Source organism: Methylothermaceae bacteria B42 (assembly GCA_001566965.1).
Lineage (GTDB): Bacteria > Pseudomonadota > Gammaproteobacteria > Methylococcales > Methylothermaceae > Methylohalobius.
Genome location: LSNW01000008.1, coordinates 1 through 56,715 on the forward strand (window position 1 = coordinate 1; position 56,715 = coordinate 56,715).

56 protein-coding genes and 1 pseudogene are annotated in these 56,715 nt (G+C 48.9%); 15 read left to right on the plus strand and 42 right to left on the minus strand.

Annotation, left to right across the window (positions count from 1 at the left end; genetic code table 11):
• The first annotated feature begins 186 nt into the window (after positions 1-186).
• A complete protein-coding gene (locus AXA67_05110; protein KXJ41504.1) occupies positions 187-2,910 on the plus strand; it encodes a hypothetical protein in 2,724 nt (907 codons plus the stop codon).
• Positions 2,911-3,143: 233 nt separating this feature from the next.
• Complete coding sequence (locus AXA67_05115; GenBank protein KXJ41505.1) at positions 3,144-3,689, plus strand: hypothetical protein; 546 nt, start codon at positions 3,144-3,146, stop codon at positions 3,687-3,689.
• A 79-nt stretch (positions 3,690-3,768) separates the two neighbouring features.
• On the opposite strand, the gene AXA67_05120 is transcribed toward AXA67_05115, so the two are convergent.
• The gene (locus AXA67_05120) at positions 3,769-4,308 is read right to left on the minus strand and encodes a ribosomal-protein-alanine acetyltransferase (protein ID KXJ41554.1); all 540 of its coding nucleotides are present in this window, start codon (positions 4,306-4,308) and stop codon (positions 3,769-3,771) included.
• Between the two features lie 282 nt (positions 4,309-4,590).
• On the opposite strand from AXA67_05120, the pseudogene AXA67_05125 reads away from it, so the two are divergent.
• The 4 genes and pseudogenes from AXA67_05125 (at position 4,591) to AXA67_05140 (ending at position 7,321) form a co-directional block, all read left to right on the plus strand.
• A pseudogene (locus AXA67_05125) lies at positions 4,591-5,604 on the plus strand (hypothetical protein).
• 401 nt (positions 5,605-6,005) lie between these two features.
• Positions 6,006-6,227: a hypothetical protein gene (locus AXA67_05130; protein ID KXJ41506.1), complete on the plus strand. Its 222-nt coding sequence runs from the start codon at positions 6,006-6,008 to the stop codon at positions 6,225-6,227.
• Positions 6,228-6,461: 234 nt separating this feature from the next.
• The gene (locus AXA67_05135; GenBank protein KXJ41507.1) at positions 6,462-6,821 is read left to right on the plus strand and encodes a dihydroneopterin aldolase; all 360 of its coding nucleotides are present in this window, start codon (positions 6,462-6,464) and stop codon (positions 6,819-6,821) included.
• Entirely contained in the window at positions 6,818-7,321 is a 504-nt protein-coding gene (locus AXA67_05140) for a 2-amino-4-hydroxy-6-hydroxymethyldihydropteridine pyrophosphokinase (GenBank protein ID KXJ41508.1), read from the plus strand. The genes AXA67_05135 and AXA67_05140 overlap by 4 nt, the downstream gene beginning before the upstream one ends.
• Here the strand turns inward: AXA67_05140 and AXA67_05145 are convergent.
• From AXA67_05145 to AXA67_05255, 23 genes are all read right to left on the minus strand, one after another.
• Entirely contained in the window at positions 7,316-8,038 is a 723-nt protein-coding gene (locus AXA67_05145) for a pteridine reductase (GenBank protein ID KXJ41509.1), read from the minus strand. The genes AXA67_05140 and AXA67_05145 overlap by 6 nt on opposite strands.
• The gene (locus tag AXA67_05150; GenBank protein ID KXJ41555.1) at positions 8,034-8,777 is read right to left on the minus strand and encodes a hypothetical protein; all 744 of its coding nucleotides are present in this window, start codon (positions 8,775-8,777) and stop codon (positions 8,034-8,036) included. Before AXA67_05150 ends, AXA67_05145 begins: the two co-directional genes overlap by 5 nt.
• A 76-nt stretch (positions 8,778-8,853) precedes the next feature.
• The gene (locus AXA67_05155; GenBank protein KXJ41510.1) at positions 8,854-9,270 is read right to left on the minus strand and encodes a type II secretion system protein GspG; all 417 of its coding nucleotides are present in this window, start codon (positions 9,268-9,270) and stop codon (positions 8,854-8,856) included.
• 68 nt (positions 9,271-9,338) lie between these two features.
• The gene (locus tag AXA67_05160) at positions 9,339-9,761 is read right to left on the minus strand and encodes a hypothetical protein (protein KXJ41511.1); all 423 of its coding nucleotides are present in this window, start codon (positions 9,759-9,761) and stop codon (positions 9,339-9,341) included.
• A gap of 124 nt (positions 9,762-9,885) precedes the next feature.
• Positions 9,886-10,641, minus strand: a complete 756-nt coding sequence (locus tag AXA67_05165; protein ID KXJ41512.1) for a twin-arginine protein translocation system subunit TatC — start codon at positions 10,639-10,641, stop codon at positions 9,886-9,888.
• Complete coding sequence (locus AXA67_05170; GenBank protein KXJ41513.1) at positions 10,625-10,930, minus strand: hypothetical protein; 306 nt, start codon at positions 10,928-10,930, stop codon at positions 10,625-10,627. The genes AXA67_05165 and AXA67_05170 overlap by 17 nt, the downstream gene beginning before the upstream one ends.
• 6 nt (positions 10,931-10,936) lie before the next feature.
• Positions 10,937-11,185 carry a hypothetical protein gene (locus tag AXA67_05175; GenBank protein KXJ41514.1) on the minus strand — a complete coding sequence of 83 codons (249 nt, stop codon included), beginning with the start codon at positions 11,183-11,185 and terminating at the stop codon, positions 10,937-10,939.
• A gap of 15 nt (positions 11,186-11,200) precedes the next feature.
• Positions 11,201-11,527 carry a phosphoribosyl-ATP pyrophosphatase gene (locus AXA67_05180; GenBank protein KXJ41515.1) on the minus strand — a complete coding sequence of 109 codons (327 nt, stop codon included), beginning with the start codon at positions 11,525-11,527 and terminating at the stop codon, positions 11,201-11,203.
• Positions 11,517-11,903 carry a phosphoribosyl-AMP cyclohydrolase gene (gene hisI, locus AXA67_05185; GenBank protein KXJ41516.1) on the minus strand — a complete coding sequence of 129 codons (387 nt, stop codon included), beginning with the start codon at positions 11,901-11,903 and terminating at the stop codon, positions 11,517-11,519. The genes AXA67_05180 and hisI overlap by 11 nt, the downstream gene beginning before the upstream one ends.
• Positions 11,900-12,658 carry an imidazole glycerol phosphate synthase cyclase subunit gene (locus AXA67_05190; GenBank protein KXJ41517.1) on the minus strand — a complete coding sequence of 253 codons (759 nt, stop codon included), beginning with the start codon at positions 12,656-12,658 and terminating at the stop codon, positions 11,900-11,902. The genes hisI and AXA67_05190 overlap by 4 nt, the downstream gene beginning before the upstream one ends.
• A gap of 1 nt (position 12,659) precedes the next feature.
• Complete coding sequence (locus AXA67_05195) at positions 12,660-13,391, minus strand: 1-(5-phosphoribosyl)-5-((5-phosphoribosylamino)methylideneamino)imidazole-4-carboxamide isomerase (protein ID KXJ41518.1); 732 nt, start codon at positions 13,389-13,391, stop codon at positions 12,660-12,662.
• A gap of 11 nt (positions 13,392-13,402) precedes the next feature.
• Entirely contained in the window at positions 13,403-14,041 is a 639-nt protein-coding gene (hisH, locus tag AXA67_05200; GenBank protein KXJ41519.1) for an imidazole glycerol phosphate synthase subunit HisH, read from the minus strand.
• On the minus strand, positions 14,038-14,637 hold the full coding sequence (locus tag AXA67_05205; protein KXJ41520.1) for an imidazoleglycerol-phosphate dehydratase: 600 nt from the start codon (positions 14,635-14,637) through the stop codon (positions 14,038-14,040). Before AXA67_05205 ends, hisH begins: the two co-directional genes overlap by 4 nt.
• Positions 14,638-15,060: 423 nt before the next feature.
• On the minus strand, positions 15,061-16,878 hold the full coding sequence (locus tag AXA67_05210) for a GTP-binding protein TypA (GenBank protein ID KXJ41521.1): 1,818 nt from the start codon (positions 16,876-16,878) through the stop codon (positions 15,061-15,063).
• Complete coding sequence (locus tag AXA67_05215) at positions 16,875-17,102, minus strand: hypothetical protein (protein KXJ41522.1); 228 nt, start codon at positions 17,100-17,102, stop codon at positions 16,875-16,877. Before AXA67_05215 ends, AXA67_05210 begins: the two co-directional genes overlap by 4 nt.
• 99 nt (positions 17,103-17,201) lie before the next feature.
• Positions 17,202-17,606, minus strand: a complete 405-nt coding sequence (locus AXA67_05220; GenBank protein KXJ41523.1) for a sulfurtransferase — start codon at positions 17,604-17,606, stop codon at positions 17,202-17,204.
• Between the two features lie 12 nt (positions 17,607-17,618).
• Positions 17,619-18,200 (minus strand): hypothetical protein, encoded by a 582-nt coding sequence (locus AXA67_05225; GenBank protein KXJ41524.1) that lies wholly within the window; start codon positions 18,198-18,200, stop codon positions 17,619-17,621.
• A 19-nt stretch (positions 18,201-18,219) separates the two neighbouring features.
• A complete protein-coding gene (locus AXA67_05230; protein ID KXJ41556.1) occupies positions 18,220-19,626 on the minus strand; it encodes a potassium transporter in 1,407 nt (468 codons plus the stop codon).
• A 55-nt stretch (positions 19,627-19,681) separates the two neighbouring features.
• The gene (trkA, locus tag AXA67_05235; protein KXJ41525.1) at positions 19,682-21,058 is read right to left on the minus strand and encodes a potassium transporter peripheral membrane component; all 1,377 of its coding nucleotides are present in this window, start codon (positions 21,056-21,058) and stop codon (positions 19,682-19,684) included.
• 9 nt (positions 21,059-21,067) lie between these two features.
• Positions 21,068-22,423 carry a transcriptional regulator gene (locus tag AXA67_05240; GenBank protein KXJ41557.1) on the minus strand — a complete coding sequence of 452 codons (1,356 nt, stop codon included), beginning with the start codon at positions 22,421-22,423 and terminating at the stop codon, positions 21,068-21,070.
• Complete coding sequence (locus AXA67_05245; protein KXJ41526.1) at positions 22,420-24,636, minus strand: PAS domain-containing sensor histidine kinase; 2,217 nt, start codon at positions 24,634-24,636, stop codon at positions 22,420-22,422. Before AXA67_05245 ends, AXA67_05240 begins: the two co-directional genes overlap by 4 nt.
• Positions 24,618-25,175 carry a hypothetical protein gene (locus AXA67_05250; protein ID KXJ41527.1) on the minus strand — a complete coding sequence of 186 codons (558 nt, stop codon included), beginning with the start codon at positions 25,173-25,175 and terminating at the stop codon, positions 24,618-24,620. Before AXA67_05250 ends, AXA67_05245 begins: the two co-directional genes overlap by 19 nt.
• Complete coding sequence (locus AXA67_05255) at positions 25,157-26,461, minus strand: 16S rRNA methyltransferase (GenBank protein KXJ41528.1); 1,305 nt, start codon at positions 26,459-26,461, stop codon at positions 25,157-25,159. The genes AXA67_05250 and AXA67_05255 overlap by 19 nt, the downstream gene beginning before the upstream one ends.
• A 137-nt stretch (positions 26,462-26,598) precedes the next feature.
• On the opposite strand from AXA67_05255, the gene AXA67_05260 reads away from it, so the two are divergent.
• Positions 26,599-26,985: a hypothetical protein gene (locus AXA67_05260; GenBank protein KXJ41529.1), complete on the plus strand. Its 387-nt coding sequence runs from the start codon at positions 26,599-26,601 to the stop codon at positions 26,983-26,985.
• Positions 26,986-27,070: 85 nt separating this feature from the next.
• On the opposite strand, the gene AXA67_05265 is transcribed toward AXA67_05260, so the two are convergent.
• Together AXA67_05265 and AXA67_05270 are read right to left on the minus strand one after the other, a co-directional pair.
• Positions 27,071-27,994 (minus strand): methionyl-tRNA formyltransferase, encoded by a 924-nt coding sequence (locus tag AXA67_05265; GenBank protein KXJ41530.1) that lies wholly within the window; start codon positions 27,992-27,994, stop codon positions 27,071-27,073.
• 2 nt (positions 27,995-27,996) lie between these two features.
• Complete coding sequence (locus tag AXA67_05270) at positions 27,997-28,527, minus strand: peptide deformylase (GenBank protein ID KXJ41531.1); 531 nt, start codon at positions 28,525-28,527, stop codon at positions 27,997-27,999.
• A gap of 247 nt (positions 28,528-28,774) precedes the next feature.
• Here AXA67_05270 and AXA67_05275 point away from each other — a divergent pair, with 247 nt between their 5' ends.
• From AXA67_05275 to AXA67_05295, 5 genes are all read left to right on the plus strand, one after another.
• Positions 28,775-29,830 (plus strand): peptidoglycan-binding protein, encoded by a 1,056-nt coding sequence (locus AXA67_05275; GenBank protein ID KXJ41532.1) that lies wholly within the window; start codon positions 28,775-28,777, stop codon positions 29,828-29,830.
• Positions 29,831-29,913: 83 nt separating this feature from the next.
• On the plus strand, positions 29,914-31,029 hold the full coding sequence (locus tag AXA67_05280) for a DNA processing protein DprA (protein ID KXJ41533.1): 1,116 nt from the start codon (positions 29,914-29,916) through the stop codon (positions 31,027-31,029).
• 29 nt (positions 31,030-31,058) lie between these two features.
• Positions 31,059-31,523, plus strand: coding sequence for a hypothetical protein (locus AXA67_05285; protein ID KXJ41534.1), 465 nt, complete (start codon positions 31,059-31,061; stop codon positions 31,521-31,523).
• A gap of 18 nt (positions 31,524-31,541) precedes the next feature.
• Positions 31,542-33,866, plus strand: coding sequence for a DNA topoisomerase I (locus AXA67_05290; GenBank protein ID KXJ41535.1), 2,325 nt, complete (start codon positions 31,542-31,544; stop codon positions 33,864-33,866).
• 21 nt (positions 33,867-33,887) lie between these two features.
• Positions 33,888-34,451, plus strand: a complete 564-nt coding sequence (locus AXA67_05295; GenBank protein ID KXJ41536.1) for a tRNA threonylcarbamoyladenosine biosynthesis protein RimN — start codon at positions 33,888-33,890, stop codon at positions 34,449-34,451.
• Positions 34,452-34,683: 232 nt separating this feature from the next.
• Here AXA67_05295 and AXA67_05300 read toward each other — a convergent pair whose 3' ends face one another.
• Both AXA67_05300 and AXA67_05305 read right to left on the minus strand, forming a co-directional pair.
• Positions 34,684-35,412 (minus strand): hypothetical protein, encoded by a 729-nt coding sequence (locus tag AXA67_05300; protein KXJ41537.1) that lies wholly within the window; start codon positions 35,410-35,412, stop codon positions 34,684-34,686.
• Between the two features lie 15 nt (positions 35,413-35,427).
• Entirely contained in the window at positions 35,428-36,291 is an 864-nt protein-coding gene (locus AXA67_05305) for a hydroxyacid dehydrogenase (GenBank protein ID KXJ41538.1), read from the minus strand.
• A 203-nt stretch (positions 36,292-36,494) separates the two neighbouring features.
• Here AXA67_05305 and AXA67_05310 point away from each other — a divergent pair, with 203 nt between their 5' ends.
• Both AXA67_05310 and AXA67_05315 read left to right on the plus strand, forming a co-directional pair.
• Entirely contained in the window at positions 36,495-37,136 is a 642-nt protein-coding gene (locus tag AXA67_05310; GenBank protein ID KXJ41539.1) for a 3-hexulose-6-phosphate synthase, read from the plus strand.
• 33 nt (positions 37,137-37,169) lie between these two features.
• Positions 37,170-37,712, plus strand: a complete 543-nt coding sequence (locus AXA67_05315) for a 3-hexulose-6-phosphate isomerase (GenBank protein KXJ41540.1) — start codon at positions 37,170-37,172, stop codon at positions 37,710-37,712.
• Between the two features lie 92 nt (positions 37,713-37,804).
• On the opposite strand, the gene AXA67_05320 is transcribed toward AXA67_05315, so the two are convergent.
• Both AXA67_05320 and AXA67_05325 read right to left on the minus strand, forming a co-directional pair.
• On the minus strand, positions 37,805-39,088 hold the full coding sequence (locus AXA67_05320; protein ID KXJ41559.1) for a hypothetical protein: 1,284 nt from the start codon (positions 39,086-39,088) through the stop codon (positions 37,805-37,807).
• A complete protein-coding gene (locus AXA67_05325; protein KXJ41558.1) occupies positions 39,075-39,464 on the minus strand; it encodes a DNA polymerase V in 390 nt (129 codons plus the stop codon). The genes AXA67_05320 and AXA67_05325 overlap by 14 nt, the downstream gene beginning before the upstream one ends.
• Positions 39,465-40,349: 885 nt before the next feature.
• Here AXA67_05325 and AXA67_05330 point away from each other — a divergent pair.
• The gene (locus AXA67_05330; protein KXJ41541.1) at positions 40,350-41,822 is read left to right on the plus strand and encodes a hypothetical protein; all 1,473 of its coding nucleotides are present in this window, start codon (positions 40,350-40,352) and stop codon (positions 41,820-41,822) included.
• Here AXA67_05330 and AXA67_05335 read toward each other — a convergent pair.
• The 12 genes from AXA67_05335 to AXA67_05390 are packed head-to-tail and all read right to left on the minus strand — an operon-like array spanning position 41,806 to position 56,578.
• The gene (locus AXA67_05335; GenBank protein KXJ41542.1) at positions 41,806-43,119 is read right to left on the minus strand and encodes a hypothetical protein; all 1,314 of its coding nucleotides are present in this window, start codon (positions 43,117-43,119) and stop codon (positions 41,806-41,808) included. The genes AXA67_05330 and AXA67_05335 overlap by 17 nt on opposite strands.
• A 2-nt stretch (positions 43,120-43,121) precedes the next feature.
• Positions 43,122-44,255: a glycosyl transferase family 1 gene (locus AXA67_05340; GenBank protein KXJ41543.1), complete on the minus strand. Its 1,134-nt coding sequence runs from the start codon at positions 44,253-44,255 to the stop codon at positions 43,122-43,124.
• Entirely contained in the window at positions 44,252-45,457 is a 1,206-nt protein-coding gene (locus AXA67_05345; GenBank protein KXJ41544.1) for a glycosyltransferase WbuB, read from the minus strand. The genes AXA67_05340 and AXA67_05345 overlap by 4 nt, the downstream gene beginning before the upstream one ends.
• On the minus strand, positions 45,454-47,334 hold the full coding sequence (locus AXA67_05350) for an asparagine synthetase B (protein KXJ41545.1): 1,881 nt from the start codon (positions 47,332-47,334) through the stop codon (positions 45,454-45,456). The genes AXA67_05345 and AXA67_05350 overlap by 4 nt, the downstream gene beginning before the upstream one ends.
• Positions 47,334-48,479, minus strand: a complete 1,146-nt coding sequence (locus AXA67_05355; GenBank protein KXJ41546.1) for a sugar transferase — start codon at positions 48,477-48,479, stop codon at positions 47,334-47,336. Before AXA67_05355 ends, AXA67_05350 begins: the two co-directional genes overlap by 1 nt.
• A gap of 2 nt (positions 48,480-48,481) precedes the next feature.
• Complete coding sequence (locus AXA67_05360) at positions 48,482-50,065, minus strand: hypothetical protein (protein ID KXJ41547.1); 1,584 nt, start codon at positions 50,063-50,065, stop codon at positions 48,482-48,484.
• Positions 50,062-51,261 carry a sugar transferase gene (locus AXA67_05365; protein ID KXJ41548.1) on the minus strand — a complete coding sequence of 400 codons (1,200 nt, stop codon included), beginning with the start codon at positions 51,259-51,261 and terminating at the stop codon, positions 50,062-50,064. The genes AXA67_05360 and AXA67_05365 overlap by 4 nt, the downstream gene beginning before the upstream one ends.
• Positions 51,262-52,284, minus strand: a complete 1,023-nt coding sequence (locus AXA67_05370) for a peptidoglycan bridge formation protein FemAB (protein KXJ41549.1) — start codon at positions 52,282-52,284, stop codon at positions 51,262-51,264.
• A 3-nt stretch (positions 52,285-52,287) separates the two neighbouring features.
• Positions 52,288-53,124: a polysaccharide deacetylase gene (locus tag AXA67_05375; GenBank protein ID KXJ41550.1), complete on the minus strand. Its 837-nt coding sequence runs from the start codon at positions 53,122-53,124 to the stop codon at positions 52,288-52,290.
• Positions 53,124-54,242: a UDP-N-acetyl glucosamine 2-epimerase gene (locus AXA67_05380; protein ID KXJ41551.1), complete on the minus strand. Its 1,119-nt coding sequence runs from the start codon at positions 54,240-54,242 to the stop codon at positions 53,124-53,126. The genes AXA67_05375 and AXA67_05380 overlap by 1 nt, the downstream gene beginning before the upstream one ends.
• Positions 54,235-55,320 carry an ATPase gene (locus AXA67_05385; protein ID KXJ41552.1) on the minus strand — a complete coding sequence of 362 codons (1,086 nt, stop codon included), beginning with the start codon at positions 55,318-55,320 and terminating at the stop codon, positions 54,235-54,237. Before AXA67_05385 ends, AXA67_05380 begins: the two co-directional genes overlap by 8 nt.
• A 1-nt stretch (position 55,321) precedes the next feature.
• Positions 55,322-56,578 carry a hypothetical protein gene (locus AXA67_05390; protein ID KXJ41553.1) on the minus strand — a complete coding sequence of 419 codons (1,257 nt, stop codon included), beginning with the start codon at positions 56,576-56,578 and terminating at the stop codon, positions 55,322-55,324.
• Between the last annotated feature and the right edge of the window lie 137 nt (positions 56,579-56,715).

Genomic DNA, 56,715 nt, shown 5'->3' on the forward strand with positions numbered 1-56,715 from the left:
GATTGAATATCACCGCATTCCCAGCTTTTTCAGTCGTTATCAATCCGATAATGAAAAGCTGAGAATAATCGGGATTTTGCGTTGAGTGGCGTGGTTGGTTTGAAGAGGTTTCACCGCAGAGACGCAGAGGGCGCAGAGTTTTTAATAATAATTGCTGACCTTTCGTAACGCTGATGGCATACATCTATGCAACCCGCTAAAAAAACAATTTTTTTAAAAATAAATTCTCTGCGTCTCTGCGGTGAACCCATCCCGTGGTTATTATTTTGCCTGATTCTGCTGGCTTGTACGGCGGTTGAAGCCGAAAGCTTGCCAGTGGTAACGGCAAAAACTCCACTGCCGGTCACCGTTTCTCAGCCCACCGCCATTGCCACAGGCCCGGATCAATCCCTCTACCTCCTCGACACCCATCAGCAAGTACTGAAAATCCCCGCCAACAATAAACCCCGATTTTTGACCGGCCCGGGCCTGCTCGACCACCCCCTGGATCTGAAATGGGGCGAGAGCGGGTTGTGGGTGGCCGATACCGGCAATCACCGGCTGCTCCTCTTTGATGCTCAAGGCAGGATGCAGCGGGCGTTTTATCCCAAGCCGCCATCCTGCCCGGAAGAAAAGCCCGGCTGCAACCGGTTGCCGCCGGAACCCGTGGCAGTGGCGGAAGTGGATGATATTTTGTTGTGGTCGGACCGCCGTTACCATAGGGTCTGCCGGCTGCGATTGCCCAAGGGTAAGCCGCTGGATTGCTTTGGCGGACGGGGGGAGGAAGAAGGCAAGTTTCAATTTCCCTTCCAGATCGCCATCGACCGGGACAAATTTCCCCACGTGGTGGATATTCTCAATGCCCGCATTCAGATTTTCGACAAGGACGGGCGTTTCTTCCGCCAGCAGGGCCGGTTTGGTTTTGAGGCAGGCGAGTTATTCCGTCCCAACGGGTTGGCCATGGATAAAGACCGGGACCGGTTGTTCATCAGCGATGGTTATTTCGGGACGATCACCCTCTTCCAGGAAGGAGAAGCAGCAGGCGTGCTCAAGACTTCCGGCGGACAACCCCTTTACTTTGACAGTCCCACCGGCCTGGCTTTTGACAACGGCAGCCTGTATGTGGCGGAAACCGGCGCCGGCAAGGTCTGGAAATTGACCCTGAAGGAAATGGACATGCCGCTCCCTCCCAAAGCCGGCTCAACTACAGTCCAGGCCTCGCAGAAAAACTGCCTGCTTTGCCATCTCGAATGGGCGGAGGAAGGCCCGGCGGCGATCAAGCAGCCCGACCAACAGGGCATCATGCCGGTGGCATCCTTCCGCATGTGTTACAGCTGTCATAATGGGCCGGTGATGGATTCACGGACCATCATCAACGACGGCGAACAACACCCTGTGATTTACGAGCCGGAAAAAGACAAACAGCGCCATGCCAAACTCTGGCCCCGCAAGGACAAACTGCCCGATGAGCTGTTCCCCATCACAGAAGATCATCAACTGACCTGCGCCACTTGCCACACCCCTCACGAAGATACATCCTCGGCCACCCTTTATCAGGGTCATCAAAATGCCTGGCTGGGGGTGCCCAATCCGGAAGGGAAATTGTGCGAACGCTGCCACGAGTCCAAAGCCAAAAACGCCCGGGAATCCAACCCAAAGTGGCGCGGGCGCAATCACCCCATGGGGATTCATCTTGCCAAGCCGCCGCACCGGGGCGCGTCGGGCTATCCCAGTGACCCCGATCTACACCACGGCTTGCCAACAAAACTGGCGGAACTGGGGGGCAGCCTGGACAAGGAAAACAGGGTCATTTGCCAGAGCTGTCATCAAATTCACGGGGGCGTCAGCCAATTCCTGCTGTTGATGAATGCCAACCGGGGCCAGCTCTGCGGGCAATGCCACAAGCGCCAATTCAGCCGCGGCAAAAAGGAAGCGCGGCGCAAGGGGGCGCATCCGGTGAATATCGAACCAGATGAGGAAATGAAACGCGACGGCAAAAAAGTCAAGTTCGTCACCTGTCTGAGCTGCCATCCGGTTCATGAAGGCAAACCGGGCACCCCCATGCTGCTCAAGCCCACGCCTGGGCTCTGTCATGACTGCCATAAGCGGCAACACGCCAGGGACAAGGACGATGCTCTGAAAAAAGGGGTGCATCCGGTGAATTTTGATCTGGAGGAAAGCGTGACCCTGAAGGGACGGAATATCAAACGGGTGGATTGCCTGACTTGTCACGCCGTCCATAAAGGCAAGCCCAATACCCCGGCCTTGGTGGAAGACCACCACGACGGCCAACTATGCCGCGCTTGCCACGAGGACAACATCCCGGTGCTGGGCAGCGATCACGACCTTCGCATTACCGCCGGAGACAGTCAAAACCGGCTGGAACAAACCCCGGCGCAATCAGGACTGTGCGGCGCCTGCCACAGCCTGCATAGAGGCGAGGGGAAATGGCCTTATTTATATGCCTCGGCGATGGTAGATGATCCCTCCCGCCCTTCCAAGGAGGGAGAAAAAAGTAACTTCAAACGGGATCAGCTCTGTATCAACTGCCACCAGGATAACGCCAAGGCCGTGGGCAAGGAGAAATTCATCGAATACTTCAGCCATCCTTATCAACAAATTGTATTGCAATCGGATAAAGACAAAATGCCGCTGCTGGGAAAGGATGGGTCAGACCAGGCCATTGGCGCCATCGGTTGCACCACTTGTCACGATCCCCATGTCTGGCAACCGGATCACTGGAATAAAAAACAACCGCCACTGGCCGGGAACAGAAAAAACCTGGAAGGCGACCCCAATTCCAGTTTTCTGCGAATCACCAAGCCAACCAAGACCTTTTGTTTGAACTGTCATGGAAAAGAAACAAGAATTAAATTTTTATACTTCCATCATAAAAGTAATGCCCGTGGGAAACTGAATTATCTGAAATAAAAAGAGTTTTCGCATTAAAACCGTTTGGACAGATCCCATAAGTTCGATCCATTAGTATTTGTCAAATCCAAATCTGACAATATATCCCTCTGAACGAATCGCAAAATGTCGTTTGCAATAAGCTAGATTAATCTCATAATGCAATGTATGATTTTTCCTACCAACCGTACGAGTGGTAAAAGGAAGGCAAAATTGCCAATCTCTGTTCCTACATTTTATCAAGGAGACAAATTATGAAACGGATATTACTATTGACACTGTTATCTTCAGCTGTATTTTCCGCCACCAACGCGGAAGAAGGGGATGCCAACAGTTTTATTTCTCCAGATTTCTGGGGGAAACAAGGCATCAAAGATAAGATCATTCGGCCAAAATGTCTTGGTTGTCATTCTTCACAATTAAGTGGCGCGGAGCGGAATGGCGCTCCCGAAGGGTCTAATTTTGATACATACGATGATGCCAAATCGCAGGCATCTAAGATTATCCAGCGGGCGGTTGTGGATATGGACATGCCGCCAGATCCCGATCAGCAACTTACCGACGTGGAAAAAAAGGCCTTGCAAAATTGGGTGAAACTCGGCTTTCCCAGTACCGGTATTTCCGGACAATATTCATCAACAGGCATCTTGACATTGCCTAAAGTCTATGTGCTCGATGCGGAAGGAAACGCCATTGGAACAGCGGAAGCAGAAATGAACGTGATTAAAACGACGCGGCCATTTCAATTTGAAATTACCGGGTTGAAATATACCCCAATAAACAGCTCCGACTCAGAATAATGTTTACATGTTTCCCGCCAGCGCCTTGCTGGCGGGAATGAACCCTTTGCGACTTTCACCTATTCTAAAACCAATCTAATCAAAGCATCCTTGCCAGGACCAATGCATCCTCTCGCTTGTTTGCTCCAGCGGGATAATAACCTTTACGCGTACCAATCTCATTAAATCCCAGCTTGCGATATAAATGAACCGCCACTTTGTTGCTGGGGCGAACTTCAAGCAACATCATATCGGCGCGGTGATTGCGGGCGACTTCCATCAAATGAAGCATCATCTCCCGGCCGTAACCCTGACCTTGACAGCGGGGAGAGACACAAACATTCATCACATGCGCTTCACCTACCCCAATAGATAAAATTCCGTAGGCAACAACCTCTCCCTCGGCTTCCCCTACCCAACACGAGTAACCAACTTTGAGACAATTTTTAAAGATTCCCAATGACCAAGGGAAAGGGTACGACTGTTCTTCAATGGTTACGACTGCCTTCAGATCCGATTTTCTCATGGGCCGAAATTGCATGCCTTCTTCCTGCGACACATCCGGGAAGTGTTGGGAATAAAATTGTTTTTGGGAATCGAAAAAAAATATTTTTTTCAGTGCCGCAAACACCTGGTCCATATCAATCTTCTTTGCCGCAGGCAATAATGAAACTGTTATTATATCGGACCGCAGCGACTCATCAATCACGGAGCTATGTTTCCTACAGAGCCACGTCATTTAAAACGTAAAGGATTGATGCCGGTGCAGGTGGTCTGATTCGAAAAACGCCGTTAATACGTCCCTATAGGCTCCACGCCGGCCTCCTTGCCGGCGAGGCTTTCGAATCAGACCACCTGCACCGGCTTGAATAGATGACGGAGCCCTGATATTTTCTAATTGCTTGCCTTTCCGTAGAAAATCATGATTGTACTAGGCATCGAAACTTCCTGTGATGAAACCGGCGTAGCCATTTATGATGCCAAGCAGGGATTGTTGGCCCATCATTTATACAGCCAGGTAGCCATCCACGCCGACTTCGGGGGTATCGTGCCAGAACTGGCATCACGGGACCATATCCGCAAGCTTTTGCCCTTGATTCGTCAGACCCTCCAAGCCGCAAATTTAGCTGCTGGTCAAATTAACGTGGTTGCCTATACTGCAGGGCCAGGTTTGATTGGCGCATTGCTGGTTGGGGCCTCGGTTGCCCGCAGCTTGGCATGGTCATGGCAAATCCCCGCACTGGCCATTCATCACATGGAGGGGCATTTATTGGCGCCAATGATGGAAAATCCTGATCTTGCTCCCCCCTTCCTCGCTTTGCTGGTCTCAGGCGGTCATACACAACTGGTGGAAGTCCAAGCGCTGGGAGTCTATCGGTTGCTGGGGGAGTCCATCGACGATGCCGTGGGCGAAGCCTTTGACAAAGTAGCCAAAATGCTCGGGCTCGGTTATCCCGGCGGCCCGGCGTTGGAACAATTGGCAAAAAAAGGCAATCCTGAGCGTTTTCATTTTCCCCGCCCCATGACCAACCGGCCGGGATTGGATTTCAGTTTTAGCGGGCTTAAAACTTATGTCATGAACACTTTGGCAAAAACCGGTGGCAGTGAACAGGACAAAGCCGATATTGCCCGTGCTTTTCAAGACGCAGTCGCCGATACCCTGGCCATCAAATGCCGCAGAGCCCTGCAGCTCACCAGCTTAAACCGGCTGGTTGTTGCTGGGGGTGTCAGCGCCAATCAGACGATCCGCTTAAAATTAAAGCAAACAGCAAGGAAAGAAGAGGCTGAATTGTTTGTTCCAAGCCCTCAATTTTGTACCGACAATGGCGCCATGATTGCCTATACAGGCTGCCTTAGATCCCTTGCAAACCACAACCGTTCTTCACTGGAAATCAAGGTTCGCGCCCGCTGGCCTCTGGAAGCATTGCCCTCTATCAACCTACCATCCGGGGTTCTTCCCCCCTCAACAAGCGGCGAATATTCTCCCGGTGCCGCCAAAACAGACAGCCAGACATGACAGCAATCAAGCCGGCAGATAAAGGCTGCTGTAATATCAGCATGGCATAAACGGGCGCCAGCAAAGCCGCGGTCAATGCCGATAGGGATGAAATTTTAGAAATTGCGGCCACGGCGATCCACGTACCGATAACAGCCAGGCCAAGCAGCCAATTCATCCCCAACATGACGCCCAGAGCAGTTGCCACGCCCTTTCCCCCTTGAAAGCCAAAAAAAATTGGAAACAGGTGGCCAAGAAAGGCCGCCAAACCAGTAGCGGCAACTATTAGAGAATCTGCTCCCATCAAATTGGCAGCGGCTACCGGCAACAGCCCTTTCAGCATGTCTCCCAACAGCGTCACCATCGCCGCCTTTTTGCCGCCCACCCTAAGCACATTGGTTGCACCCGGGTTATGGGAACCTGTAGTGCGCGGGTCCGGTAAGCCTGAGAGTTTACAAACAATCACCGCGCTCGAAACCGAACCCAAGAAATACCCCAGCGGAATCCATAACCATTCAGCCACCTTGCCTTTCCCCTTTCTTTTGTGTCAACCTATGAACTGATGTTACGCATTGTCATTTCGAGCGTAGCGAGAAATCTTGCAATCTACCCAAAATGGATGCTGATGAGTCAAGATTTCACCCTCCGGTCGAAATGACAGCCAAGGATTGCGTAAGTCTGCGCCTATCTACCCGTGGCTGCGTAACATCAGCTATGAATTAATACAACCATCAAAGCCAGCCATTGCTGGGAAGTGATGGGAAGTTCCTATAAAACAATTAACAATCGAATCAAAGATGGACATTATATTTCTACGCGGCTTACAGATCGACACTATTATTGGCATCTACGAATGGGAACGGGAGATTAAACAAACAGTGATCCTGGATCTGGAGATGGCTACCGACATCCGCCAGGCTGCCGCTACCGACAGTATTGAAAATACATTGGACTATAAAGCCGTTTCCAAACGGATCATTAGTTTTGTAGAAAGCAGCAGTTTTTTTTTGGTGGAAACCTTGGCGGAAAAAACCGCTGAAATCATATTAACGGAATTTTCCGTGCCCTGGCTAAAGCTGACACTAAACAAAAAAGGCGCCATTAGAGGCGCCAGTGATGTGGGAATCATCATTGAGCGCGGTAGCCTGCCCCAATGACTCAGGTCTTCGTCAGCATTGGCAGCAATATCGAGCGGGAAATCCATATTCGCAAAGCGTTAACAGAACTGGAACAGGCTTTTGGTCCGTTAACTGTTTCCAGCATTTACGAAAGCGAAGCCGAAGGGTTTGAGGGCGAACCTTTTTACAACTTGGTAATTAAATTCGAAACCGACCTTGCCATTGAAGAAGTGTTGAAGAAGCTAAAGGAAATTGAAACCAGGCACGGGCGGAGTGTGGGTAGTCATAAATTCGCCCCCCGGACCCTGGATCTGGATTTGATACTTTACGGCGATAAGATCTTAAGGAATGCAAAAACCGGCCGTATGATTGTGCCCAGGGATGATATTCTCCGTTACGCCTTTGTCCTCCAACCATTGGCGGAAATTGCCCCGGATAGGCTCCATCCTATAGAAAAGAAAACCTTCCAGGCGCTGTGGAAATCTTTCGACCCGGCTAAAATCAGACAGAAAAAAATTACTTTGAGAGAGCAATCATAAACTTCTCCCTCCATCTACAACCAGGATTTGGCCTGTAACGTAGTCTCCGTCACAAATAAGATAACGTACCGCTTTGGCGATATCTTCTTCTTTCCCCAGACGTTTCAAGGGGATGGTATTGAGCATCGCGGTCTTTTCTTCTTCTGTGAGTGGACGATCCGGCCATAAAATAGCGCCAGGGGCCACGCCATTCACCCTGACTGCCGGCGCCATCTCCTTGGCCAAAGCATGGGTCATTGCCGCCAATCCGGCTTTGGCAATGCTGTAAACCGGGTAGTCCAATCTCGGGCTGCGGGCGTAAATATCCACCAGATTAACGATACAGCCTTGGGTCTGCTGTAAATGGGGATAAACCGCCTGGGAAAGAAAAAAAGGCGCCTTTAAATTACAATCGAGTAATTCATCCCAGTGGTCTTCACTCACTTCTCCCAATGGTGTGGGATAAAAGGCTGATGCATTATTAATCAGGCCATCCAGACGTCCCCAAAAGGACAACGCATTGTCAACGCAAGCATGGATTTCTGACAAACGACGGAGTTCGGCCTGCAGTAAATGAACAGAATCAGGGCGGATGCGATTAAGGTGTTGCTGAAGTAATTCAGCTTCTTGGCGGGAACTGCGATAATGGAGAATCAGGTTAAAACCTTCCCCATGCAGCATTTTGGCTATGGCTGCACCAATTCTCTTGGCAGCGCCTGTCACCAAAAAAACTTTAATTGGCTAAACTCCCATAGAGAATCTTCAATCCGATCAGCAACAATAACCCTGCAAACGCGCGTTTCAAAGTTTCCGCAGGCAATTGATGAGACAATTTAGCGCCGATGGGAGCTGTCATGATACTGGCAAGGGTGATACCCACAAAAGCAGGCAGGTAGACGTAGCCAAAACTTCCCGATGGAAGACCGGTTTGATCCCAGCCCAACCATCCGTAACCCACCGTTCCCGCCAAAGCAATGGGGAGGCCGCAGAAACTGGAAACTGCCACTGCGGTTCGCATGGGATATGAAAATTTGACCAGCAAAGGCACCGTCAACGTACCGCCACCGATACCCAGCATGGATGCCAATGTGCCTATGACCACACCAGAGCCAAATAAGAGTGGAGAGCTGGGCTGGCCTTTCCCTGGATCAGGCCGCCACCGCCATGCCATTTGCATAGCGACGACAATCAAATAGCCTGCAAATAGGATTTTAAGCCAGATACCGGGCATTTTGTCGGCCATCCATGCTCCTACAAACGCACCGATAATAATGGCTGGAACCAGCTGTTTTGCTGAAACCCAATCCAAAGATCCCAAACGATGATGGGCTTGCACTGAAGAAATTGCGGTGGGAATAATTGTCGCCAACGAGGTGGCGACCGCCATAATGGGAACAAACTCAGCAGGAAAATGCTGCCAGGAGAAAAACAGTAACAATATAGGAACCAGGATGATCCCGCCTCCCAGTCCAAACATCCCCGCCAGAAGGCCTGCCAAGCCTCCTAGCAGGATATATAAAGGAAATAGGATCACCTGGATGAATCCCTAAAAATTACCAATTGCCTATATCGGCATTTTCACCTTCGCCGCCTTCAGCATTATCTGCGCCCAAAGAGTAAAGGTCATAATCCATGCCACCGCGTCTTGGAGGGATCTCATAATGGAAGGGAAAGCCCCAGGCATCCACAGGGACTTTTTTCTTGCGAAGGTAAGGTCCCGTCCAATTGGGCAAACCTTCTGGCGCTTGTAGCAGTGCCTGCAATCCTTCCTCTTGGGTGGGATAGCGACCGTTGTCCAAACGGAAGTTATCCAGCGCGGTTGCCAGCATTTCTATTTGAGACTTGGTGGTTTTCACCTGGCCTTGGCCCAAAGCATTCATCAACCTGGGGCCAACCAGTGCGGCCAACATACCCAGGATTGCAAGCACGATGAGTAGCTCAATTAACGTGAATCCACGATTACGTATCATTCCAGAAAATCTCCAACGCAGTGTTAAGTAATGAACTATGACACTTTATTTTAGCGCATGGTTCGGTATTACTGCGTTGCTAATTTTCCTGAACTCACTAAGTATTTGATTCTACCTAGCATCCCTGAGATATTCACAGAAGATTTAAAATTCCGCTGTCCTTTCCCAGCCAAGTCATACTTTAATCGCCGCGCCAATAACTGGGCAGGGTCTAGATTCTCTCCTTCCTGATGGGCCCAACGTTTCACCACAGAGGGCTGGAGCAAATGAACAGGATAGCCTGCCTCCATTAACCCGTAAACCAAGGTGAAATCAGTTTTTTTACGGGCAACAGCAATGCCTTCAATCTGAAAACGGTAAGGTTCTAGTTTTTTCAATAAAGATAGTAAGTCTGCAGGTAGATCGATTTGCTCCTGCACCTGATTGTTTTGATCAAGAAGAGACACGACACAGCGATCTTCTTCTATCAACATACCAGCATAGATAGTCATTCTGATTTTTCTCCGGTTTCCCCGTCAAAGTAAACCAAGCAGAATCAATCTATCAGAATGCAAGTGAACGTAAAGTGAATTTTACCGGAAGTGATGAACGAAGTTGACGATGCCAATGTTCAGGTTACTCCCGTGCCTCCTTGGCGAAAGGAAACGAAAACAAAAGCCCCAATTCATAGAGCAACCACATAGGCAGCGCCAACAGCGTCTGTGAAATCACGTCCGGTGGAGTTAATACCATGCCAATAACAAAAGCCGCTACAATCACGTAGGGACGTTTGCGAGCCAAGGCTTGTCTGGTGGTAATGCCGCTCCAGATCAAAAGAATCGTGGCAATGGGCACTTCAAAAGCGACCCCGAAGGCGAAAAACAATGTCAATATGAAATCCAAATAGCGGCTAATGTCCGTCATGACCGCCACCCCTTGTGGCGCGGCAGCGGTCATGAATCGGAATACCAGCGGTAACACCACAAAATAGGCAAAAGCCGCGCCCAGATAAAATAAGCATGTGCTGGCTATCAGCAAGGGCAACATCAAGCGTTTTTCATGCCGGTAAAGACCAGGCGCGATAAAAGCCCAGATCTGGTATAGCGTAAATGGCATCGTGGCAAAAATGGCCACCACCAATGCCAATTTGAAAGGGGTTAAAAAAGGGGATGCCACATCAATGGCAATCATCGAGCTTTGCTCTGGCAAGTGCTTGAGCAAAGGACCTGCCAAATAGGTATAGATCTCGTTGGCAAACGGCGCCAATCCCAAAAACACCAACAGCACAACCGCTATGATTTTAAGCAGCCGGCTGCGCAACTCGATCAAATGAGCAATGAAGGGTTGTTCCCGGTTGTCGATCTCCGGTTCCTGTTCAGGATTTGCGTTCATCGACCGGCTTGGATGTCTCCCGCAACGAATTGGCAGGGGGAATGACTTGCTTCAATTCTTGCTCCAATTCTTTGAGCTGCTTGAGTGAAGTATCTTCATAGGCCGTTGACTTGATTTCATCTAACGCCAACTCTTGTTCAATCTCCGATTTGACCGTCGCCACCATGGCCCTGGCTTTCCGAACCCATAACATCGTACTACGGACAGCGCCGGGCAGCCTTTCCGGCCCCAATACCAACAAGGAGATCAATCCGACAAGCGTCAACTCCCAAAAACCAATATCAAACATGGCTTATCAAAGGGGCTTGCGTTCAGGTTTTTCTGACTTGAAATCAGCGTCCGTTTCTTTCATTACAGAGGGGGATTCTTCATCTAATTGCTGAGGGGGCTCCGGTTTGGATTGCTCTTCACCCTCACTTAAGGCGTTTTTAAAACTTTTGATGGCACCGCCTAAATCGGAACCCAAATTGCGAAGTTTACGCGTGCCGAACAGTAACAAAACGATAACGAGAACAATTAATAGCTGCCAAATACTTATACCCATGAGACTCTCCTAAAATTATTGACGCGAAGCCTTTTCAGCCAAACCTGACAGACCAAACCGCCTGTTCAATTCACTTAAGACATCTTCCGGCCCCAATCCCTGGTGAGCCAGCAAAACCAGCGTATGAAACCATAAGTCCGCAGTTTCGTATATCAATTGCTCCCTGTCTCCTGACTTACCGGCAATGACAACTTCGGTCGCTTCTTCACCGACTTTTTTTAATATAGTATCGAGCCCCTTGGAATACAGGGACGCCACATAAGAACTTTCAGGCGCAGCATCCTTACGCTGTTCTAGAATTTCCGCCAAGGCCGTCAACACCTTCCCTTTATCATTTGCCATAGATCGCCTCTGGTGTTTTTAGAACAGGTTCCACCTCCATCCATGCCATGCTTTCCAAACGCCGAAAAAAACAATGATGCCTTCCCGTATGACAGGCAATACCGCCTTCCTGTTCCACCAGCAATAAAACCGTGTCGCCATCGCAATCCAAGCGGATTTCTTCTATTTTTTGCCGGTGCCCGGAAGATTCGCCTTTACGCCAGAGGGAACCGCGGGACCTGGACCAATAGACAGCATAACCTTCCTCCGCCGTTTTTTGCAGGGCATCGCGATTCATCCATGCCATCATCAATACCTGACCAGAGCTTTTTTCTTGGGCGATGGCGGGCACCAAGCCATCCGGATTCCATTTCACCTGATCCAGCCAATCACTCACAATCGCACCTCTATGCCCCTGGCTGCCATGTGGCGCTTGGCCTCTTCGATAGAATATTCATCAAAATGAAAAATACTTGCCGCCAGCACTGCGTCTGCCTTGCCTTCCAAAATGCCTTCCACCAAATGATCCAGGCTGCCCACACCCCCAGAAGCAATCACGGGAATTCCTACCCGCTCACTGACTGCCAGTGTCAGTGGAAGATCAAACCCCGCTTTGGTGCCATCACGATCCATACTGGTCAATAGAATTTCCCCAGCGCCCAAATCCTCCATCTTTCCGGCCCATTCTACCGCATCTAGCCCTGTAGGCTTCCTTCCGCCATGGGTAAAAATTTCCCAGTGGTCTTCTACTTGCTTGGCGTCAATCGCCACCACAATACATTGTGAGCCAAAACGATTGGCCGCATCGCGGACAAATTCTGGGTTAAAAACCGCCGCCGTGTTAATGGCCACCTTGTCAGCGCCCGCATTGAGCATCCGGCGAATGTCTTCCAGGGTGCGAATACCCCCCCCGACAGTCAATGGGATAAAAACACAGCCTGCCACCTCTTCCACCACGTGAACCATCGTATCGCGATCCTCGTGGCTGGCGGTAATATCCAGAAAAGTCAGCTCATCCGCCCCTTCCTGGTCATAACGCCGAGCAATCTCAACCGGATCCCCGGCGTCGCGAATGTCCACGAACTTAACACCCTTGACCACTCTGCCCTGGTCCACATCCAGGCACGGAATAATACGTTTCGCCAGTCCCATCTTAATACTGCTGGGCCAATTTCAACGCTTCGGCAAAATCCAAGGTGCCTTCATAAATAGCCCGACCGGTAATGGCGCCCATCACGCCCAGGTCGGCAATTTCTCCCAGGGCCTTGATATCATCCAGATTGGTGATGCCTCCCGAGGCAATCACCGGGATATGGATGGCTTCCGCCAAACGGGCGGTCGCTTCTATATTGACGCCTTCCATCATCCCGTCGCGGCTGATATCGGTGTAGATGATGGCTTCGACCCCTTCTTCCTCGAAACGCTGGGCCATATCAATCACATCATGTCGGGAAAGTTTTGACCAACCATCGATGGCGACCTTGCCATCCTTGGCATCCAAACCAACAATAATATGCCCTGGAAATTCTGTCGCGACATCGCTGACGAAATGGGGCGTGCTCACAGCCTTGGTGCCAATGATGACATATTGCACACCCACATTGAGATATTCTTGAATCGTATCCTCATCGCGAATGCCACCGCCTACTTGAATCTCCACCTCGGGAAATGCTTCGGTAATGGCATTGATAACCGCAGCATTCCTAGGTGTGCCGGCAAAAGCGCCGTCGAGATCCACCAAGTGCAAACGCTTGGCGCCCAAATCTATCCAACGCCGCGCAACAGCCACGGGATCGTCGGAAAAAACCGTGTCATCTTCCATTCGCCCTTGGCGAAGGCGCACACACTTACCCTCTTTCAAATCAATGGCTGGAATTAATAACATACTTCTCTTTCTTAAGGTGACCAACGAAGAAAATTGAACAATAACTTAAGCCCGACTTGCTGGCTTTTTTCCGGATGAAATTGCACGGCAAATAAATTATCCCGTGCTAGGGCGCAGGCAAAAGGATCTGGATAATTGGTGGTAGCGGCAATGTCTTGACTACGGCCTGGCTGGGCATAATAGCTATGGACGAAGTAAAAACGGCTGTCCTGGGGAATATCTTGCCATAAGGGATGGGATCGAAGTTGATGGACTTGGTTCCATCCCATATGGGGGATTTTCAATTGCTCTCCCCTTGCATCTCTCAAGCCAGAGGAAAATCGCACGACGCGTCCAGGCAGAATGCCCAAACAAGCCACCTTGCCCCCTTCTTCGCTTTCCTCCAACAACGCCTGTAGCCCCAAACAGATGCCCAAAAAGGGTTTTTCCTTTGCCACGCGCTCTAAAACGCCAATCAAATCCAATTTCCGCAGCGCCGCCATGCAGTCGCCAATGGCCCCGACACCTGGAAAAACCACCCGATCCGCGGCGTAAATTTCCTGAGAGTTGGCGGACACCGTCACTCGCGCCTGGGCATCCATAGTTTGCAAAGCTTTGGTAATGGAATGAAGGTTGCCCATTCCATAATCGATGACGACAACATGGGTCATACCAAAGTACCTTTGGTGGAGGGAATGGTTTCCGCCATCCGCGAATCAACCGCCACGGCACAACGCAACGCCCGGCCAAAAGCCTTGAACATCGTTTCGGCAATATGATGGGCGTTCCTGCCTCTCAGATTGTCGATATGCAGCGTCACTTGGGCGTGATTGACGAAACCTTGGAAAAATTCCCGGAATAGATCCACGTCAAACGAACCAATCATAGCCCGGGTAAACGCCACCTCGTACACCAACCCAGGGCGCCCGGAAAAATCCACCACGACCCGTGACAGGGCTTCATCAAGGGGTACGTAAGCGTGCCCATAACGGAAGATGCCTTTTTTGCTCCCCACCGCCTCACAAAAAGCCTGGCCCAAGGTAATGCCGATATCCTCCACCGTGTGGTGGGCATCGATATGCAAATCCCCTTGGGCAATCACTTCCAAATCCATCAACCCATGCCGGGCAACTTGGTCCAGCATATGATCCAAAAACGGGAGGCCCGTATCAAAAGAAGACTCTCCCGTGCCGTCCAAATTGACGCGGACTTGAATCCTGGTTTCCAGCGTATTTCTCTCTACAGATGCTTGTCGCGGTTGAGGCATAAAACTTAGCTCATAAAAAACAATAGTCCTAATGATATCTCGAAGCTGCAGCGCTTAAAAATATTCCGCCCCCCTTGGGAACCTCTGATCAATTCATCTCTGAATTGCCAGAGGATAATAAACAAAAGGCACGATTTTTGTCTTTCTCACAAAATCAGTCAATTGTTTCAATCAATTATGCCGGCATATCCTTGTGCCGCGGAAAGCTCTGAATCAATCAGAGCTTTCCCAGGGTGGAATGTACGATATTACCGACTGTAATTTCAATATCCCCCGGCTTTTCTTTTATTTTTGCCCTGCCATACTAACCCCCGTCGCCTGGACCTGAGACAGGGGAACTCAAACTTTCAGGAAAATCAGACGACGTCAAAGCCAACCAAGCAGGCATTTTGCCCCCGAAGTTATCTTCGGGGGTTTTCTTTTTCAGCTGGCTGCCCGCATGGCCCGCTTACGTTCATGTTCCTTCAAGAGCTTTTTGCGGATTCGGATCGCCTGGGGCGTCACTTCGACCAATTCGTCTTCATCAATAAATTCCAGCGCCTGTTCCAGGCTGAACTTGACCGGCGGCGTCAACAGCAAATTTTCATCACTGCCCGCGGCGCGGATATTGGTTAGTTGTTTTGCCTTGGTGGGATTGACCACCAAATCGTTGCTGCGGGAATGGATACCCACCACCATGCCCTCATAAACCTCATCGCCGTGGCTAACGAACATGCGTCCCCGCTCTTGCAAATTGAACAGGGCAAATGCCAGCGCCTTGCCATTGATATTGGAAATCATGACGCCGTTGATGCGGCGGCCAATATCCCCCGGCTTGATGGGCCCGTAACGCTCGAAAACGTGGTAAAACAGTCCTGTCCCCGAGGTCGCCGACAAAAATTCGGTCTGAAAGCCGATCAACCCCCGGGCGGGAATCAAATATTCCAGACGCACCCGGCCCTGGCCGTCCACCTCCATGCCTTCCAGCTCCCCTTTACGGTTGCCCAGGTTTTCCATGATCGAACCTTGATGTTCCTCGTCCACTTCAATGGTAACTCGCTCGTAGGGTTCGTACAGCTTGCCATCGATTTCCTTGAGAATCACTTCGGGCCGGGAAACTGACATTTCATACCCTTCCCTGCGCATGGTTTCAATGAGGATGGATAAATGCAATGCGCCGCGCCCGGACACTCTGAACTTGTCCGGATCTTCGGTATCTTCCACCCGCAATGCGACGTTGTGCTGCAGTTCTTTTTGCAGCCGTTCCCGAAGGTGCCTTGAAGTGAGAAATTTGCCTTCCCGTCCAGCAAAGGGTGACGTATTCACCTGAAAGGTCATGCTCACGGTCGGTTCATCGACAATCAAAGGCGGCAAAACTTCAACCTGGCTGGGATCACAAACGGTATCGGAGATATTTAAAGGCTCCAGACCACAGAAGGCAACGATATCACCCGCCTGAGCTTTATCCACTTCTATTCGTTCCAGCCCCTTGAAACCAAAAACCTTGGCGATTTTCCCGGTGCGGGTTTGACCTTCCCGGTCAATTACTGTCACTGGCATGTTGCGCTGAATCTCCCCCCGTTGAATCCGGCCAATGCCGATAATTCCCACATAACTGTTGTAATCGAGGGTGCTCACCTGCAATTGCAAAGGGCCCTCCTGTTCAACTGGTGGCGGCGGCACATGTTCGATAATTGTCTCGAATAGCGGGGTCATATCGCCCTGGTTTACATCTGCTTCCAACCCGGCATATCCCTGTAAAGCGGATGCATACACCACGGCAAAATCCAGTTGTTCATCTGTAGCGCCCAAGCGGTCGAAAAGGTCGAAGGTTTGATCCAGCACCCAATCGGGCCGCGCTCCTGGGCGGTCAATTTTATTAATCACCACGATGGGCTTAAGACCGCGGGACAGGGCTTTTTGGGTGACAAAACGGGTTTGGGGCATGGGGCCTTCCACCGCGTCCACCAACAATAAAACCGAGTCAACCATAGACAACACTCGTTCCACTTCGCCGCCAAAATCGGCGTGCCCTGGCGTATCCACAATATTGATCCGCCACTCACGCCATTCAATCGCCGTGTTTTTGGACAAAATGGTAATGCCCCGCTCCCGCTCGAGATCGTTGGAGTCCATGACCCGCTCTGTGACTTTCTCGTGGGCGGCGAAAGTGCCTGATTGTTGCAACAATTTGTCCACCAAAGTGGTTTTACCGTGGTCGACATGAGCGATAATAGCGATATTGCGGATTTTCTGGGTCACGAATTTATATTCTCCGTTGTTGTTTTACTAGTAATTGCCCGGGACCCCCTGGGCGGTCTGTTCCGGAAGACGCCGTGAATACTTTCTTGCTGCGCAATCCTGCTGTGCAAGAAAGTCCTGCCCAAACCTCCCTGTTCGGGCGCTCGCCCGGCTACGAAAGTCCACCGGACTTTCGGTCCGGCTCGCCCCTGTAGGCTTGGCTTTGGCATCCCTGCCAAAAACATTTCCTCCCCAGACCACCCATGGAGCCTTCTTCCGGTGTGGGCAAGTAATTAATGGGTAGGTCAGTACATTTCTTCGTGTCGGCTAGTGCTTTAACGGGGTTAATTTTGCTCCCATGGCAACCCATGGAACCGCCAGCCACCCAAGGTGCCTCGGTGTTTATTTTCGTCCAGCGGGCCTTCAAAACCCTCTTCGATATTAACCACCGTCTGATACCCTATCTCGGCCAAAACCTTGCCCGCCTCCAGAGAGCGGTGACCGCTTCGGCACAAAAGAAACACCGGCGTACTCAGATCTGGCACATGCTCTTTGACTTGATCGACAAAATGCAGATTAGGCTGCATGGGCAGGCCATCCTTCCAGGGCACCAAAATGGCGCCGATGGGACGGCCGACAAACAAATGCTCGCAAGTAGTACGCACGTCAATAATGACGCCATCGGGATGGCTTTGCAGAAACTCCCAAACTTGTGGCGGCTTCATATTTTGTACAGTCGTTTCACTCATTCTTGTCACTCCTTACAATGGCTTTTGGCCTACCAGGTAGGCTTCGTTTCTGAATCCTTGAGAAAGGTCACCCAAGCGTCCTTCTTCCCGGTACACCCTGAGGATCACATCGGGAAAAAGGCGCAATAACTCATTTTTTCCTAGCAAATATTCGGGATTGCTCGGCCCAATCTCGGATACCTTTTCCTGGGTAAATGTCTGATAAAACAATAATCCGCCGGGTTTTATCGCTTCGAAAATCAACGGGCACAGAAAGCGCTGCAAAAATCGGCTCACAATAATGACATCAAACTTTGCCTTCGGCCAATCAAAATTTTCAACATCTACGACTTGCGCATCTAAATTTAGGAACCCTTGTTCCTGGCTTTTCTTCCGCAATTTTTTAACTGCCACTGGGGAAATATCCCACGCCTTGACCTCTAACCCCTTTTTAGCCAAGTAAAGCGCGTTGCCACCCAATCCACACGCAAGATCCAGCACCAAACCTACGGACGGCAACAAATGCGCATTATCTATTAGGACTTGGGATGGCAGTGGGAATTCAGTGCGGGCGGAATAAATACGGTCCCATTTTTCTGATATGGAGGCTGTCACTAAAAAAACAATGTTTGATTCAGCTCCGCCAATAGGCGGGCGCCAGTAATACCAATAAAGTAAAAATCTCCAACCGGCCCAGTAGCATGGCGAAACAGGCCAGCCATTTCACCGAATCCGGCATGGTCATAAAACCAGCAGTCACGTTTCCAAGACCCGGACCCAGATTATTCAAACAAGCAGCCACGGCTGAAAACGCGGTAATCTGATCCAGTCCGACTGCCATCATCAATAGCATGATAATAGCAAAGGAAACCACATAAAGCGCAAAAAACCCCCAAACCGCCTCCACCACCCGGGTTGGAACCGGCACCCGACTGACTTTAACCGGAATCTCCGCCTGGGGATGAATCAGGCGCAAAATTTCCCGCACTCCTTGCTTGTACAGCAATATCACCCGGATCACCTTGAGTCCACCAGCCGTTGATCCCGCACAACCCCCAATGAAAGCGCTGAAAAGCAATAGCACTTGCACAAATACCGGCCACCGGCTGTAATCGGTGCTGGTAAATCCCGAAGTCGTCATGAAAGACACACTTTGAAAAGCCCCCGCGCGAATATTCTCAGCCAGGGACTCGTTGGTTTGCCAAATCAGATAACCGCATACCAGCACTGTTGTCACCAGTAGCAATGAGAAATAAACCTTGACCTCGCTGTCTTCCAAATAGATCTTCGTCCCCAAATTGCGAAGCACATCGAAATGCAAGGCAAAATTAATCCCGGCAAACATCATAAAAAGGATGGCCAATGCCTCAATCAAAGGGCTTTGAAAGTAGCCAATACTGGCATCATGAGTGGAAAAACCGCCAATCGCAATGGTGGAATAAGCGTGGCCAATGGCATCGAAAGGCGTCATCCCCGCCCCCCAATAACCGAGAGCACAAAGAATCGTCAATCCCAAATACACAGCCCACAGCGCCTTGGCGGTTTCGGCAATGCGCGGCGTCAGTTTGTTATCCTTCATGGGGCCCGGGGTTTCGGCACGGTATAACTGCATTCCCCCGACGTGCAACAAGGGCAACACGGCTACCGCCAGAACCACGATACCCATGCCCCCGAGCCATTGGAGCTGCTGACGGTAATACAAGATGGAAGGCGGCAGTTGATCCAGTCCGGAAATTACCGTAGCGCCGGTAGTAGTCAAACCGGACAAGGATTCAAACACGGCATTGGTGAATGACATGTGCGGCTTTTCGGAAAGCGCGAACGGGACAGCGCCCGTCAGTCCCAACACCAGCCAAAGCAGCACCACCACCAAAAAACCATCACGTACCCGAAGCTCCTTGCGGGCATGGCGAAAAGGCCACCAGAGAAAAACGCCGGCAAAAAGAATAATGACAAATCCGAGTAAAAAAGGACGGGCGGCCCCGTCCGCATAGAATAATGAAACCGCCAAAGGTGGTATCATTGTGAGGCTAAAAAACATCGCCAAGGCACCGATGATTCTAAGAACCACCCGCACCTGAACCACGACAGTCAACTCATGCAGCCTCAGCGGGAACGAATTGAAAAAGCTTTTCCACGGCGGATATCAAGTTCTTTTCCAGCAGAAACATGATGAGATGATCTTCTTCATGAAGCTGGGTATCATGATGTACTTGAATCACTTCGTTTCCCCGCACCAATACGCCCGGCACCACGCCAGCCGGCAGATTTAATTGCTCAATCCGGCGCCCCGCGACTCTGGAACGTCCAGGGCAGCCGTGAACCACGGCTTCAATGGCCTCCGCGGCACCCCGGCGCAATGAATGGACCTGTACCACGTCACCCCGGCGCACATGGCGAAGCAAACTGCCAATGGTGGCCTGCTGGGGAGAGATCACTAGATCCACCAGATTGCTCTCCACCAAATCCACATAGGCCGGTTTGTTAATCAAGCTGATTACCCGCCCCGCGCCCATTTTTTTCGCCAGCATGGAAGACAGAATATTGGCTTCATCGTCGTCGGTGATAGCGCAGAAAACGTCCATATTTTCAATATTCTCATTGAGCAGCAGTTCCCGGTCGGATGCGTCCCCCACCAGAACCACGGTATTTTCAAGATCATTCGCAATTTTACGGGCGCGAACAGGATTTTTTTCGATCACCTTTACTTGATAGCGATGCTCCAGCGCCTTGGCCACGCGTTTTCCAATATGGCCGCCGCCAGCAAACATCAAACGCTTGTAATTCTTGTCCTTACCCCTAAGTTCGGTCATGACCGCTCTGATTTCATCCTTGGGCGCCATGAAGTAAACTTCATCGCCAGGCTCAATAATCAAATCCCCGGTGGGGATGATTGGCTTGCCGCCCCGAAATATGGCCGTGATACGAGCATGAACCTTGGGCATATGCTGATGCAACTCACGAATCCGATGTTTCACCAGCGGCCCCCCTTCCATGGCCTCCACCGAAACCAAACGCACCCGGCCACTGGCAAAATCCAGGACCTGAGAAGCGCCAGGATAGCTCAACAACCCGCTGATAAAATCACTGATAATCTGCTCGGGGCTGATTACTACATCCACCGCCACTTTGCAGGAACCAAACAATTGAGGATAGCGGGTATATTCGATGGCCCGAATACGAGCGATCTTTTTCGGTACCTTGAACAAGGTGTAGGCAATCTGGCAAGCCAGCATATTGGTTTCATCGTCGCTGGTCACAGCTATAATCAAATCCGCACTGGCCGCCCCTGCCTTTTCCAAAACCTGGGGGTGGGCGGCATTGCCGGCCACTGTGGCAATATCAAACCGGTCTTGCAGGTCTCTTAGTATTTCGGGTTTGGTGTCAATAACAACAACATCGTAAGCCTCTTGGGATAGGTTGCTTACGACGCTGGTGCCAACTCTACCAGCGCCCAAGACAAGTATTTTCATGGAATTTAATTATCGTTTTTCCTTAAATTTGATGCCTAATGAATGAAGCTTGCGGTATAAATGGGTGCGTTCCATACCAATTGCCTGGGATAATCTGGCAACGCTTCCGCCATGCTTATCCAAATGATACTCCAAATAGGCTTTTTCGAAACGCTCACGGGCTTCTTTCAGTGGCAAATCATAAAATTCCGGCGCTTCCGCGGTATCCCGAGTGACGATTTCTCCCAAGGCGGTTTTGACTTCATCCAATTCCACCTCTTCGCCACTTCCCAGAATAAGCAATCGATGCACCAGGTTTTTAAGCTCGCGGATATTACCCGGCCAGGCGTAGTTACGCAAGAAATTCTGAACCGCCACCGGGAAACGCCGAAAAGTCAGTTTCTCCTGGGTGACAAAGTGGTCCACATAATAATTCAATAGTTCCGGCACATCTTCGCTATGTTGACGCAGGGGCGGCACCACAAGGGTCACTTCGTTTAAGAGGTAATAAAGATCCTTGCGGAAGTGTCCGGCACTGACCTCCTCTTCCAACGCCCTTCTGGTGGAAGCCAGCACCCGCACATCCACATTGACCTGTTCGCTCCCCCCAACCCTGAGAAAAGATTGCGACTCCAACGCACTGACCAGACGCAGCTGGGTTTCTTCATCCATATCCCCCACTTCCTCGAGAAACAACGTACCGCCATGGGCTTGTTCCAACAAACCGCAGTGAACCTTGCCGCCTTCATCCTTGCCAAAGAATTCCACCGCCGAATATTCCGGCGCAATCGTGCCCACACCCACGGAAATAAAAGGCCGGTCCCGGCGGGAGCTATTTTTATGAAGATAACGGGCAAAGGTTTCCTTGCCGGTGCCGGGCTCGCCCACAAACAATACCCGGGTATCATGAGGGGCAAGACGGCGCACCTGATCGCGCAACCTTTCCATGGCAGCGCTCTTCCCGATGGGTTCAATCAAAGGCATGGGTTCGCTATGGGGCGGCGCTTTCTGAAAACGGCTGGATTCCAGTGCCCGTTCCACGGTAGAAATCAGCTTGGCCATGGACAGAGGCTTTTCCAGGTAATCGTAAGCGCCCAAGCGGGTGGCTTCCACCGCTGTCTCGACAGTGCCGTGCCCTGACATCATAATCACGGGACAAGGCGTTGTTCCGCCTTCCACCCATTCTTTCAACAGGCTTACCCCGTCCACGTCCGGCATCCAGATGTCCAACAGCACTAAATCCGGAGTCCGTTGTTGCCAGAACTGGCGGGCCTGCTCGGCATTTTCCGCAGTTTCCACCTGGAAACCTTCGTCTTCGAGAATTTCCCGTACCAGTTGGCAAATATCCGGTTCATCATCGACCACTAGGATCGTTGCCTCATTCACACCCATTGTCTCCTTTGATTTTCAGCATCAGTTTGCTCCTGACTCGCTTTAGCCGCCGGTAAACGGATCACAAATCTCGCACCGCCCTTATAGCTGCGATCCAACCGAATCGACCCTCCATGTTCTTCGACAATTTTCTTGACTATCGCCAATCCCAATCCCGTTCCTTTGGATTTTGTGGTGACATAAGGATCGAAAATATGATCTATCTGCTCCGCCTCCACCCCGGGGCCGTTGTCTTCTAGCACCAGTTCCACCCCGTAAAAATCCTTTTCCTCTACCGGCCTGCCGGCGATTCGCATGGTAAGGGGCGGATTTCCGGCCTCCAGTGCATTTTTAATGAGATTATGCAACACCTGACGCAATCGCAAGGGATCGGCGATGAGTTCCGGCAAGTCGGGAGACAGGTCCATTTGGAAGCGAATCCCGGACTGGGGTGGATACAATGCCAGCACTTCATCAATTAGTATAGCCAAATCAAGGGGCTGCGGCTGCAGTTTAGGCGGCCTGGCGTATTCGGAAAAAGCGTTTACCATGGCCTTTAGCGCTTCAACTTGTTGGACGATGGTACGGGTGGAACGTTCCAGCACCACGCCGCTTTGGCCATCGACCTCACTTTCCAACTTATGCTGCAGGCGTTCAGCAGCCAGCTGAATAGGCGTCAGCGGGTTTTTTATCTCGTGGGCCAAACGCCGCGCCATTTCGCTCCAGGCGGCATTTTTTTGCGCTTGCACCAAGGCGGTAATGTCATCCACCACCAGAACCGCGCCACTGCGGCGGCCATCGGCACCAAGCAGCGGACTGCCGCGGCACAGCAACACCTTCACGCCATTGGGGCCGGACAGCACCACTTCTTCCTGCCACTCGTTTTCATATTCCGATAACTTTTCCTTAATCAGATTTACCAGATCAACCAATTCAGGATTTTCCTCGGCCAAAGCTCGAAGTGGCTTCCCTTTGACCTGGTCAAAATCGACTTTCAGGATTTCTTCCGCTGCTTGATTGGCGGTTTTAAGGCGGAGCATTTCATTTAAAGTCAATACGCCAGAAGATAAGTGTCCCAAAACCGTTTCCAGGTAGGTCCGCTGATCCTCAACTTGACGCCGGGAACGTTCCGCCTCATCCCGGGCCCGGGCCAGGTAGGCTGTCATAGTATTAAATGAACTTACCAAAAAGCCCATATCGTCTCTTTGCAGGATTGGCAAGCGCTTGTCCAAATTCCCCTGGGCCACTGCCCGCGTACCCTGAACCAGCATTTTCACCGGTGCCACAATCCGCCGGATACTTAAAAACGCCGCCCACATGGCTGCCAACATACTGACCAATAAAATTAAAGACAGGGTCAAAGAAAAACTGAACTTCAGTGATTGGCGCAGATAAACCATTTTCTGATAATGGGCGTAAGCCCCTTCCACTGTCTGAGCCAATTGGTTTATTCGGGGAGGCAAGGGGTACAAAGCCTGTAAAAAAAATGGATTTTCGTGCTTGACTGGCACAATGACCCTGACCTGCAGCGTAGGTTTGGATTTCTCATCGACATAAGGTCCTGGCGCGGGATCCAAGCCGACATAACCATTTCCCTTCTTTGCCTGAGCCAGCAAACTAGAAGGTGGCAAACTGGGAATGATTAACTCAGTACTGGCATTGCTGGTGGCAATAATCCGGCCTTGCTTGCTTAACAGGGTCAATTCAGAAGCGCCGCCGCGCTCGCGCAGACGGTGGAGTTCGATGGCCAATACGCCTTCGGGAATGCCCTCCAGGGTCTCGGCCATGTCACGGGTTTTCTGGAAAAGAATACGCGTTCTTTGATCTAAAGCCGCCTTGCCCAGTTCCAGAGAACTTTCCATGGCCCGGTCGATTTGTACGTCAAACCAACTGTCGATACTGCGGTGGAGGAATTGCAGAGAGTAATAAAACACGATGGAAGCCGGCGCCATGGCAAGAAACACGAACAGCAATACCATCCTAAGCGCCAATCGGGAACCGGCCGCTCGTTTTCGAAATTGCTTGATCAGCCAAAAAATATTGGCCCCAACCAACCCCAAGAGCAAAATACTGCCCAAAATATTGGTCAAGAGCAGCCAGGAATACATCTCTCCAAGCTTGGAAACGGCTTGGGTCGCTGAACTCATCAGGTGCAAAGGCACCAGGATGATGGCGAACAAAATGAGCACCGACAGGCTCAGAGGTGGTTTCAGTCGAAAAGCGGCCATTGATATTCTGAGGATTCCAGACGCCATTGAGGCGATAAATAGGCCAAGGGCCTAAGCGCCCAAGGCAGTTTCTCGATAGCCAGCTTAACGCCTAAGCTGGCATACACTTCATCTTTTGGGGTCAATTTCCTTCGGGGCGCTTTGAGCGGCACTTCCTGCAAAACCCCCAATGCATCCAAAGCAGCTTCCAAGGTGCCGAAACTACGCTGAATACGATGGCCTTCATCCACCACTTGATAAGATTGCGCCAGGGGATAATATTGCAGCCTGAAATGCAAGCGCTTTTGCCATAACACCTCATCCCAAAACCAGTGCCGGGGTTGTAGAATGCGAGCCGTGACCGCCACTGTCAACGGTATGCCGTGGCGGAGAGCTTCCACAGCGACGGGGCTGAACCGGTAATCGATGCTGGCGCTCAAGGCCAATGCATCGCTTTGCTGGGTTAAGCGGGCTTGCAGCACTTTAAAGCCGAAGTCAGCCGGGATGGCTGAAGACAACCAAGTAAAAAGAACAATCACGATTACCCGGCGGAAGAACATTTCTTTAATCGCGCATAAAAAAATCCGTCCATATTATTTTCCCCGGGAAGAATTTGCCTGCCAGGACCTGCTTGCCGTCCCCAGCTTGCATGAATCGTTGCAATTTGTGCATCTGGATGATTTGCCAGAAATTTAGCTACTTGCCTTTCATTTTCTTCTTTAAAAATTGAGCACGTGGCATACAGCAACACGCCTTCCGGCGCCAGCAATGGCCAGACGGCTTCGAGAATTTCCCGCTGCAGCTGAACCAAAGCGGCAATATCGCTTTCCCGCCGTAACAGTTTGATATCCGGATGCCGCCGGATAACACCTGTCCCGGAACAAGGCGCATCCAATAAAATTCTGTCAAATTGATTCCCATCCCACCAATCATTTATTTGGCGGGCATCGGCCGCTTTCAGAACAACTGGCAAAGGTTTTTCCCAGCGGTCGAAGTGCTCTTGTACTCGCTGCAAACGCGCCCCATCAATATCAAGAGCCACCATCGTTTTCACATCGGGGCAAATTTCCAATAGATGCATGGTTTTTCCACCTGGCGCCGCACAAACATCCAGAACACGCTGCTGCGGCGCCAGTTGCATCAAAGGCCCGGCCAACTGCGCGGCAGCGTCTTGAACCGACACCCAACCCAAGGAGAAGCCTGGCAATCGCTGGACCGGTACCGGCTTTTCCAGTATCAGAGCTGAATCCACATCCGCAACCGGGGTAGAAATCAAGCCATGTTGTTTCAATTTTTCCTGGTAATTATCCCGGCTCGTGACCGCCAAGTTCACTCGAAGGGTCATCGGCGCTTGCTGATTATTTGCCTTAAGAACAGCAACATCATCTTCCGGCCAGGATTCGCTGATTTTATGCCGCAACCACTGCGGATGGCTCACCGATGCAACCGGATCTGCGTCCGCTTCTGCTTCCAGCACTTCACGGCGTCGCAAATAATTTCTCAGCACCGCATTCAAGAGTGCTCTAGCCCATTGCTTGCGGCCAACGGCTGAAACGGTTTCCGACACGGCCGCATGGGGCTTTACCCCCATACTCCTAAGCTGATACAGGCCTAGCAAAGCCAACATTTTTATTTCTTTATCCTTGATGGGTTTATGGAGTAGCCGGGATAGAATGAAATCCAGGCGGTGATACCATCTCACTACCCCGTAACAGGCCGCCTGAACAAATGGCCTTTGCTCGGCGGGCAATGTTTCCAAGATGGACAAAGCGTGAGTCAAGGACTGCCCTTCCACAATTACACGGGTCAAAATCTGGGCGGTGGCGCAGCGAGTTTGTGCCATCAATAATCCTTGGCTGGTTTAACGGCTACGGCTTCGTTAGAGTTATAAGGTTTTTTATAAAAAATTTGCTTATGAACCTCGCCCCAGCACATCAATATTACGCTGCCAAATCTTTATGGGCGTTTAGGAAATAAAAACGCATGCCGCATAATACCATTCAAGGGATCACAACAGCCGCGGGTGCGGTGCTTTTCATTTCAGGCCTACTTATTTCCTTGCTTTCCATCATAGATCCAGCAGCCATCCTATTCTTTATTTTCCCTCTGCCTTTAGCCTTACTTCTGCTGGTGCGTGGTCAATTCCGGTGGTTGGTACTCTATCTAATATTTTTTGTATTTTCACTGGGTAATGGTTACTGGATTTCCAAAAACCACCAAAACAAAATGATAGAAACCACTAAACCGTTTGATCATGAGCGTTTTGTAAAATGCAGCAACCAGCTATTCGAAAAGGTTTCGAAGCATCAAAAACAGTTGACAGGTCAACAAATGGCAGCATTCCATCATTGCCTGCAAATTCACAACTAAACCAATCAATCGATCTAAGTCCAGCTAACAACCTTGATGCCCTCGCCTCGAAGGATAAGGAACAAATGCCACCTCAGGAATTGATTTATTTAAATCGCGCGCCGCTGCAATCATGGGCACTGAGAAAAGCCTCCGCCGATATCCGCTTGCCGCCGGGCAGCTGGACCTCCAACAAACGCAAGACGCCTTCCCCTGTTGCCACCTGCAACTGTTTTTTGGCCCGAATGACGGTACCGGGTTCTGCCGGGGACTCCTGATCCAAGACTTCGGCACACCAGATTCTCAACCGCTTGTCTTGCCAATAGGTAAATGCCACCGGCCAAGGATTAAAGGCTCTAACACATCTTGCTAGTTGCTGCGCGGGCAAAGACCAATCCAGATGCGCCTCTTCCTTTCGAATCTTGTCCGCATAAGTCACTTGCGACTCGTCCTGGGGGCGGGGGGTAATTGATTCGGTTTCCAGCAAGGGGAGCACTTCCCTGACCGCCTGCGCGCCCAGTTCGGCAAGTTTTTCATGTAAATCTCCAGCCGTATCCTCAGAGGTAATGGGAATGGATTTTTTTATCAACATCGGGCCAGCATCCAACTCCGGAACCACTTGCATAATGGTGATCCCGGTTTCCATGTCGCCCGCCAGGATCGCCCGCTGAATTGGCGCCGCTCCGCGCCATCTCGGCAGTAGCGAAGCATGGACATTAATGGCGCCTAAAGTAGGCGCATCGAGGATTTCAGAAGGGAGAATCAAACCATAAGCGGCCACTACCAGTAAATCTGGAGAAAATCGAATAAACTGTTCAATGGCCTCTTCGTTGCGCAAAGTCTTAGGCTGTATGACAGGCAAGTGATGCGCCAGCGCCAGTTTTTTTACCGGGCTGGGATGCAATTTTTGTCCCCGCCCTGCAGGCCGGTCCGGTTGGGTATAAACGGCAATCACTTGATGCCCGGAAGCCAGCAAAGCTTCCAGGCTGGGGACGGCAAATTCCGGCGTCCCGGCAAAAATAATCCGCATACTTAAATCACAGCCTTGGCTGGACCTTTGTCTTTACTTAGACGTTGGCTTTTCAGTAATTTTTTCTTGATCCGCTGACGTTTGAGGGGTGATAAATAATCCACAAACAACTTGCCATCCAGGTGGTCGATTTCGTGTTGAATACAAACCGCCAATAAACCGCCGGCTTCCATTTCCAAAGGCTCACCTTGCTGGTCGAGGGCTTTGATTTTTACTTTTTCCGCCCGCTGGACTTTTTCAAAGATGCCCGGCACCGACAGGCACCCTTCTTCGCTCTCCTCCTTTCCTTCTTTTTCCAAGATTTCAGGATTAATAAGACACAGGGGCCGGTCCTTGTCCTCTGACACATCAATCACTATGATGCGCTTTGGGACGTTAACCTGGGTTGCCGCCAACCCTACGCCAGGCGCTTCATACATAGTTTCGAACATATCATCCACCAATTGCTGGATGGCGCGATCTACTTTCGCAACCGGCAACGCCTTTTTGCGTAATCTTTCATCGGGAAATTCGAGAATCTCCAACAAGGCCATCGTCTTCTCCTGACATCGAACTGGAACTGGCATTTTAGCTGAATTGCACTAGACTTTGAACGACAGAAGCCTAAGCTTTACTGGTTTTAATGGTTTCATGCCTATTAAGAATTTGCCGGCTTGAGATTTCCTGGCTGTGTAAAACTCATAGGCAAGATTTGTTTGTAAGACTGGCAAAACCATTGAAAGTTTTGCCTAAAACCCATAGGCAGCCGAGGCGGACAATCTCTTGGGAGGAATAAAAGACATGCGCCGTATCCACTCGATTCTTTTTGTCATCTTAATGCTTAGCAGGCCCCTTTGGGCGGAAGAAATTCCCCTCGCGGATAATCCTCCGCAACGATATACCGTCGTTAAGGGGGACACGCTCTGGGATATCGCAGCCCGTTTCCTCAGAAACCCCTGGCAATGGCCCGAAATATGGCACGCCAACCCGCACATCAAAGACCCGCACTGGATTTATCCCGGGGATGTGATTGTTCTGAAATGGGTGGAAGGCCAACCCCAGTTAACTTTGCAACGGGGCGGGGCGGAAAATCTCCGGGGCGGTACTGAGAAACTGCAACCACAAATCCGCGAAACCCCCATTGAACAAGCCATTCCGACCATTCCCTATGAGGCTATCCGCCAGTTCCTTACTTCACCCCGGGTGGTTACCAAGGAAGAAATCAAAAACGCTCCCTACATTGTCAGCTTGCAAGACAACCGGATCGTTGGGGGCACTGGCGATACTATCTATGTGCGAGGAATTGAAGACAGCGAAAACACCCAGGGATTTACCGTCTTCCGCCGAGGTAAAGCACTACGGGAACATAAAACCAAAGACATTCTCGGCTATGAAGCCATCTATGTCGCCGACACGCAACTGGAAAAAGGTGGGGATCCTGCCACCTTGAAGGTAACCCGCAGCAACCGGGAGATTCTGGTGGGTGACAAGCTTTTGCCCATCCAGGAAGAACAATTGGCCCTCAACTACCAGCCCCGCCCGCCAAGCACAAAGATTAAGGGACGTATCATTAACGTTTTGGACGGTGTCTCGCAAATTGGCCAATACAATATAGTCGTCATCGATCGTGGCAGCCAGGACGGACTTGAAAAAGGCCATGTTTTGGCCATCCTCCGCAAAGGCGAAAAAATCCGGGATAGCGTGGACAAAAGAGCTGCCGAAATGGTAAAACTCCCGGATGAAAAAGCCGGCCTGCTGCTTATTTTCCGCCCCTTTGAAAAAGTCAGCTACGGCATTGTGATGAAAGCCACGCGTGCAATCCATATCAACGATATTGTCAAAAATCCAGAGCTTTAACCCCCAAATCAATACGCCCCAAGGAAGGGGCATAGTAATGCCTTTCGGTTTCAGAATCGTGGTCACTCACTCAGGGAATCGCTTTGAACAGGGCCCAAGACACCGATAACCTCAAATACTGGCTGGCGCTGGTTCAAACTCCCGGTATTGGCCCCCGGGTACTGCAAAAATTGCAGCACCACTTCCCGTCCCCGGAAGCGATTCTGCACGAAAAACCTAATATGCTGCGCGCCTTGGGATTAAAAGAAACCACCATTAGCGCTCTAGGCGATCCCCGCTGGGACAAGGTGGAAAGCGCCCTCCACTGGCATCAAAGTCACTCCGACCACCATATCCTGACCCTGGATGACCCTGACTACCCACCGCTCCTCAAGCAAATTTCCTCGCCGCCCCCGTTACTGTTCGTCCACGGCAAAGTTGAATCGTTGCCCCGGCCTCAACTGGCCATTGTCGGCAGCCGTAACCCGACACCTGGCGGAAAGCAGCTTGCCCATGAGTTTGCCCATGCGCTCTCTCAACTCGGTTTAACCATTACCAGTGGTCTCGCCACAGGGATTGACGGTGCCGCCCATGAAGGGACACTCGCCGCAGACGGGATTACCATCGGGGTTGCAGCCACTGGTCCTGACCGGATTTACCCCGCCCGGCATAAAAAAATTGCCGAGAAGATTGTCACTCAGGGCGCAATCGTGTCAGAATTCCCGCCGGGAACACCGGTTAAAGCCCAGAACTTCCCAAGGCGCAACCGGATAATCTCCGGTTTATCTTTAGGAACATTGGTGGTGGAGGCGGCAATCAAGAGTGGCTCCTTGATTACAGCGAAATATGCGTTGGAGCAAAACCGTGCCGTCCTGGCTATTCCTGGTAGTATCCACAATCCGCTGGCGCGGGGATGTAATGGTTTAATACGGGAGGGGGCCATACTAGTAGAAACAGTAGAAGATGTCTTACAAGAATTGAACCTGATCTCTCCAACAGCATCAGACAAATACTTATTGGAGACAACACAAACCGCTATTGAACTCACTGAAGATTATCGGGACTTATTAAATAAAATTGATTACGCACCGACCTCGGTGGACCGTTTGGTAGAAATCACTGGCATGCGGGCAGAAAATGTGGCATCAATGATTTTAGTATTGGAACTGCAGGGATACGTGGCCGCCACTGCCGGAGGTTGCTATCAACGAATTCGTTAAACGATCCCAGGGCCTGGAAGCGAGGCGTTATGAAAGAAAACGTATTTGAAGTATTGCTTTATTTATTCGAAAACTATATGGACGAAGATCCCGACCTGATGCCGGATCCTGATTCAATCAGGATGGAACTGTTGGCCGCCGGGTTCCCCGACCAGGATATTGACAAAGCCTTTAGCTGGCTGGAATCCTTGACCCAAGGCCAGGCAATCCAAACCACGATTCCCACCTTCCGGGTCTACGCCCCCGAGGAAATCGCCAAATTAGACAAAGAATGCCGCGGTTTACTCATATTCCTGGAACAAAGCGGTATCCTCACCTCGTCTAATAGAGAGCTGGTCATTGACCGAGCAATGGCGTTGAGCGCCGAGGAACTGACCCTGGATAATCTGAAATGGATTGTCCTTATGGTGCTTTTTAGCCAGCCAGACCAGGAAGCAGCATTTTCCCGCATGGAAGACCTGGTATACGACAACTCACCGGTTGCCTTACATTAATTTTTTGTTTTTTATTTCATGTCACAGAATTTAGTCATTGTCGAATCGCCCGCCAAGGCGAAAACCATTGCCAAATACCTGGGGCCGGGCTTTAAAGTCTTGGCCTCCTATGGACACGTGCGCGATCTGGTTCCAAAGGAAGGCGCGGTCGATCCCGACCATGATTTCGCCATGAAATATGAGTTGATTGACAAAAACCGCAAGCACGTACAGGCCATCAAACAGGAGGCAAAAAAAGCCGATGCCTTGTACCTGGCCACTGACCCGGACCGGGAAGGTGAGGCAATTTCCTGGCATATCCTGGAAATCCTCAAGGAAAACAAACTTCTGAAAGACAAACCCGCCCGCCGGATTGTCTTCCACGAAATTACCAAGCGCGCCATCCAGGAAGCACTGGAAAAGGCCGGTGATATTTCCATGGAACTGGTCAACGCCCAGCAAGCGCGCCGGGCATTGGATTACCTGGTTGGTTTCAACCTGTCTCCCCTATTGTGGAAGAAAATCCGCCGCGGCCTTTCCGCGGGCCGGGTTCAAAGCCCTGCCCTGCGCATGATTGTCGAGCGGGAAATCGAAATCGAAAATTTCGAGCCCCGGGAATACTGGACCATTGACGCTGCTTGCAAGGCGGAAGATCAAGGCTTCGGCGCCAAACTGGTGCAATTTCAGGGCGAAAAAATCAAACAATTCACCGTCACCGACGAGGAAAAAGCCACCGCCATCCGCCAGACTCTGCTGGACCTGGCCCAAGGTCGCCTCAAGGTGATCAAGGTCGAGAAAAGGCAGCGCAAACGCAACCCGGCACCTCCTTTCATTACTTCCACCTTGCAACAGGAAGCCTCGCGCAAACTGGGCTTCACCACCCGCCGCACCATGTCGGTGGCCCAACAACTCTATGAAGGCATTGATATTGGCGGTGAAACCGTTGGTTTGATCACCTATATGCGTACCGACTCCACCCAGTTGGCGCAAGAGGCAGTCATGGAGATTTTTGACCTGATCGCCGAACGCTACGGCAAGGATTTCCTGCCCGCCAAGCCCCGGGTCTTCAAGTCAAAATCCAAAAATGCCCAGGAAGCCCACGAAGCGATTCGCCCCACTTCGGTCAAGCGGCTGCCGGAACAAGTCAAGCCGTTTTTGACCCCGGAACAATTCAAACTCTATGAGTTGATCTGGAAACGCACCGTCGCCTGCCAGATGATCCACGCGACGCTCAATACCGTCGCCATCGACCTTGCCTGCGGCAACGAAGAAAATATTTTCCGGGCCACCGGATCGACCATCGCCCACCCTGGGTTCATGAGCGTCTACCAGGAAGGCAAAGACGATGGTGGTGAGCAAGATGACAAGGATAAAATCCTGCCACCTCTCAAGGAAGGCCAACAAGTCGCCCTGGAAGATATCATCACAGCCCAACACTTTACCGAGCCGCCTCCCCGTTACACGGAAGCCAGCTTGGTAAAAGCACTGGAGCAGCACGGCATCGGCCGTCCTTCCACTTATGCCAGCATTATCTCCACCCTGCAACAGCGCGATTACGTGGTGCTGGAAAACAAGCGCTTCAAACCCACCGATGTAGGAAGGATTGTCAACAAATTCCTAACCGAGCACTTCACCCGCTACGTGGACTATAACTTCACGGCGGATCTGGAAGACCAGCTGGATGCGGTTGCCCGCGGCGAAAAAAAATGGGTAGGACTGCTGAAGGAATTTTGGAATCCTTTCAAAAATTTAGTGGTGGACAAAGAATCCAGCGTGCAACGGAAGGATGTTACCCAACAGCCCATTGACGAAAAGTGCCCGGAATGCGGCGGGCAATTGGCAATTCGTTTGGGACGAAACGGCCGTTTCATCGGCTGCGGCAACTTCCCGGAGTGCAAATACACCCGTAACCTGGATGGCAGCACCAACGAAACCCAAGAACCTGAGTCCCTGGACCGGAAATGCCCCGATTGCGGCGGCGACCTGCAAATCAAAACCGGCCGCTATGGCAAATTTATCGGTTGCAGCAATTATCCCAAGTGCAAGCATATCGAATCCCTGGAAAAGCCGGAAGATACCGGCGTCGAGTGCCCCCAATGCAAAAAGGGGACGATACTCAAGCGCAAATCCAGAAATGGCAAGATTTTCTACTCCTGCTCAACTTATCCCAAGTGCAAATATGCCATCTGGAATCCGCCGGTCGCCGAACCCTGCCCGGTTTGCAACTGGCCCATTCTGACCATCAAAACCACCAAACGGCGGGGGACGGAAAAGGTCTGCCCCCAGAAAAGCTGTAATTACGCAACACCCTATGAGGGAGAAGATCCGACCACAATCACCCCTGCTGCAGCGCAAGCTTCCTGATTCGTTGCTCGTTTAAAAACCGTGTCACTCACCCCTGGGAAACTCCGCCGGGCCGCAAGCCATCTCCGGCATGGTGGCATCGCCGCCTATCCTACTGAAGCCATTTATGGGTTGGGTTGTGATCCCTGGAATCCCGATGCTGTCTATTCTCTGCTGGAATTAAAGCAACGCCCGGTCACCAAGGGATTGATTTTGATTGCTTCAACCTTTGAACAACTGTTGCCATTCATTATTCTGCCGCCACAACCTGTGCTCGAACGCATACTCGCTAGTTGGCCTGGCCCGGTTACCTGGGTGCTGCCGGTTTCGCCATCCGTTCCCCTTTGGCTTCGGGGCGAACACCAAACCATTGCCGCCAGGGTGACTGCTCACCCAATCGCTTCCGCCCTGTGCAATGCATTTGATGGCGCGCTTGTCTCTACCAGCGCCAATCCGGCGGGCCGAAGGCCGGCGCGCACTTCAATTCACGTCAGGCGTTATTTCAGGCATGCAAACGAATTGTTCATTATCCATGGCCGGGTGGGAAAACTCGCGCGCCCCACGCCCATCTACGACGCTCTTAGTGGCAGATGTCTACGCCAGTAACATTAACCCGGATATTCCACCAGCCGGATTCGGCCTTTTTTGTAAGCAACTGATTATTTAACATAAACTTCTTAGTTTTGATGATTTCTACCAAATCCAATTTGGACTCAGCCCGAATCCTATCCCGGCCCTGGCTTGTCCAGGCACGCCTGGGCTTGGGCTTCCTTCAAGCCATAGCCACGGCTATGCCTTTCAGTCCAGCCCGGCGCCCAGACGCACCTGTCCTGCGCCATCATCCGGGATGCTGGTGAAATATCCGGGTTAAATCAACCGGAAAATCCCGATAGATTAATTGAAATTCCCCCCGGGTACACAAAGCGCCTTTGAAGCCGTCATCAATGATTAATTCACAAACCGACCAATCTGCTGGCTTGCCACACGAGGACGGCACAGAAACAATTTTGGGTACGCCTTCCCGCAAACTAAAAACGCATTGCTGAACCCCCAGCCCTAAGCCCCTGCCATCGGCTTTGACAAATGCTTCTTTTAAAGTCCAAAAGCGGAAAAATGCTGTTTTCCTTTCTGGTGCGGGCAAATTCGTCCATGCTTCAAATTCATGCTGAGAGAAGCAGCGCTTTGCCATTCCAGCCAGGGTTTTTATCGGCCGGATAGATTCAACGTCAACCCCCAACGGCCGGTCGTAGCCAATCGCAATGACCATTTGCTCTTGGCTATGGGAAACATTGAAAACCAATCCTTCATTCTCGGCGCGGCCGGCTAATCGTGGTTTTCCCCATTGTCCACGGACAAACTGTAAATCTTTTGGATGCTGTCCCACATAGGTTGCCAGCACACTGCGTAATATCCCCATGGAAGCAATATAGCGCTTTTGGTGTACTGGCTGAATCAGCCTAGAGGCTTTTTCTAGCTCTTCATCCGCTAGCAGCGGTCGCAAGAAGGATAGTGCTGTATCATCCACCTCCAATTGGGCACGGATTACGTGGATAGCATCATTCAACACTGTAGTACTAATTTCTCACTTCCCGTCTTTTAAATTGACTGCTTCAAAAACGCGGGAATAATCTTCAAACTGATGATCTGTGGCTGATTTTTGATAAAGCTTCGCCACTGCTTCCAACGCTGTGCTATCAAGCTCGTTGGCGGACTGGAGAAATAAACGAATGTCTTTAAGCAAATGCTCAGTAGGAAAATTTGGGTTGGTATAATCATGGGACTGCATGCGAGGCAGCTTTTTGTCGAAAGTCGGCGCGTAAAGCGCACTTTTACGAAGTACCTTCATAAAATCATCCGCCGCAATGTCATGAGTCTCAACAAAAGCGAGGCTTGTCGCGAAAGCAACCGTTAACGAAGCAATCAATTGATTCAAAGCCAATTTGAGTGCGGCAGCCTGACCTATCTCTCCCACATAATGAAGTTCGCTACCAAGAATCTCCAAAACCGGACGCATTTTATTAAAAACTTCCCGTTTGCCGGCAATCATAATGATTAAGTTCCCTGATTTTGCTTCCGGAATACTGCCAAGTAGTGGCGCTTCCAGATAGTCGCCTCCTTTCTCTCGAATCATTTGGGCCAAACTCCGGCTTTCTTCAGGCGCGATGGTCGCCATCTGAATGAGTGTTTTACCCGTAAAATCAAGCTCCGATAAAACTGCCTTGGTGGCCGGGAAATCGCTTAACATAGTCACCAGGATATTGGCATCGGCCAATGCTTCCTTGGGGCCAGAAGACAATCTTGCGCCCTTCCTCTCCAGAGGTTGGGCTTTTGCCAAGGTTCGATTCCAAACTCGAACTTGATATTGATGTTCTAATAGCCGGACCGCCATTGGGGCGCCCATTAATCCAGTACCTAGCCATGCAATGGCTAATGGTGATTTTGTCATATTCATTTCCGGTTAATGATTAAAATTCAGAAATATATTTACTCTTAAATCAGTATATTAGAAGCATCAAAAGGGCAGTATGACCATTACTTGGCCGATGCTTGGCAATTGACATTCCAAGGCCAACTGTAATAGAGTTTACCGAGCGCATCCGTGCGCAGAGAAAAATATAACCTTAAATCAATTCAATGGGAGCACACAACATGGCAAAACCATTAATTCAATTGGCGCTGGATTCTTTGGATTTCGGAACCACTCTAAGGCTGGCCAGCTTGGCTGCCCCGTATGTCGATATCCTGGAAATCGGGACTCCTTGCATCAAGCACAATGGCGTTCCTCTCGTCAAGGCTATGCGCGCCCTTTTCCCGGACAAAAAATTGTTCGTCGACTTGAAAACCATGGACGCTGGCGAATACGAAGCCACGCCTTTCTATGATGCTGGCGGTGATATTTGCACCGTTCTGGGTGTTTCTGACTTGTCCACCATCAAAGGCGTGGTCACCGCTGCCAACAACCACGGCAAACAAGCTCAGGTTGACCTGATCAACGTTCCTAACAAAGCTGAGCGTGCTCGCGAAGCCGCTGAACTTGGCGCCCATATCATCGGCATCCACACGGGTATCGACCAACAATTGCAGGGCGCGACACCTTTTGCTGACTTGAACGAGATTGTTGGCTTGGGCCTGAATGTTCAGGTTTCAGTTGCTGGCGGCATCAAGCCTGAAACTGTCCAACAAGTTGTTCAAGCTGGCGCTGACATCATTGTTGTTGGTGGCGCAATCACTGGTTCCGATGATCCTGCAGCAGCTGCTCGCAAGATCCGTGAATTGGTTGATGCAGCTTAAATTAATTAATCTAATTTTGGATCGTTTCTAACTATGACTACCCAATGGAAACCCATCCTCAATAAAATTGGGGAGATCCTGGAAGCAACCGATCCCAGCGCAGAAGCTCAGCTGACCGAACTGATGGACAGTTCCCCCCAGATTTTTGTCGGGGGAGCGGGCCGTTCCCGGTTGGTTGGTAGCTTCTTTGTCATGCGCCTGATGCATGCTGGCTATAAGGCCTTTTTGCTGGGAGAGATTGTTACTCCTTCTATCGGCAAGGATGATTTGCTGATTGTGATTTCAGGCTCAGGCAATACACCCTCCATGGTGGCCGCTGCCCAGCGGGCCAAGAAGGAGGGCGCCAAAGTAGCGCTGATTACCGCCCAGAAAGATTCCAATGTCGGTGATGTCGCCGATCATATCTTTCAAATGGGTAATCCTGAAATCTTCAGCAAAAAAGAGCCTGGCATGCCGATGGGAACTATGTTTGAGCTATCCACGCTCATCCTTCTAGAAGGAACCATCGCCCATATCATTTATGAAAAGGGCATTCCTGAAGAAGAAATGCGTTCCCGGCACGCCAATCTGGAATAAGTTTGGTTCTTATTCACGGATGAATATAATTTTGGAGAGAACGCCACCACTTAGGTGGCGTTTTTTTATTGAAGAATCTTCCAGACCTGAATTCAAGCCTTTACCACAGGCAATTCATTCCATCGGGTAGTGAAAGCAGGTGACAATTGCTGGGGTCGGTAGCGATACCGGCGATAATCAACAGATGCGCCAAGAAAAAGCCCATTAGGAAAACGCCGATTAACCCGATCCATTATTTCCATTAACGACGCTCCCGCATATTTTTGAGATATTTCTTCATTAAACAACGCCAACTGGGCATTACCCTCTGCTTCCGATACAAGCCCCCCCAGCAAGATACCGCATTGTTGATAGCGGTACCCAGGCCGGTACATTTTTTCTAACAACTCTCCAGCACACTTCAAAATCCAGCGGGAATCCTGGCTTGGTGTTCTCAGCGCAGCAGCAAGCACGGGCTGATAACATGGCTTTTTAGGGTCAAATGCATCACTGCGCAAAAATACGGTCACCACATGGGCCAATGACCGCTGCTGGCGCAATTTTTCCGCTGCCCGGCAACAAAATTCTGACAAGGCCGAATGTAGCTGGGAAAGTTCGGTCAGCTTAGGACGGAAACTCCGGGAACAACGAATTTCTTTTCGTGGTGGTACTACAGTCTCCACCTGTAAGCAACTTTTTCCTTGCAGCTCCAAAGCGGTTTGAGTCACCACAATGCTATACCTGGATTGCAATAACCCACTATCGGCACACCGCAAGTCCCATGCTGTTTTGATGCCTATTTGTGATAATTTTGCCGCCAGCCTCCGGCCAATACCCCATACCCCACCCACTGGCATTTGCAGAAGCACTTCTTTTTGACACCGAGGGTTCATCAAATCCACCACTCCCTCTGGCGATATTTTCTTGGCCCACTCGTTTGCCACCTTCGCCAAGGTTTTGGTCGGCCCAATGCCAACACTCACAGGCAATCCCACCCATCGCCACAGCGTTTGTTTCAAATGCACTCCGAGTCGCGCCTTGTTTTGAGGTAAGCCGGACCAATCCAAAAAAGCTTCATCGATGGAATAAATTTCCAAATGTGGCGTAAAACCCTCCAGAACCGACATGATTCGGGCAGACAAATCCGCGTATAAAGGAAAATTGGAGGAAAAGACCTCGGCATTGTGACGGCGCAGCAACGCCGCCACCTCATGATAAGGCGCTCCCATGGGAACACCCAAGGCCTTGACTTCATTACTTCTGGCAATGACGCAACCATCGTTATTGCTGAGTACAACCACCGGTCGCCGCCACAAATCGGGACGAAACAAGCGCTCACAACTTACATAAAAATTATTGCAATCAACCAGCGCAAAACAAGGTTCAGTCGAGGGCATGGACAACATTAGTGACTACCCCCCAAATCACGAAGTCCACCTCTTCTTCTACTTCAATATCGGGATAATCTGGATTTTCCGAAGCCAGAATCACCCGCTGATTCTCGATAGACTTTAACCGCTTGACCGCCAACTCGCCATTCAAGGCACAAATAACAATCCGCCCAGGCATGGGCTCCAAAGAACGGTCCACCACCAAAATATCATTAGGATAAATACCCGCCCCAATCATCGACTCCCCTTCTACCCGCACAAAGAAAGTCGCCGCTGGCCGCTTAATTAAAAGCTCATTGAGATCCAACGCCCTCTCCACCGCATCATCTGCCGGAGAAGGAAAACCCGCCGCTACCTTGCTGGAAAATAAAGGAAGCTGCAAAAAAGAAGGGTCAAGATCCGCGATCCCAATCAGTCGGCAGCGGGAATTATCCCAAAAAGACACAATTTGCCGCATCCGCTACCTCACCTGCATAAATCAAGTCAACTTAACAATATTACCCAACGCATTACAGATCAAATCTACAATCAGGATCAAGAATAAAAACTTTCTGACACCCAGACACATAAAGTTAAAGGGGGAAACTCTACTCCCTAAGTGCAACCTTCAGCACATGCTCTATGCACTTGAAGTGCTTTTTTCTACATATGCTAAAATATTCCCATAAAAGCTTGAAACCTAAGATTACACTTTTCAATTTAATTTGTAATACAACTTATAAAAAAATTACCGCCATCTAATAAGTTATAGTACTTTTATTTAAATTTAAATAAATATTCCATATGGCGAACCAATTCACAATCTGATAAAACGATAACTGTTTAAATTAGCATCTCATTATTGTTTTAGTTATTTGCCACACAGCAAAATATAAAGCACATAAATTTAAATATTTTAAAAGGCTTTGCAATTATGACTTCATTTTTTGGTTGTTTCCATGAACCTGGTTACTCTATCGATAAAACATCCCCTTTCGTTAAATCTTTTTCTCCATCAAGCCAATTCCTAAGTTTCCCTACCTTAACTTTAATCAGCGATCCAAGCTCTGCTGTTGCCACTGTTGAATCTGTTACTGCGGTTATATATGGCCATCCACGCTGGCGAGACTCTTCATCGCAAAAGAGAGGTAATCTTTATAGCATCGCCTACTCTATAGCAGATAAGTTTCGTGCTCTTGGATCTGAAATACCACACTATCTGACCGGCAGTTTTTCCTTAGCTGTATTTGATCAAGAAACACAAACAGGCTTAATAGCCATCGATAGAATGGGGATCCAATCACTATCATATGCTTGTTTTGATGGTGGTATAGTCTTTGGCCGCCCAGGTCAAATCATACAACTCCCTCAAATCTCTCCAGAAATCAATCCCCAGGCTCTCTTTGCATACTTCTATTTTCATATGATTCCCGCCCCTCTATCTATATATAAGCAAATAAATAAATTGCTTCCTGGGCAATTTCTCTCTTTTACCCAAGGAAAAAAGGAATTGAATTTCTATTGGCGCCCTATATTTAAAAATTCAGCACTGTCCAAATCTGAGCTAACCCAACGATTACGAACAACACTGCTAAACTCTGTCAATGCCAATGCTACAGAACCTGATACTACAGGAACATTCCTCAGCGGAGGGCTTGACAGCAGTACCATAACCGGATTGTTTAAGCAGTTGCACCCAAAACAGGCCACAGCTTTTTCTATTGGGTTCAACGCCAAAGGTTATGATGAAATGGAGTATGCCCGTGCCTGTGCTCACCATTTTAACGTTCCCTTAGTCGAGTATTATGTTACGCCTGGCGATGTGGTAGAGGCTATTCCAAAAATTGCTTCCAGCTATGATGAACCCTTCGGAAATGCATCTGCTGTTCCCACTTATTATTGCGCACGCCTTGCCAAAGACCACGGTAAGACATGCCTGCTGGCTGGAGACGGTGGAGATGAATTATTTGCCGGAAATGCTCGTTATACAAAACAAAAACTATTCCAACTCTATCACCATATTCCCTTAGGACTACGATCCATACTTTTAGAACCACTTGTAGAATCGCTAGCTAATTTGAAAATTCCTGGCACAAATAAATTATATAGCTACATTGAACAAGCAAAAATTCCAATGCCAGAACGTATGGAAACATATAATTTTCTTCGTCGCACACCACTATCACAAATATTTGAACCTGATTTTCTAACTTCCATAAATCATGGATGGCCTATCGAACATTTACAAGAAGTTTATAACCGCCCTAAAAAAGCTTCAATGCTAAAACAAATGCTATGGCTAGATTGGAAGATCACTTTAGCAGATAATGATCTTCGTAAAGTCAATCAGATGTGCAGTTTAGCAGGTATTGATGTTACATATCCAATGCTTGATGATTCTGTAGTCGAGCTGGCTTCAAGTATTCCAGACCAATTTCTCATGCGTGGTTTTGAATTACGTTCTTTTTACCGAAAAGCATTTGCAGATTTTCTTTCCCCAGTAACTCTCCGGAAATCCAAACATGGTTTTGGCCTTCCTTTTGGTATGTGGTTAAACACTAACTCTGAATTACAAGAAATGGCATACGCTAGCCTCGAACACTCATCATTAAACGGCGTCATCCAGAAACAATATATTAAGAATTTGAAAAAATCCCATCAGAGCGAACATGCTACTTATTATGGGGTAATGATATGGATTTTAATGATGTGGACCCAGTGGTGTGATACTAGGTTCGAATATTCTATGTCCGAGGTTTGACAACAAAAGATCGAACAGGCGCCGACGATGTGCTATCTATTACTGTGGATGCGTTTTCTTCCAAGGTATCCTTTGTTATCATCTTAACTAAGACTATTAATATCACTAAATTGTAATACAGGTCAAAATAAGCTAATCCCAAAAACGCTCCAGAGACAGCATATCCCAACAAGCTAACCTGCAGCATCGCTGCTAAATCATAGGCCCATTTCAGATTATCTGCTTTTTTGGAATATTTCATAACCCAAACACAGCTTCGCCAAGCGCAAATACCAATTGATAAAAAAATAGCTAACCCAATAAATCCATGCTCGCCAAGCACCTCGAAATAAATGCTATGGGCATCATGGATGTCTGACGGATTGGGGGCATAGAGCGCAAATGAAGCCGGCTGAAAACAATTAAAGCCTCCACCCAAAAGTCTCTCTGAAGCCAAATTAAATGCCATCATCCATGCATTGATTCTCCCCATAGCCGACCGATCATCTTCATATGACTTTATCGTCGATATTCTTTCATGCCAGCTTTCTGGCATATAGAAATAGATTATTGGCAGTGCCAATAAGATAAAAATTAAAAACGTCCATTTATGTCTGCTATTTTTTATTAGAAAAAGAGAGATTGCTGTCACGCCTAAAAAAGCTCCTCGAGACTGAGTGCCAAGCACAGCTATAAAACATAGCAGCATTCCAACAATGATTATCCGTTGCAACCAGACATTATCAGTATTAATCTGGCAATAACGCAAAAAAGGGATAATCATAATTAATGCCAACCCAATCTCATTATTCCCCCCAATAAAAGTTCCTCGTGGGCCATAGACAGCATACCCTCCCCCTGTCGCCAATGTGAATAATCCACCTTTAAATCCATAAAATCCTAATGAAAGCGCAATTACCCATATCCAAATCTGGAGATTACGACGGTTTTGTATAATTATCATACTAACAAAACTCATTAGGAAAATTTTCCCAACTTTACTCCATTCCGGCCAAGCCAGTTCTGGATATAACGAAAAAATAGTTGTAATAGTTGCCCAAATAAAAAATAGAAAAATCAATATTATTTCTCTTGTCCACAAGATTCTCTTTGAACCCTTGCTTACTAGCAAGCTAGATATTGTAGTCAATGCAACTATTTGAGCCAATGGAAAAGTGTGAGCGAACTCCCAAGATAGTTTATGTGGATTCATATACCCCAACCATGACCAGACCCAAACCCCAACCTCTGGTCTTTTCAAGATAAAAGGTATACAAATAAAAACAATGGATACAACCAATATATCACGAATGGGCATTGCTAAGTACGTCTATTGCTTCCAGCTCTAGCTATTGATTTATTAGATACCGCATAAACGTATATCAATAATAACTTTTCTTTGACTGTATCCCAAGAATGCTCTTTGGCCTTAATAAGTCCATTTTTACACAGGGCATCTCGTAAATTCGAATCATTTAGAATTTTTATAGCAGAGTTCGCCATGGCTTTATTATCATTTATGGGTACTAGTAATGCTGTTTTATTATGTTCTACCAAGTAAGGAATACCTCCCGCATCAGTACTCACAACCGGTACTCCCACTGCTAAAGCTTCAAGTAAAGAATTAGGCGCATTATCAACTTCACTTGGATTTAACACAATCTCAGCTTTGCGATAAAGATCAACCATCTGCTCAGGTGTAAGCCGTCCAGTAAAAACAACCTTATTGGCTATTCCTAATTTTACTGCAAGTTTTTTTAATTCATGCTCCTGAGGACCTGATCCAGCTATCCAAAGTTTGGCGTTTGGGTAAGATTCAAGTATCCTCTCAAAAGCCCTGAGTGCACAAGGAATTCCGTAGATAGGCTCCAGGTTTCGGCAAACTATCAGGTTAGGACCATTTTTAGATTTTTCGTTTTGTGATTTAATTCCAAACTTCGTTAAATCCACTGGATTGGGAACCACATCGACTAGCACACCGAAACGCGCAAAAACTTCCCGTAGATAACCGGATGGAACAATGATTTTATGACATCGATTTAGAGTCGGTTTTACGTAGCGAAAAGAGCGGGAAAAAAAGGACTCTGCTTCTCCACCACGATAATTCAAAACAATTGCACAACCACGCAGTGAAGCAATCCACACGGCGGGGGCAGCAAACAAGTGCCATGACCACCCCGAATTTGCCATAATGTGAAACAATTTTTTGCGTCCAGCCGTTAGCCAAAGCGCCCATAAATAAGGTAATAACCGAAATCCAGCCCGTATAACTGGTATTTTTCCAATCCATCTTGGCCAGTACTCACGATTCCATTGTATTATTTCAACCTCAATTCCTTCTGCTGACAGTTTTTCTGCAAGCTGGAGAGTTTGGTTCGCCATTCCTCCAAAGGGCGGCGGCAAGGGTCCTACCAAAGCTAGTTGATGTATAGGAGATTCATCCCTATTGTTCATCCCAATAACTGTTCATAAATCAAAGTATATTTTTGCACACTTGTTTCCCAATTACGCTGATTGACGACGAAATTACGTGCGCGTGTAATCATCTCTGGCCATAAATCACGACTCGAAATTATTGATAATACTTCCTCCGCCAAAGCCTTGGGACTCCCAGCTTGGAATAACCGCCCGGTTTCTTCATGATTTATTAACTCTCTATGGCCGCCGACATCCGATGCTAATACAAGCTTACCTTGAGCCATGGCTTCCAAGGGTTTTAGAGGTGTTACCAATTCTGTTAAACGCATAGACAGGCGAGGATATACAAAAATATCCACCAAATCGTAATACTTTTGTACTTGATCGTGCGGAACTCGCCCCGTAAATATCACATGATCCGATAATTTCATCCGCTCGCTTTGCCTATGCAGTGCTTGCTCTTGAGGTCCACCACCTACTAGTAACAATCGCACCTCAGGATGATGGGGAAGAATAAGTGATAAAGCCTCCAATAATAATGGCAACCCCTCATAAGCGTAAAATGAACCGATAAACCCTAAAACCACTCTGCTTTCCAAACCAAGACTGCGTTTTAGCTCAGCATCGGGCCCGCGATTCATGCTGAAGCGTTTAATATCCACTGCATTAGGGATAACGGTTATTTTATTTTGAGGTAACCCACGTCCAATGATGTCCTGCTTGAGTCCTTCACAAATGGTTGTCACTGCCGCAGCGTTTTTAAATACATGGGTTTCTAAAGCCCTTGTCAGGCGGTAACGCAAGCTGCCTTCAGTGGTTGTGCCATGATCAACCGCGGCATCTTCCCAAAAGGCGCGGCATTCATAAACCACCGGTAGCCGATGGCGGCGCCCTGCCCTGATAGCTGCCAAGCCATTCAATGCGGGGGAATGGGCATGGAGAATGTCTGGATGCACTTCGGAAATCACTTCGTCCAGGCGTTTTTCCAGACTCCTGGAAACCACCCACTGATTCACTACCGGAAGCTTGCCGCTAAAAGACCGTAAAGGCGGGGTCCGGAAAAACTCAAAACCCTCAACAACTTCCCTCAACGCTCCGTCACAGCGATGCTTCGGGGAAGTAAGATGAAAAGTCTCCCATCCCAACGCCCGCTGATGTTCCAAGATCGCACGGGTGCGGAAAGTGTAGCCGCTATGCAGAGGTATGGAATGGTCCAAAATATGGAGTATACGCATCAATGCCGCCTGAGAAAAGAATCAAACATCAATAGTGACCAAATGGGTGCACTGTAGTCCCGCAGGCCTTTCTGGTGCTGATCCGCCAGGGTATGAAGAAAGTTGTGGTCAAACCATCCAGAATCCAACATGGCAGGTCCCAACAATGACTCGCGCACTTTCTCGCGCAAGGGACCGCGGAACCAGGTAGCCAAAGGCACGGCAAATCCCATTTTTGGGCGATAGAGAACACTTTCCGGAAGATAGGGCTCAAGCGATTTCTTGAAGATATACTTGCCTTCCCTGCCTCTTAACTTGAATTCAGGCGGCAAGGTTGCCATCCACTCTACCATGTGATGATCCAAAATAGGCACTCGAACTTCGAGAGAGTGGGCCATGCTGGCCCTGTCTACTTTCGTCAGAATATCTCCTGGCAGATAGGTCTTAAGATCCAGATATTGCACCTTTGAAAGGGGATGGTCGGGTGCCTTTTGACCGTGGCGGCGCAATACTTCTACCGCGTGATAGCCTTGCAATTCCCGTTTAAATTTGTCGCTGTACAAACGTCCCCGCAGACTGTCCCCCATCACGGAAACGCTGTGAAAATACCCTTCCACAGAGTCTCTCCCGAGGGACTCAAAAGTACTTTTGGCGCGCAATACCTTGGGAGCCCAATCCAATTTGGGATAGATTTTACCTAGTGTGCCGAATAGAGGACGACGAATCGCTGAAGGAATCATGTTCCGCATTTTTTCTTCGTAAAACTGCCAACGGTAGCGGCGATAACCCGCCAGGTTTTCATCACCACCATCACCTGAAAGTGCAACGGTTACTTCTTCCCTGGCCAACTCGCATACTCGGTAAGTGGGCAAGGCGGAACTGTCGGCATACGGTTCGTCATACAAGCCCGCAAGCTTATCCACCAAGGAAAAATCATTCGGGTCGACTTCCTTAATCCGGTGTTTAGCCTGGTAACGCTGAGCCACTTCCCGGGCGAAATCCACTTCATTAAACGCAGGGTCGCCAAAAGAAATAGAGCAGGCATTGACCGGCTCGTCCATGACCTGAGCCATCATGGCAACCACCGCGCTGGAATCCACGCCACCTGAAAGAAATGCGCCTAAAGGCACTTCGGAAATCAGACGCACATCAACGGCTTCCCGCAATTGCTCAATCAGGGTTTGCCGGGCCTCTCCTTCATCAATGGTATTGTTCGGTTTAAATTCAACATCCCAATAGACTTCCGGTTGAATTTTGTTACCTTTACGAATGAACAGTCGTTCTCCAGGCGCCAGTTTATAGACTGCTTTGTAAATTGTGCGTGGATCCGGGATATATCCGTAGGCGAAATATTCTTCCAAGGCTTTTGGATCAATTTCCCTGGCTAACTCTGGGTGACGCTGGAGCGCTTTTAGCTCCGATGCAAAGGCAAACCAGCCATTTTTCAATCGAGTGTAGTACAAAGGTTTGATGCCAAGACGATCCCGTGCCAGAAACAAGGTTTCATCCGCTTCATCCCAGATGGCAAAAGCGAACATTCCGCGGAATCGTTCGACACACTTCGGACCCCACGCTTTCCAAGCATAGACAATCACTTCTGTATCACAATGGGTGCGGAAAGCATATCCCAGTTGCTGTAATTCGGCACGTAAATCCATGAAATTGTAGATTTCGCCGTTGTAAGTCACAACCACCTTGCCATCATCGCTGGCCAAGGGCTGGGCACCGCTAGCCAAATCGATAATAGCCAACCGCCGATGGCCCAATCCAACGCCGGGGCGAATTTCCAGCCCACTGCCATCGGGACCACGATGGTACTGCACTTCATTCATTTCATGGAGTAATTGCCGGTTGACTTCCCGTTTTCCTTCAAGATCTATTAAGCCAACGATACCGCACATTAGTGAATTTTCCCTTGCAACAAATCATCGTATACCGCTGCGTAACGGTTAACCATCAAGGTCAAGCTAAACATGGATTGAATCCGGGCCAAAGCCGCGTTGCCATGCTTAGAACGCAAATCCGAATTTCCAACATAATTTTCCAGTGCATCGCCCATTGCCTTTATATCCGATGCTGGCACCAAGGTGCCGGAAATGCCATCTTTTATCAATTCCAGATTTCCCCCTACCTTGGTCGCCACAATAGGCAAACCTGTTGCCATCGCTTCCAGAATGGTATTGGAATTCCCTTCAGCTTGGGAGGGTAAAACAAAGACATTCAATCCGCGCATCACCTGGGCGATATCATGACGTTCTCCAGGCAACCAGGCCAGATCCGATAATCCCGCTGTCCCTAATAAGTGTAGGCATTTTTCCCGCAAAGGTCCGTCACCGACACAGATGAGGCGAAGCGTCCGTTTCAGGGCCGGTTGTCTTTCAAGTAAATGAATGAACGCGGAAACCAACGTGGTTTGATCTTTGACACCATGCATTCGCCCAACAGTGCCAATCACAATTTGCTCAGGATCCGTAAATGGACATCCCGGAATCATCTCTCTACCGGCTCTTGGTGGATAAAAAATCTCGGTGTCCACGCCGTTACATATCCGGGTGATTTTTTGGTCAGGAATCCCTACGGTGTCATGCAGATAATTTTCCAACTGTTGGGACAGGGGAATATATTGATGGACAAGTGGGCGAAAAGCGCGCCTTAGCCACTGGTATTTCCGGTTGGTTCCATCAGGATCAAAGATATCCCAGCCATGTTCCCCATGAATCCGGATCGGAACCCCAGCTAACCAAGCCGGCAATTGACACTCTAGCGTTGCCAAATTACGGGTGTGAACGATCGCCGGTCGCAATGCCCGCAGCAATTTGTAGAGGCGGGGATAAAGGCCGAAATCTTGGCCTGCCTGCTTATGCATTTCATAGACCCGCACATCAGGCCGGTGAATTCTATTTTTAAAGGCCGTCGCCTCGGTCAGGCTGATAATCGCATGGCGGTATTTTTCTTGGGGCAAATGATTGATTAGGTTGACCAATCCATTTTCGAGACCGCCAATACCCAATCTATGAATCACATGGACAATTAAAGGCGCGGCCATGATTACCTGGTTTTAGCCACATTTTGCAGTGTTTGTTCTATCTCAGGGAGCATAGCGGCAAGAAACTGATGCAAAGTCTTTTCTGCAGGTCCAACGCTGTCGTCATATTCCACTGCCACCACAATTCCCGCCGCATCCTTTGACCTGCCCAACACCTTATCCTTGGCTTCCAGAAGTTTAGCCAAATAGTCATTGGCGGTGAAAGTATCTGAAACCCAGTTCCATCGCCACACGAGTAATTTTTGAAAAGACGATTGCACTCTACCTTGACGAACTGTGATAGTTTGATTATCCAGCTTCACTGGGATCTTCGACTCACCTGGCATCATCCAAACAGGATGTTTTTGAGGGACCAGAATATTTTGAGAATTTACTAACTCTTTATCCTGCACTTGCGTCCGGTAATAGAGAACAAACAAGGTTACTTTTTGTGTTCCATTGGAATAGGTGGCGACTGCCTTGGCGTCGGGATATAGGTAACGGGGTTCCCATGGGGTCATTTTTTCATTCATTCGATGCCAACCCGCTGTCCCTTCAGGCAGGGATAAAGTCACCTTGGTAAAATCAGCCATGGACTTTTCACGAATTTGCATGGCCCGAACTGGCCAAATTGCCAGCATTAAAGCAGTTGCTAGAGCCAGAACAATCAAAGCATTCTTAGACATCGCGCCAGTTTGCACGCGGCTATTAGCTTGGGAAGCATCCTCTTCTTTCCATTCTGGCTCTTTCCAAAGGGAACCGATCCAGAACATTAACAACATCACTAGCCCAAAAAACACCCATCCATAGATATAGTGATCCACACCCAGGGCCAGCCTCATGTCACTGTAATGGGCGATCATGACAATCATGAAAGCCCGAAGCCCATTGGCGATAATGGGAAATCCCACCGATAAGGCGATAAACAACAAGCGGCGCCACAAAGTTCGGTAAGTGAGATACGCATAAAGACAACCCAGCGTGAGGGAGGCTATCAAATAGCGCAAACCGCTGCACCCCTCCACCACAGACCAATCTCCCGAGGGTATGCTGAAAAATGTCCCTTCACGATAAATGGGGATACCGGTCAACTCAATCAGCTTGACGGTAAAATCCGCGGTAAAATTCATCAACGGAGGAACCAAAAATTCTCCGATGGGTACGGCAAAAAACAAGAACCCCAAAGGGAAAGCAATTTCCCAGGCTATCCGCCAGCCCAGGTATGTCCACACCAACACGAGAATCATGGCGATAAAACACAATTGTTGAATTACCAGGACATCCACAACATTTGCCAACAGCCAGCCGAACCCCAGCCCGAACAGGACAATTAATCCCCGCCAATCCGGTTGCGGAGCCAACGAGGCTAAAACATCTCGGCGTTTCCAAATCAAGTATAAACTGATGGGGAAAATCAGCATGCCATGGGCAAAGGTTTCCGACCGCCACCAAATTGAAGCCATGGAGAAAAACGTTTGCCAATAGGCAGCAAAGAGAAATAACAAAGAGATGGTTAAAGCAACTAATGCCGTGCGCCATCCCGTGACTGGCGAAACCTGTTCCCTAACCACTGAATGATCTTCCATAGGTTTCGCGACACCACTCATGGCATTTCCAGGAAATTATCCAGCCGTTGCAAATGGCTTGCCCAACTATACCGCTCTTCAACGAACTTACGATTTTTCTCTGATATGCGAGGCATAAACGATCTGTCTTGCAGGGCCTGAATTGCTACTTGAGCCATTTCCTCGGGCTGACTGACAATCGCCAAATCCAGGTTGGTGTTGATTTCCAGACCATCCGCCGCCATGGTTGAAGCCAGGACCGGTTTGGCCATTGCCAAAGCTTCAAGCACCTTATTTTGAATGCCCCGGGCAATCCGAAGCGGCGCAACTGCCATGCGGGCATGGGCTAGATAGGGCCGGATATCCTTTACAGCACCGGTAACAACCACCCCTTCCTTTCTTGCCAAGGCTTTAACGGCTTCCGTAGGGCGTGCACCTACAATATAGAACCGTGCTTCCACATGTCGGCGCAGGATTTTGCGGAAAACCTCATTGGCAAACCAGCGCACCGCATCTTCATTGGCCCAATAATCCATGGCGCCAGTGAAAACAAATACTTCTTCTCCTGGGTGGTATGGAGAAACGAACTCGCGCCCACCTTGGAAATATTCCAAATCAACCCCGTTTTCCACATAATCTATTTTATCGGCAGCTTCTGGCACGCAGCTTTTGAATAAGGAAGCTTCTGCTTGGGAAACAAACAAACTCAAATCAAAAGCCTGGGCTACCCTACGATCATAATCCAATAGCAAGCGTGCTTCACGCCGGTAAACCCAAGCGCTCCAGAAGGGTTTGCTTTTGGCATATTGGCGCCACTTATCAGAATCCACATCGACAAAATCAATGACTGTCCGCGCGCGGACAGTCGAGTCTACATATTGCGCCATCGCGGAAGAGTAAACGAAGATACGATCAATTCTCCCACTCCCCAACAGTTGCTTTGTCCATTGCTTCATTCGGTTATCAAAATAATAAGGCAGGCTCAATGGCTGTCCCTGAAAAAGTCCCTTCAAGCTTTTTATTTTCCCGGTTTTTGGAGAAAGGGGGAGCAAACATGAATCCTCGCAATAGTCATTGATCTTATCCTTAAAACGCCAATCTTCAGGGTCATCCACGAAGGCGCCAAGAAAAATTCGATGTTTTCCCGCCAAATGCTTTAACCAGTGGAACGAGCGAATCTTATCCCCTTTATTGGGAGGGTAAGGAATTCGATGTACTAAAAAAAGCAGGTTGGCCATTTAACCGAGACTGCGCGCCAACCAAGGGCCAATGACTTTGCTTACCGGCAATGGTAATTTCTGCCAAGCCTTGATAAACATTTGATATTTCGGATTTAACGGGTTGATATCCGGTAGGAACTTGGCCCGAATCAATGCATATTCATAATAAAGAGGCTGAGGTTCGAATCCCCAGTGGGTCTTAAAGCGGTAAGAGCCTGTTCCTTTTTTGCTACGCCCATAGTCAAAAATCTTAATCCCCCTCTCCACGGCCCGCCGCATGACTTCCCAATACATGAAATCATTGGCTTTGAGGGCCCTGGCCGCACTGGTTCCACCGCCATAATAGGGCAGAACCTCATCCCGGAAATAAAAATTCATTACACTGGCAATGGCGTCACCGTTATGTTCCACCAGCAAGATTTCGCACCGGTCTCCGAATGTTTTTTTTAACTGTTCAAAATAACGTTTGGGGAAAACAGGGGTTCCCAGATTACGGACACTCTCGGCATAAATATCGTAAAATCGATCAATCTTTTCATCGATGACGCCCACTAACCCTGCTTTAATTCCCTTTCGCACCATGGCTCGTTGTTTTCTGGGAATCGCTTTGAGATTCGCTTCAGGATCCGGATCCAATTCCTTGCGAAAAGTGACATAAAGATCCTTGGTGGATCTTCCAGCGCCTGAAGGCTTTAAATTTCTTACTTCCAAATAATCCACTGCCAGTTCATGGGCCAATTCCACCGCTGCATTTTCCAAGGTTTCACGTGCCGCTTCGGTGTCAGCCAAAACGCCTCCATAGACGCAAAAAGGCGTAGATATCAGCGCATTGGAAAATAATCGGCTACGGATATGTCCCAGGGGGAAAATACCCTGGATTTCGCCGTTTTCTTCCGCATAAAGATAATGCGTCGGGTGATTAAAGCTGCCCTGAAGAATTTCACGCCAGGAAGAGTAATGAAAAAAGGTTGCCTCCGGGTGCTTTTCAACATAAGCATCCCAACGGCCATAGTCAGCCGGTGTCAGGGTTTTTACTTGCATAACTTACGAAGCCAGAAAAACGTTAGCCATGGTATCCCACTTAAAATCCTCCAATAGGGACCGAAGCCGGGATTCCATGCGGTTGAGATTGAGATAATGACGCAAACGCGTCTTCAAGCTTAGACCTTGCGGCCGAGGTTGTTGTGGATCCACTTCCCAGGGATGAAAATAAAATACCGTGGACTGGCCTTCTTGATTGACCTGCTTTAAGGCCCACTTTGAAAGGAAATAAGGGTACAAACGGAAATAACCTCCGCCTCCACAGGGAAAGTTGCGCCCCCCTAGCTTGACGGTGGTCACCGGAATTTCCAAAAGCTTGGGGGCATTTTCCGGAAAAAAAGCAAATCTCGGTGCTTCCGGCATGCCGTAGAGATCGTGTTTAACCGGATAAATGCTCGAGCTATATCTAAAACCCAAATCTTGCAGTATCTCCAAAGCCCACAGATTATCCCGGCCAATGGAGTAGCTTGCCGCGCGGTAGCCAATAACAGGTACGCCAACCATATCTTCCAAAATTTCCTTGGCACGCTTTACATCTTCCCGGAATTCCTGGGGATTTTGCTCAGTCACCCGCACATGGGAATAGCCATGACAGGCAAGTTCATGTCCTTGAGAGACAATTTCCTTGATCAATTGCGGAAATCTTTCCGCCACCCATCCCAAGGTAAAAAAAGTCGCCTTGATACCCGCATCGTCAAATAAATTGAGTATTTTCTTAGTATTGGCTTCTACTCGGGGTACCAGCTTATTCCAATCTTTTCTGTCAATATGGCTTTCAAAAGCCGAAACTTGAAACCAGTCTTCAACATCCACGCTCATGGCGTTGGTTTTCCCTGTCATTAATAGGCCTCCAGCATGGTTTCTTCAATGATCTTGACAATTCTTTCTGCCGCCCGCCCATCCCATAAGGCAGGAATTCTGCCACGCTTACCACCTGTGGTTAGAATATCCGCCACACAAGTATGAATTTTGTCCGGATCACTACCCACAATAGTATTGGTACCTTCGGTCACGGTAATAGGACGTTCCGTATTTTCTCTCAGCGTCACGCACGGCACACCAAGGGCTGTTGTTTCTTCCTGCAAGCCGCCGGAATCGGTTAACACAAGCTTGGCGGATTTCACCAACCCGAGCATTTCGAGATATCCCAAAGGAGGCGTGATTATAATGTTTGCCTGAGTAAGCGCATTTTCCAAGCCAAACGATTCAATTTTCCCTTTTGTTCTGGGATGAAGGGGAAAAATGATTGGCAATTGTTGGCTAATTTCAATTAGGGTATCTAACAAGCCTTTCAATACATTAGGGTTGTCGACATTGGCAGGCCGGTGAAGCGTTAAGACCCCATAGTCGGAAATATTTTCTACGTTGTAACGATTTAGGGTAGTTGCTGCTGGAACCGCCTTTTCTACATTATTCAATAAGGCATCAATCATGACATTACCCACAAAATGGATTTTGTCTTCATCGATACCTTCCCGTAATAAATTCATTTTTGCTGCTTGCTCGGTGGTAAACAGCAAATCTGAAACTTGATCGGTCAGCACCCTATTGATTTCTTCAGGCATCATTCGGTCAAAGCTGCGTAAACCCGCTTCGACATGGATAACGGGAACATGTTTTTTTACCGCCACCAGACCACAGGCAATCGTGGAATTCACATCCCCTACGACTAATACCGCCAATGGATTTTCTTTATCTAAAACCGGCTCAAACCGTTGCATAATTTGAGCGGTTTGGACCGCATGACTACCTGAGCCTACCTCTAAATCAACATCAGGTTTTGGTATTCCTAATTGATCAAAAAAAGCATCCTTCATTGCCGCATCATAGTGCTGGCCGGTATGGACCAAATAAGGCGTCATTGTAGAGTGATGCTGTAAAGAAGAAATAATAGGTGCAATTTTCATGAAATTAGGACGGGCACCTACGACACACATTAATTTTGGTGAATCAGCCATCGGATGGAGTTTCCCTATTTGAACCACTCAGATCCGGAATCTGCTCGTATGCCGAATCCATATCTAGCTGAATCAAAATGGCTTTACGCAGCAATGCCCGCTCTTTTTGTACTGTCTTTTGGAGATCAATAATGCAGCGCTCGAGTTTATTAATCCTATCGACCAAATCAGGATTTGAATATGCCTGCGTATTGTTAGGCGATAATTCGCTGAAAACGGGACTCTCGGCTTCTGTTTTTTTTGTAATTTTAAGTTCCGATTGATCCGGGGTTTCCTGTTTGATTTCCTCTACCACGGTCAATACAACTTTTTCATCTATTTCATGCAATTCTTCGAGATAACCAAACAATAACAAACGATCACACAATGTATTGATTATCCTAGGAATACCCTCGGTAAAATTAAATATTTCAATAAAAGCACTCTTGGTAAATTTGGGATCTTCCTTCCAACCAGAAAGTTTTAAGCGGTGAAGGATATATGCTTCAGTTTCTTCTAAATCCAAAGGCCGCAAGTGGTACGTTGCAATAACACGCTGTCTTACTTGCGAGAGGTGTTCCGCCTGCAGCAAAAGCCGAAATTCGTCTTGACCCAAAAGAAAAGCTTGAAACAACGGCTTGCCTTCTACTTCGTAGTTGGAAAGCATGCGCAACTCTTCCAATGACTGACGAGGTAAATTCTGGGCCTCGTCCACTACCAGCAGAACACGCTTTCCGAGACTGGCTTGTTCTTTAAAAAAATCTTCTAGATTAGTCAATAAAGTAGCCTTAGCATCGCCATCGTAAGAAAGGCCAAATGTCGCCGAAATTATCCTGAGCGTGTCCTCCGCCCCTACCTGAGAAGTTACCATTAACCCTGCAACAATATTTTCTTCTCTTAAGGAATTAAACAATGCTTTGACAAGCATGGTTTTACCCGTCCCAGGTTCTCCTGTGACAACAATAAACCCCTCCCCCTGAGCAAGGCCATATCGAAGATATGCCAAAGCTCTTTTATGGACAGGGCTATTGAAAAAAAACTCGGGATCTGGAGTTAGCTGAAAAGGCTTTTTTTCTAATTTATAAAATTTTGTATACATATTAGAAAGTCATTGTTAGCCCGGCGAGGCCGCGGTTTTCTATATACTCTTGATCTTTATCAGTGGATTTCTGTTGCTGTCGCCGGTATTCAATATAAGCGCTAAAATCGGGTGTCAACCGGCGTATCAAACGAAAAGAGGAGGTCCAATAATAGTTGGTACCTTTGGTGTTTAACAGGGTTATATCTTCAAATTTGGTTTTTTGCCATAACACACTTACATTCGTAAAAGTCCGCCTTCCGAACCGCCACAGCCAACTTCCATTAATTCCTAAAATTCGAGAATTTATATCAGTTTCTTGAAATTTCCTTTTCGCCGCATAAGCATTTAAGTTAATTGATGTCTTCGCTGTATTGCCAGTAAAGGAAATTTGACCGCGTTTACGAATAATAACATCGTCTACTAATGGGATATTTCCAATGTCAACCTCGCTAACAGCCTGCTGTTGGACAATTAATGCTTGGGTTGTTGTAGCCGACTCAATATATTGAGCACTCCACACAGTACGCCGAGTGCGATGCCGGAAAATTCCCTGGTAAACGTTACCGGTGACGGTTCCCACCCTGTTATGACGATAAATTGCTTGTAAAAAGGTTCTTCTGGTAGGCTCCAGGGTAATGGAGGCAAAACTGTTACGTCCCCACCCGCCTTCAAGCTTTAAATACCGGCTAGGCTTCCAGGCAGCTCCGAATGTATAGAAAAAACCATTTTTATTATTGTTATTTTGATTGTTGTTGGTCCTGAAAGCAAAGTTACTGTTGTTATACCCAGCTTGTACAAATGTACTGAACTTACGATGCCAACGATATCTAATCTCTCCAAAACCTGTTTGGAATTTGACATCTTTTCCAGAAGTTCTTTTGGTTTCACTGTTATAGAAACTTCCTTTCCATGTCAGGAGAGAAAAACGATGACCACTTTTTAAAGTCACCGATTCTGTAAGAATATGACTATCAGAAGCTTGCCCACGAGAAGTGGTTATGTAATTGTATCTAAATCGTGCTTCACCCTCCGCATAACCTCCCAAATATGGGCGCCAGTAGGGACTTATACCATAAGTATAAAAATTAGCTCGATTGCCAGTATTGGCAACATTGTCTATTGTTTGACGACCAAACGGATTCGCGAGTATCTGCCCAATGCCTGCATTCGTATCTACAAATAAAGACTTGCGAATCAATTCAGCAGAAGCATTCCCTCGCAATTGATGACGAAAGTCGAAAGTTCGTTCGGATTGAGTGGAGAGGATATTTTGCATTCGATAAAGGAAATCCACCTGCAGCCGCTTATTTCCCCGGGCACGAAAAGAATCTATCTGGCCGAAACCGCCTCCGCCGAAACCGCCTCCGCCGAAACCGCCTCCGCCGAAACCGCCTCCGCCGAAACCGCCTCCGC

What these genes read in the sequence shown, in the direction of transcription:
- AXA67_05110 (KXJ41504.1), top strand. Translation starts at nt 187, where the DNA reads ATGCAACCCGCTAAAAAAACAATTTTTTTAAAAATAAATTCTCTGCGT.
- AXA67_05115 (KXJ41505.1), top strand. Translation starts at nt 3,144, where the DNA reads ATGAAACGGATATTACTATTGACACTGTTATCTTCAGCTGTATTTTCC.
- AXA67_05120 (KXJ41554.1), bottom strand. Translation starts at nt 4,308, where the DNA reads ATGGACCAGGTGTTTGCGGCACTGAAAAAAATATTTTTTTTCGATTCC.
- AXA67_05130 (KXJ41506.1), top strand. Translation starts at nt 6,006, where the DNA reads ATGTCTCCCAACAGCGTCACCATCGCCGCCTTTTTGCCGCCCACCCTA.
- AXA67_05135 (KXJ41507.1), top strand. Translation starts at nt 6,462, where the DNA reads ATGGACATTATATTTCTACGCGGCTTACAGATCGACACTATTATTGGC.
- AXA67_05140 (KXJ41508.1), top strand. Translation starts at nt 6,818, where the DNA reads ATGACTCAGGTCTTCGTCAGCATTGGCAGCAATATCGAGCGGGAAATC.
- AXA67_05150 (KXJ41555.1), bottom strand. Translation starts at nt 8,777, where the DNA reads ATGTTTGGACTGGGAGGCGGGATCATCCTGGTTCCTATATTGTTACTG.
- AXA67_05155 (KXJ41510.1), bottom strand. Translation starts at nt 9,270, where the DNA reads ATGATACGTAATCGTGGATTCACGTTAATTGAGCTACTCATCGTGCTT.
- AXA67_05160 (KXJ41511.1), bottom strand. Translation starts at nt 9,761, where the DNA reads ATGACTATCTATGCTGGTATGTTGATAGAAGAAGATCGCTGTGTCGTG.
- AXA67_05165 (KXJ41512.1), bottom strand. Translation starts at nt 10,641, where the DNA reads ATGAACGCAAATCCTGAACAGGAACCGGAGATCGACAACCGGGAACAA.
- AXA67_05170 (KXJ41513.1), bottom strand. Translation starts at nt 10,930, where the DNA reads ATGTTTGATATTGGTTTTTGGGAGTTGACGCTTGTCGGATTGATCTCC.
- AXA67_05175 (KXJ41514.1), bottom strand. Translation starts at nt 11,185, where the DNA reads ATGGGTATAAGTATTTGGCAGCTATTAATTGTTCTCGTTATCGTTTTG.
- AXA67_05180 (KXJ41515.1), bottom strand. Translation starts at nt 11,527, where the DNA reads ATGGCAAATGATAAAGGGAAGGTGTTGACGGCCTTGGCGGAAATTCTA.
- AXA67_05190 (KXJ41517.1), bottom strand. Translation starts at nt 12,658, where the DNA reads ATGGGACTGGCGAAACGTATTATTCCGTGCCTGGATGTGGACCAGGGC.
- AXA67_05195 (KXJ41518.1), bottom strand. Translation starts at nt 13,391, where the DNA reads ATGTTATTAATTCCAGCCATTGATTTGAAAGAGGGTAAGTGTGTGCGC.
- hisH (KXJ41519.1), bottom strand. Translation starts at nt 14,041, where the DNA reads ATGACCCATGTTGTCGTCATCGATTATGGAATGGGCAACCTTCATTCC.
- AXA67_05205 (KXJ41520.1), bottom strand. Translation starts at nt 14,637, where the DNA reads ATGCCTCAACCGCGACAAGCATCTGTAGAGAGAAATACGCTGGAAACC.
- AXA67_05215 (KXJ41522.1), bottom strand. Translation starts at nt 17,102, where the DNA reads ATGTTTTTGGCAGGGATGCCAAAGCCAAGCCTACAGGGGCGAGCCGGA.
- AXA67_05220 (KXJ41523.1), bottom strand. Translation starts at nt 17,606, where the DNA reads ATGAGTGAAACGACTGTACAAAATATGAAGCCGCCACAAGTTTGGGAG.
- AXA67_05230 (KXJ41556.1), bottom strand. Translation starts at nt 19,626, where the DNA reads ATGTTTTTTAGCCTCACAATGATACCACCTTTGGCGGTTTCATTATTC.
- trkA (KXJ41525.1), bottom strand. Translation starts at nt 21,058, where the DNA reads ATGAAAATACTTGTCTTGGGCGCTGGTAGAGTTGGCACCAGCGTCGTA.
- AXA67_05245 (KXJ41526.1), bottom strand. Translation starts at nt 24,636, where the DNA reads ATGGCCGCTTTTCGACTGAAACCACCTCTGAGCCTGTCGGTGCTCATT.
- AXA67_05250 (KXJ41527.1), bottom strand. Translation starts at nt 25,175, where the DNA reads ATGTTCTTCCGCCGGGTAATCGTGATTGTTCTTTTTACTTGGTTGTCT.
- AXA67_05260 (KXJ41529.1), top strand. Translation starts at nt 26,599, where the DNA reads ATGCCGCATAATACCATTCAAGGGATCACAACAGCCGCGGGTGCGGTG.
- AXA67_05265 (KXJ41530.1), bottom strand. Translation starts at nt 27,994, where the DNA reads ATGCGGATTATTTTTGCCGGGACGCCGGAATTTGCCGTCCCCAGCCTG.
- AXA67_05270 (KXJ41531.1), bottom strand. Translation starts at nt 28,527, where the DNA reads ATGGCCTTGTTGGAGATTCTCGAATTTCCCGATGAAAGATTACGCAAA.
- AXA67_05275 (KXJ41532.1), top strand. Translation starts at nt 28,775, where the DNA reads ATGCGCCGTATCCACTCGATTCTTTTTGTCATCTTAATGCTTAGCAGG.
- AXA67_05285 (KXJ41534.1), top strand. Translation starts at nt 31,059, where the DNA reads ATGAAAGAAAACGTATTTGAAGTATTGCTTTATTTATTCGAAAACTAT.
- AXA67_05290 (KXJ41535.1), top strand. Translation starts at nt 31,542, where the DNA reads ATGTCACAGAATTTAGTCATTGTCGAATCGCCCGCCAAGGCGAAAACC.
- AXA67_05305 (KXJ41538.1), bottom strand. Translation starts at nt 36,291, where the DNA reads ATGACAAAATCACCATTAGCCATTGCATGGCTAGGTACTGGATTAATG.
- AXA67_05310 (KXJ41539.1), top strand. Translation starts at nt 36,495, where the DNA reads ATGGCAAAACCATTAATTCAATTGGCGCTGGATTCTTTGGATTTCGGA.
- AXA67_05315 (KXJ41540.1), top strand. Translation starts at nt 37,170, where the DNA reads ATGACTACCCAATGGAAACCCATCCTCAATAAAATTGGGGAGATCCTG.
- AXA67_05320 (KXJ41559.1), bottom strand. Translation starts at nt 39,088, where the DNA reads ATGCCCTCGACTGAACCTTGTTTTGCGCTGGTTGATTGCAATAATTTT.
- AXA67_05330 (KXJ41541.1), top strand. Translation starts at nt 40,350, where the DNA reads ATGGGGATCCAATCACTATCATATGCTTGTTTTGATGGTGGTATAGTC.
- AXA67_05335 (KXJ41542.1), bottom strand. Translation starts at nt 43,119, where the DNA reads ATGCCCATTCGTGATATATTGGTTGTATCCATTGTTTTTATTTGTATA.
- AXA67_05340 (KXJ41543.1), bottom strand. Translation starts at nt 44,255, where the DNA reads ATGAACAATAGGGATGAATCTCCTATACATCAACTAGCTTTGGTAGGA.
- AXA67_05350 (KXJ41545.1), bottom strand. Translation starts at nt 47,334, where the DNA reads ATGTGCGGTATCGTTGGCTTAATAGATCTTGAAGGAAAACGGGAAGTC.
- AXA67_05355 (KXJ41546.1), bottom strand. Translation starts at nt 48,479, where the DNA reads ATGGCCGCGCCTTTAATTGTCCATGTGATTCATAGATTGGGTATTGGC.
- AXA67_05360 (KXJ41547.1), bottom strand. Translation starts at nt 50,065, where the DNA reads ATGAGTGGTGTCGCGAAACCTATGGAAGATCATTCAGTGGTTAGGGAA.
- AXA67_05365 (KXJ41548.1), bottom strand. Translation starts at nt 51,261, where the DNA reads ATGGCCAACCTGCTTTTTTTAGTACATCGAATTCCTTACCCTCCCAAT.
- AXA67_05370 (KXJ41549.1), bottom strand. Translation starts at nt 52,284, where the DNA reads ATGCAAGTAAAAACCCTGACACCGGCTGACTATGGCCGTTGGGATGCT.
- AXA67_05375 (KXJ41550.1), bottom strand. Translation starts at nt 53,124, where the DNA reads ATGACAGGGAAAACCAACGCCATGAGCGTGGATGTTGAAGACTGGTTT.
- AXA67_05380 (KXJ41551.1), bottom strand. Translation starts at nt 54,242, where the DNA reads ATGGCTGATTCACCAAAATTAATGTGTGTCGTAGGTGCCCGTCCTAAT.
- AXA67_05385 (KXJ41552.1), bottom strand. Translation starts at nt 55,320, where the DNA reads ATGTATACAAAATTTTATAAATTAGAAAAAAAGCCTTTTCAGCTAACT.
- AXA67_05390 (KXJ41553.1), bottom strand. Translation starts at nt 56,578, where the DNA reads ATGCAAAATATCCTCTCCACTCAATCCGAACGAACTTTCGACTTTCGT.